The 57,671-nt window shown below is 63.8% G+C and carries 46 protein-coding genes (1 of these 46 running past the window's edge); 26 read left to right on the top strand and 20 right to left on the bottom strand.

Annotated elements, in window-relative coordinates; genetic code table 11:
• On the top strand, positions 1–232 hold the 3' end of the coding sequence (locus NE850_RS31280) for an ATP-dependent DNA helicase (RefSeq protein ID WP_310699826.1). Its footprint begins 2,033 nt before the window's first position; only the last 232 of its 2,265 coding nucleotides appear in the window; the start codon falls outside the window, past its left edge; it ends in the stop codon at positions 230–232.
• A 164-nt stretch (positions 233–396) separates the two neighbouring features.
• Here NE850_RS31280 and NE850_RS31275 read toward each other — a convergent pair whose 3' ends face one another.
• Together NE850_RS31275 and NE850_RS31270 are read right to left on the bottom strand one after the other, a co-directional pair.
• A complete protein-coding gene (locus NE850_RS31275; RefSeq protein ID WP_310699825.1) occupies positions 397–3,060 on the bottom strand; it encodes a mechanosensitive ion channel domain-containing protein in 2,664 nt (887 codons plus the stop codon).
• Positions 3,061–3,623: 563 nt separating this feature from the next.
• The gene (locus NE850_RS31270; RefSeq protein ID WP_007177499.1) at positions 3,624–5,063 is read right to left on the bottom strand and encodes a sigma-54 dependent transcriptional regulator; all 1,440 of its coding nucleotides are present in this window, start codon (positions 5,061–5,063) and stop codon (positions 3,624–3,626) included.
• A gap of 1,465 nt (positions 5,064–6,528) precedes the next feature.
• Here NE850_RS31270 and NE850_RS39545 point away from each other — a divergent pair.
• The 3 genes from NE850_RS39545 to NE850_RS31255 all read left to right on the top strand — a co-directional run bounded on the left by NE850_RS39545 (position 6,529) and on the right by NE850_RS31255 (position 9,517).
• Positions 6,529–6,681: a hypothetical protein gene (locus tag NE850_RS39545; protein WP_405044909.1), complete on the top strand. Its 153-nt coding sequence runs from the start codon at positions 6,529–6,531 to the stop codon at positions 6,679–6,681.
• Between the two features lie 67 nt (positions 6,682–6,748).
• Positions 6,749–7,951, top strand: coding sequence for an AAA family ATPase (locus NE850_RS31260; RefSeq protein WP_165188518.1), 1,203 nt, complete (start codon positions 6,749–6,751; stop codon positions 7,949–7,951).
• 123 nt (positions 7,952–8,074) lie between these two features.
• Complete coding sequence (locus NE850_RS31255; RefSeq protein ID WP_310699824.1) at positions 8,075–9,517, top strand: nicotinate phosphoribosyltransferase; 1,443 nt, start codon at positions 8,075–8,077, stop codon at positions 9,515–9,517.
• On the opposite strand, the gene NE850_RS31250 is transcribed toward NE850_RS31255, so the two are convergent.
• The 3 genes from NE850_RS31250 to NE850_RS31240 form a co-directional block, all read right to left on the bottom strand.
• Positions 9,499–11,361: an ATP-binding cassette domain-containing protein gene (locus NE850_RS31250; protein ID WP_007177495.1), complete on the bottom strand. Its 1,863-nt coding sequence runs from the start codon at positions 11,359–11,361 to the stop codon at positions 9,499–9,501. The two genes, NE850_RS31255 and NE850_RS31250, sit on opposite strands and share 19 nt — an antisense overlap.
• A 5-nt stretch (positions 11,362–11,366) precedes the next feature.
• Positions 11,367–12,257 (bottom strand): extracellular solute-binding protein, encoded by an 891-nt coding sequence (locus NE850_RS31245; RefSeq protein ID WP_197740284.1) that lies wholly within the window; start codon positions 12,255–12,257, stop codon positions 11,367–11,369.
• Between the two features lie 80 nt (positions 12,258–12,337).
• Positions 12,338–13,264: a hypothetical protein gene (locus NE850_RS31240; RefSeq protein ID WP_310699823.1), complete on the bottom strand. Its 927-nt coding sequence runs from the start codon at positions 13,262–13,264 to the stop codon at positions 12,338–12,340.
• Between the two features lie 224 nt (positions 13,265–13,488).
• On the opposite strand from NE850_RS31240, the gene NE850_RS31235 reads away from it, so the two are divergent.
• Together NE850_RS31235 and NE850_RS31230 are read left to right on the top strand one after the other, a co-directional pair.
• Positions 13,489–13,983: a molybdopterin-dependent oxidoreductase gene (locus NE850_RS31235; RefSeq protein WP_007177492.1), complete on the top strand. Its 495-nt coding sequence runs from the start codon at positions 13,489–13,491 to the stop codon at positions 13,981–13,983.
• Between the two features lie 115 nt (positions 13,984–14,098).
• Positions 14,099–14,500 carry a winged helix-turn-helix domain-containing protein gene (locus tag NE850_RS31230; RefSeq protein ID WP_007177491.1) on the top strand — a complete coding sequence of 134 codons (402 nt, stop codon included), beginning with the start codon at positions 14,099–14,101 and terminating at the stop codon, positions 14,498–14,500.
• A 23-nt stretch (positions 14,501–14,523) separates the two neighbouring features.
• On the opposite strand, the gene NE850_RS31225 is transcribed toward NE850_RS31230, so the two are convergent.
• From NE850_RS31225 to NE850_RS31215, 3 genes are all read right to left on the bottom strand, one after another.
• Entirely contained in the window at positions 14,524–15,876 is a 1,353-nt protein-coding gene (locus tag NE850_RS31225) for a DUF2325 domain-containing protein (RefSeq protein ID WP_310699822.1), read from the bottom strand.
• Between the two features lie 162 nt (positions 15,877–16,038).
• Positions 16,039–16,587, bottom strand: a complete 549-nt coding sequence (locus NE850_RS31220; protein WP_232064351.1) for a hypothetical protein — start codon at positions 16,585–16,587, stop codon at positions 16,039–16,041.
• Positions 16,588–16,825: 238 nt separating this feature from the next.
• A complete protein-coding gene (locus NE850_RS31215) occupies positions 16,826–17,701 on the bottom strand; it encodes a LysR family transcriptional regulator (protein WP_007177488.1) in 876 nt (291 codons plus the stop codon).
• A 107-nt stretch (positions 17,702–17,808) separates the two neighbouring features.
• On the opposite strand from NE850_RS31215, the gene NE850_RS31210 reads away from it, so the two are divergent.
• The 3 genes from NE850_RS31210 (at position 17,809) to NE850_RS31200 (ending at position 20,993) form a co-directional block, all read left to right on the top strand.
• Complete coding sequence (locus NE850_RS31210) at positions 17,809–19,398, top strand: MFS transporter (RefSeq protein WP_007177487.1); 1,590 nt, start codon at positions 17,809–17,811, stop codon at positions 19,396–19,398.
• Between the two features lie 123 nt (positions 19,399–19,521).
• Positions 19,522–20,001: a nuclear transport factor 2 family protein gene (locus tag NE850_RS31205; RefSeq protein ID WP_165188510.1), complete on the top strand. Its 480-nt coding sequence runs from the start codon at positions 19,522–19,524 to the stop codon at positions 19,999–20,001.
• A 113-nt stretch (positions 20,002–20,114) separates the two neighbouring features.
• On the top strand, positions 20,115–20,993 hold the full coding sequence (locus NE850_RS31200; protein ID WP_310699821.1) for a 2OG-Fe(II) oxygenase: 879 nt from the start codon (positions 20,115–20,117) through the stop codon (positions 20,991–20,993).
• Positions 20,994–21,012: 19 nt separating this feature from the next.
• Here NE850_RS31200 and NE850_RS31195 read toward each other — a convergent pair whose 3' ends face one another.
• From NE850_RS31195 to NE850_RS31180, 4 genes are all read right to left on the bottom strand, one after another.
• Positions 21,013–21,669, bottom strand: a complete 657-nt coding sequence (locus tag NE850_RS31195) for a cation diffusion facilitator family transporter (protein ID WP_007177484.1) — start codon at positions 21,667–21,669, stop codon at positions 21,013–21,015.
• Between the two features lie 154 nt (positions 21,670–21,823).
• Positions 21,824–22,258: a GNAT family N-acetyltransferase gene (locus tag NE850_RS31190; protein WP_007177483.1), complete on the bottom strand. Its 435-nt coding sequence runs from the start codon at positions 22,256–22,258 to the stop codon at positions 21,824–21,826.
• A gap of 39 nt (positions 22,259–22,297) precedes the next feature.
• The gene (locus NE850_RS31185; protein ID WP_165188506.1) at positions 22,298–23,737 is read right to left on the bottom strand and encodes an MFS transporter; all 1,440 of its coding nucleotides are present in this window, start codon (positions 23,735–23,737) and stop codon (positions 22,298–22,300) included.
• 387 nt (positions 23,738–24,124) lie between these two features.
• On the bottom strand, positions 24,125–25,006 hold the full coding sequence (locus NE850_RS31180; RefSeq protein WP_007177481.1) for an oxaloacetate decarboxylase: 882 nt from the start codon (positions 25,004–25,006) through the stop codon (positions 24,125–24,127).
• Positions 25,007–25,174: 168 nt separating this feature from the next.
• On the opposite strand from NE850_RS31180, the gene prpR reads away from it, so the two are divergent.
• From prpR to NE850_RS31160, 4 genes are all read left to right on the top strand, one after another.
• The gene (prpR, locus tag NE850_RS31175) at positions 25,175–27,211 is read left to right on the top strand and encodes a propionate catabolism operon regulatory protein PrpR (protein WP_007177480.1); all 2,037 of its coding nucleotides are present in this window, start codon (positions 25,175–25,177) and stop codon (positions 27,209–27,211) included.
• Between the two features lie 124 nt (positions 27,212–27,335).
• Positions 27,336–27,899 (top strand): alkyl hydroperoxide reductase subunit C, encoded by a 564-nt coding sequence (ahpC, locus tag NE850_RS31170; protein ID WP_007177479.1) that lies wholly within the window; start codon positions 27,336–27,338, stop codon positions 27,897–27,899.
• A gap of 152 nt (positions 27,900–28,051) precedes the next feature.
• Positions 28,052–29,644, top strand: coding sequence for an alkyl hydroperoxide reductase subunit F (gene ahpF, locus NE850_RS31165; protein ID WP_007177478.1), 1,593 nt, complete (start codon positions 28,052–28,054; stop codon positions 29,642–29,644).
• Positions 29,645–30,159: 515 nt separating this feature from the next.
• Positions 30,160–31,314, top strand: a complete 1,155-nt coding sequence (locus tag NE850_RS31160; RefSeq protein WP_007177477.1) for an alkane 1-monooxygenase — start codon at positions 30,160–30,162, stop codon at positions 31,312–31,314.
• A gap of 81 nt (positions 31,315–31,395) precedes the next feature.
• Here NE850_RS31160 and NE850_RS31155 read toward each other — a convergent pair whose 3' ends face one another.
• Complete coding sequence (locus tag NE850_RS31155) at positions 31,396–31,809, bottom strand: DoxX family protein (RefSeq protein WP_007177476.1); 414 nt, start codon at positions 31,807–31,809, stop codon at positions 31,396–31,398.
• A 135-nt stretch (positions 31,810–31,944) separates the two neighbouring features.
• A complete protein-coding gene (locus NE850_RS31150) occupies positions 31,945–32,670 on the bottom strand; it encodes a pirin family protein (protein ID WP_165188502.1) in 726 nt (241 codons plus the stop codon).
• A gap of 130 nt (positions 32,671–32,800) precedes the next feature.
• On the opposite strand from NE850_RS31150, the gene NE850_RS31145 reads away from it, so the two are divergent.
• The gene (locus tag NE850_RS31145) at positions 32,801–33,691 is read left to right on the top strand and encodes a LysR family transcriptional regulator (protein WP_007177474.1); all 891 of its coding nucleotides are present in this window, start codon (positions 32,801–32,803) and stop codon (positions 33,689–33,691) included.
• A 116-nt stretch (positions 33,692–33,807) separates the two neighbouring features.
• Here the strand turns inward: NE850_RS31145 and NE850_RS31140 are convergent, their stop codons facing one another.
• Positions 33,808–34,824 carry a 1-aminocyclopropane-1-carboxylate deaminase gene (locus NE850_RS31140; RefSeq protein WP_007177473.1) on the bottom strand — a complete coding sequence of 339 codons (1,017 nt, stop codon included), beginning with the start codon at positions 34,822–34,824 and terminating at the stop codon, positions 33,808–33,810.
• 163 nt (positions 34,825–34,987) lie between these two features.
• Between NE850_RS31140 and NE850_RS31135 the strand changes: the two genes are divergently transcribed.
• The 3 genes from NE850_RS31135 to katE all read left to right on the top strand — a co-directional run bounded on the left by NE850_RS31135 (position 34,988) and on the right by katE (position 39,138).
• On the top strand, positions 34,988–35,518 hold the full coding sequence (locus NE850_RS31135) for an Lrp/AsnC family transcriptional regulator (RefSeq protein WP_197740283.1): 531 nt from the start codon (positions 34,988–34,990) through the stop codon (positions 35,516–35,518).
• Positions 35,519–35,925: 407 nt separating this feature from the next.
• Entirely contained in the window at positions 35,926–36,822 is an 897-nt protein-coding gene (locus NE850_RS31130) for a MipA/OmpV family protein (protein WP_310699820.1), read from the top strand.
• Between the two features lie 192 nt (positions 36,823–37,014).
• Positions 37,015–39,138 carry a catalase HPII gene (gene katE, locus NE850_RS31125; RefSeq protein ID WP_007177470.1) on the top strand — a complete coding sequence of 708 codons (2,124 nt, stop codon included), beginning with the start codon at positions 37,015–37,017 and terminating at the stop codon, positions 39,136–39,138.
• Positions 39,139–39,199: 61 nt separating this feature from the next.
• On the opposite strand, the gene treF is transcribed toward katE, so the two are convergent.
• The gene (gene treF / locus NE850_RS31120) at positions 39,200–41,014 is read right to left on the bottom strand and encodes an alpha,alpha-trehalase TreF (protein WP_007177469.1); all 1,815 of its coding nucleotides are present in this window, start codon (positions 41,012–41,014) and stop codon (positions 39,200–39,202) included.
• A gap of 262 nt (positions 41,015–41,276) precedes the next feature.
• On the opposite strand from treF, the gene NE850_RS31115 reads away from it, so the two are divergent.
• From NE850_RS31115 to NE850_RS31095, 5 genes are all read left to right on the top strand, one after another.
• On the top strand, positions 41,277–44,843 hold the full coding sequence (locus NE850_RS31115) for a response regulator (RefSeq protein WP_007177468.1): 3,567 nt from the start codon (positions 41,277–41,279) through the stop codon (positions 44,841–44,843).
• Between the two features lie 30 nt (positions 44,844–44,873).
• A complete protein-coding gene (locus NE850_RS31110; RefSeq protein ID WP_165188496.1) occupies positions 44,874–45,719 on the top strand; it encodes a protein-glutamate O-methyltransferase CheR in 846 nt (281 codons plus the stop codon).
• Positions 45,720–45,729: 10 nt separating this feature from the next.
• On the top strand, positions 45,730–46,356 hold the full coding sequence (locus NE850_RS31105) for a chemotaxis protein CheB (protein ID WP_165188495.1): 627 nt from the start codon (positions 45,730–45,732) through the stop codon (positions 46,354–46,356).
• A 9-nt stretch (positions 46,357–46,365) separates the two neighbouring features.
• Positions 46,366–47,493, top strand: coding sequence for a hybrid sensor histidine kinase/response regulator (locus tag NE850_RS31100; RefSeq protein WP_007177465.1), 1,128 nt, complete (start codon positions 46,366–46,368; stop codon positions 47,491–47,493).
• Positions 47,494–47,636: 143 nt separating this feature from the next.
• Positions 47,637–48,455 (top strand): helix-turn-helix transcriptional regulator, encoded by an 819-nt coding sequence (locus tag NE850_RS31095; RefSeq protein WP_007177464.1) that lies wholly within the window; start codon positions 47,637–47,639, stop codon positions 48,453–48,455.
• Between the two features lie 24 nt (positions 48,456–48,479).
• Here NE850_RS31095 and NE850_RS31090 read toward each other — a convergent pair whose 3' ends face one another.
• The gene (locus tag NE850_RS31090) at positions 48,480–49,421 is read right to left on the bottom strand and encodes a LysR family transcriptional regulator (RefSeq protein WP_007177463.1); all 942 of its coding nucleotides are present in this window, start codon (positions 49,419–49,421) and stop codon (positions 48,480–48,482) included.
• A 238-nt stretch (positions 49,422–49,659) separates the two neighbouring features.
• Between NE850_RS31090 and NE850_RS31085 the strand changes: the two genes are divergently transcribed.
• From NE850_RS31085 to NE850_RS31075, 3 genes are read left to right on the top strand one after another with little or no spacing between them, the layout of a single operon-like run.
• Positions 49,660–50,859, top strand: coding sequence for an amino acid aminotransferase (locus NE850_RS31085; RefSeq protein WP_007177462.1), 1,200 nt, complete (start codon positions 49,660–49,662; stop codon positions 50,857–50,859).
• Positions 50,860–50,900: 41 nt separating this feature from the next.
• On the top strand, positions 50,901–51,692 hold the full coding sequence (locus NE850_RS31080; protein WP_310699819.1) for a class II aldolase/adducin family protein: 792 nt from the start codon (positions 50,901–50,903) through the stop codon (positions 51,690–51,692).
• Positions 51,693–51,696: 4 nt separating this feature from the next.
• The gene (locus tag NE850_RS31075) at positions 51,697–52,680 is read left to right on the top strand and encodes a 2-dehydropantoate 2-reductase (protein WP_007177460.1); all 984 of its coding nucleotides are present in this window, start codon (positions 51,697–51,699) and stop codon (positions 52,678–52,680) included.
• 60 nt (positions 52,681–52,740) lie between these two features.
• On the opposite strand, the gene NE850_RS31070 is transcribed toward NE850_RS31075, so the two are convergent.
• From NE850_RS31070 to NE850_RS31060, 3 genes are all read right to left on the bottom strand, one after another.
• The gene (locus tag NE850_RS31070; RefSeq protein ID WP_007177459.1) at positions 52,741–52,932 is read right to left on the bottom strand and encodes a hypothetical protein; all 192 of its coding nucleotides are present in this window, start codon (positions 52,930–52,932) and stop codon (positions 52,741–52,743) included.
• An 18-nt stretch (positions 52,933–52,950) separates the two neighbouring features.
• On the bottom strand, positions 52,951–54,696 hold the full coding sequence (locus tag NE850_RS31065; protein WP_007177458.1) for an FAD-dependent oxidoreductase: 1,746 nt from the start codon (positions 54,694–54,696) through the stop codon (positions 52,951–52,953).
• A gap of 233 nt (positions 54,697–54,929) precedes the next feature.
• Entirely contained in the window at positions 54,930–55,847 is a 918-nt protein-coding gene (locus tag NE850_RS31060; RefSeq protein ID WP_268738028.1) for a LysR family transcriptional regulator, read from the bottom strand.
• 487 nt (positions 55,848–56,334) lie between these two features.
• Here NE850_RS31060 and NE850_RS31055 point away from each other — a divergent pair, with 487 nt between their 5' ends.
• Positions 56,335–57,498: a porin gene (locus NE850_RS31055; RefSeq protein WP_007177456.1), complete on the top strand. Its 1,164-nt coding sequence runs from the start codon at positions 56,335–56,337 to the stop codon at positions 57,496–57,498.
• Positions 57,499–57,671 lie beyond the last annotated feature (173 nt).

Here is a 57,671-nt window from a genome sequence, read left to right as displayed (position 1 = left end):
CGGCTTGCCGCAGATGAACGAGATCAACGAGCAGATGCGCCGCACGATGGAAGTGAAGTTCGGCAACGGATACGACTACATGTATCTGTATCCCGGTCTACAGAAGGTGGTGCAGGCGGCAGGGCGTGTGATCCGCACGGAGCAGGACCAGGGTGTGGTGCATCTGATCGATGACCGGTATCGGCGGGCCGAAGTGCGGCGTTTGCTGCCGCGCTGGTGGGACGTGCAATAGCGCGTGCCGCAGCCGGCGGACCGGCGCTTCATAACCGCGCTTCTTTACCGCCGGCCGGCCGGGTAATCACTTTGCCCGCCGCCACTCGTCACAGTAGCGGCGTGGCATCACGATTCCCGCCCAAAGCGCAGCAGCCCACGAAGATGCCGGCCCCGGCTCTTACCTCACTCGTGCGGAGAGGTTGAACCAGGATTTGCCGGCGTTCCCGGACCGCCGGCCGGTTGGGGGGCGACGGGCAACTGGTCTTCCACTGGCGCATCGCCTTGCCGGGCTGCGGCGGAAGGTGCCGCAGCGGCAGGCGGCTCGTCGCTCGGCGCCTCTTCTTTGGCCGCCGTGCTGGACGCTTCATCGGCCTCGATCCTCGCCGGCGCGCTTTGCGGATCCCACGTCAGCAGATTGCGCTGCGGGTTCGCGATCTCGATGCCGCGCTCGCGGAACTGGTCGAGAATCCGGCGGTTGAATTCGCGCTGCACGCCCCAGCGCGCGCTGTCGCGGCACTGAATCTGGCCGGTCAGCGTGATGGCCGAGCCGTCCAGCGCATCGACGCCCCAGAAGCTGAAGTCCGACAGGATGCCGTCCTTGAAACTGTCGTCCTCGCGCAAGGCGGCGCCGATTTCCTTCAGTGTGCCGATGGCGAGATCGACGTCCTGGCCGAACACGATATTGACCTTCACCGCGGCATTGCCGATACCACGGTTCGTGTTGTTCACCGTCGATACCGAACTGAACGGCACGGTGTAGAGCGAACCGTCGCCGCCGCGCAGTCGCACGGTGCGGATCGACAGATACTCGACGGTGCCGGACACGCCCGCGAGCGTGACCCAGTCGCCCACCTGCATCGCGTTTTCCATCAACAGGAAAATGCCGGTGATGAAATCCTGCACCAGCTTTTGCGAGCCGAAACCGAGCGCCACGCCGAAGATACTCGCGCCCGCCAGCAGCGGCCCGATATTCACGCCGAGCTCGCTCAGGCCGGTGAGTACCACCACCAGCGCGATGGCGCAAAAGAGCGCGCTGCGCAGCATCGGCAGCAGGGTGCGCAAGCGCGCGGCGCGCACCAGATCGCCGCTCGTGGTCCAGCGGTCCAGCCGCTGTTCGACCGATACGTTCACGCTTTCCCACACCAGCAGCGCAATGACGGCCGCCACGCCGATCGTGACGATCGCCGACGCGAGCCGGTGGCCGATCGTGCCGGCGCGAAACAGGTCGGCCACATGCACGCCCCATACCTGCAACAGCGCGAGCGCGGTCACGATGCCGATGATCCACGCCACCACGCGGCGCACCAGCGGGTAATAGCGGTACGCGTGCTGATGCACGAGCGACTTCGCCGCGTCGTCCTGCGCATGGAAGAGCCGGGCCAGCGCGCCGAACAGCACGATCGACACGACCCGCGCGCCCACCAGCACCGCCAGCGAAATACCGCCGAGGTGCAGCAGCGTCTGATAGCCGTTCTGCACGTCGAGCGCCCAGATGAACCACAGCGCCATCACGACGAACACCGCGAACCAGGCCCACACTTCGGCAAAGACATTGCCGGCCATTTCCAGCGATTTGCGCGTGGCAGCCCGCTTGCGGATCAATTCGCCGACTGGGTTCGCGCATTGCAGCAGCAGGATCGAGATCATGACGTGGCCGGCGAGCGCGACCACTTTCATCAGCGCCAGATGCGCCGCGTCGTTCAGACCGAGCGATTGGGCGATCTCCGCGACCGCCGAACCGGCGCCCACCACGCTGACGATCCGCACCATCCAGCGCTGCACGAAGGCGGCCCACGCGTCGCTCATGCGCAGCAGGCGCAGGCGCGGCGCGGCCGGTTGCAGGAAAAAGCCGCTGACGATCACGATCACCCGGCACAGCACGTAGATGTCGATGAGCGAGTCGAGTGCGCGGTCTTGCGGGGTGCCGTCGTCGGTGAAGATCGACATCAGCGCGCTCGCCGCGCCGACGAATACGACGAGCGGCAACAGTCGCAGCACCAGGCTCAGGAGCGCGCGCGGCAGGCGCTGCAGGAGTGTCCAGTGATGTCGGGCGTTCTGCTTGCCTTTGGCTTCGATGACCTTGCCGTTGGCCGACGTGGCCGCGCTTGTGCCGGACGGCACAGCCGCCGCTTTCGCCTGCGCCGCGGTCACGGGCGAGGCCGGCGACACGGGCAGGGGCGGCGCGGCGTTCGGCGCGTCGGAGGGTTGGGGCGCGACGTCCACAGGCAGATCGGCTGGCGGCACGCTGTCCCGATCGCCGGCTTCGCGGCGCGCGGCCAGCGCCTTGTAGGCACGGCGCAGCAGGCGGCGCGCGAGCCATTCGAGCGCGAGCGCGGGTATCAGCGCGGCCAGCAGCGACCACGCGACCTGGCCCAGCACGGCGCGTGCTTGCGGGTTGGTCGATTGCCAATACCACCAGGCGCGCACCGAGGAGACGTCGAGCAGCGCGCCGACCGAACTGCGCAGAGACTTGCCGAGGCGCACGGCCCAATGCGCGCCCTGGCGGGCCAGTTGCGAGGCGAGACCATTCGACTTGAACGCCGCCGGCACGAGGGCGGCGGCGCCGCTCGCCGCAGCGGCCGACGCTGCCGTGGGCGCGGAAGCGGGCGGCGCGCTGAGCGCGCCGGCAGCAGCAATGGCCTCCAAGGTGTCGGCCACTTGCGCGCGGCGCTTGGGGTCATTGAGGACGGCGAGCGCCTGGCGAGCCTGCTCGGGCGTCAGCGTCACCCCAGGACTGGAGGCCGCAGAGGCCGAAGAGGCGGGGGCGGCTGGTGCTGCCGCGGCAAGGACCGGCGAGACGCCGAGAGCGAGAAGAATGAAACAACAGGCTTGAAATAATTTGCGCATAGGGTGTAAGGCGGGCTACGGAAGCGAACGGCTATGCCGAAACGCGTGGACGGGCTCGGCGGCGTGAACCTGAACCGACACCTATCTGGTCGTACAAGTTCCTCGAACGGCCGTTGCGCGTGGCGCCGCAGAGTCGGGCAGCCTGGCGCCGCGGCACTTTCCCCTAGCAAAAAACCGGCCCGTCGGTCAATGGCTACCCGTCGCATGGCGGCTACCGTGCGCAGGAATTGCGGCATCCGCCGCCTTGCGACCGCCATTGTGCGGCGCCGCTTGTGTGGAGCTCGGCGGCACGCCGAACGTGCCTTCCACGACTTTGGTGAGGGTGCGCTCCTCGCGTGGAATGAAGCGCCTCGTTCAGGCCAACTCGAAATTGGCGTATTGGCGTATTGGCGTATGGCAAGCGCCGGCCGGCGATGTTTCAGCCCGGTCCGACGTATCGATGGATGTCCGTGCGCGATCCGCCGGTGGGCTCGGTGCGTCGAAAGCGACGGTTGCGCGCGGCGTGGCTCCAGCCGGATCACACACGGCTGACCGGAGCAGAAGCGAGGGGGGAGCTTACCCGTTCACACCAGCGAAGCCGCCTTCCGCTCCGCCTCGCCGTCGGCGTCCGCGCCGCCGCTGGCGTTCGACGCGCGTCCGCCGGCTGCCGCGTCCTGGTGCAGCCGGTTGGCGTGCATCAGCCGATACAGCGTGGCCCGCGAAATGCCGAGTTCGGCCGCCGCCTCGGACAGCTTGTAGCCATGCCGCTGCAAAGCGTGCTCGATGGCGTCTTTTTCGGCCCGGCTGCGAATCTCCGCCAGCGTCACGGCCGGCCCGTTTTCGGCTTCCGGCAGGCCGAGATCGCTGGCGGTGATGAAACGGCCCTCGCTCATCACCACGGCACGCCGCACGCAGTTGATCAGTTCGCGCACATTGCCCGGCCACGGATAGTTGGACATGGCGACGATCGCGTCGCTCGACAGGCCGCGCAATTTGCGCGCGCCGTCCTGCTTGTACATGCTGAGCGCATAGTTGGCGAGCAGCTTGATGTCGCCGCCGCGCTCGCGCAACGGCGGCTCGACGAGGCGCAGCACGCACAGGCGGTGATACAGGTCGGAGCGGAAGCGACCGTCTTCGACGGCTTTGTCCAGATCGACGTGGGTCGCCGAAATGACCCGGACGTCGACCTTGATCGGCCCGTTGCCGCCCAGCCGCTCGATCGTGCCTTCCTGGAGGAAGCGCAACAGGACCGCCTGGCATTCATGCGGCATATCGCCGATTTCGTCGAGAAAGAGGGTGCCCTCGTGAGCGCTCTCGATCCGGCCAATCTTGCGCTGGAGCGCGCCGGTAAAGGCGCCGCGCTCGTGGCCGAACAATTCGGCTTGCAGCAGGCTCGGCGGAATCGCCGCGCAATTGATCGCGACGAAGGTGCGGCCGGCGCGCGGCGAACGTTCGTGAATCGCCTTGGCGGTCAGCTCCTTGCCGGTGCCCGACTCGCCTGCGACGAATACCGGCGCGTCCGTCACGCCGCATTTGTCGATGCGCCGGTACAACTGCTGCATGGCCTCGCATTGCCCGACCATGCCGTGGCGGCCGAGCGACGGCTCCGGCGCGACCTCCGCCTGCCGCAGGCTCGACAATCCATGCGCGTGGCCGAGCGCGAACACGAGCCGCTCGTTCAGCCACGGCCGTGTGACGAAATCGAAGCAATAGTCGAGGATGAAACGGCTGACCAGTTCGTTCGCCGCCTGCCCCGGCGCGATCTGGGCGACCCAGTTGGTTTCGACGCGCCGCATGCAGGACGCCAGCGCGGATAGATGTTGGGATGTGCAGTCGCCCGGCAGTTCGACGAGGCCGACCTTGATGTTGCCGCGCTCGATCATGCGTTCGGCGACAGCCGTGCTTTTGGCATGCACCGCTTGCCAGCCGGAAGCCGCCAGAAAAGCGGCGAGTTTCGGATCCGGAGAATTCGACACATAGAGAACGGTACGTTCCGTGTCGATAGGCGTGCAAGTCGTATTCATGTTACCCCCGTTTGATGCTGCTCTCAGGACTCTTCTCTGCGACGTACTCGACAGACCGGCAAGGTGCCGGGTTCCGGCCAACTGAGCCAACCGGTCCGTTCGCGCGGGCCCGGAAAGGGATTGCGCCACTGCCAGGGGATTCTGCTTCTCGCAGCCCGGCGGTGACGGATTCACGGTAACGGCAATCTCGGGGGCCTGGAGCAGGCGGCGCGAGCCGCAGGGTGCTACACATTGGACGGATGGCGCAACGGTGTTCACCGTTGCAACCGACAGACGATCCTTTCCCCGAATTACGCCGACCGTTTTTTACCTCGTTGGCCTGATACAGGCGCTCTATCTGGCGCTTGGCCTAACGATAAGCGAAACCGCTTTCGAGCGCCATACAAACAAGTCTGGATTCAGAAACGTTTTTCGCATCATGCCATGTGTCCTTGCCGTTCGAAAACGCACGGTCAAGGCCCTTTATGCGGGGTGTCCCACACAACGTTGCAATCCGTGTAGCGGCAAATGTGAAATCGGCGCCGCCGGTCGGGGTTTGCGTTGTCTCATGCTTGCGACACATCGGACAATGCGCGGTGGAGCACCAATAGGGTTCCGAAACATCGGCATATTTGACCGGCGTGTGATGCAACCCGCGGCCCTATACGGCGCGCGCGGCTACCTGACTGGCCGGCGGGCCGGTACAACTTTCCATGACGTGGCCGGTGGCCGGAGCGAGCACGTGTCGTATTCGAATCAACGCGTGATGCGAAGGATGCCGGGCGGAGGTCCGCCGCAGCAGAAATCACGGTGGCATAAGGGTTTGAAGGCGGCTGGCATAGGCGTTGCAATAAGCATTTCACAACGAATGCGTTGCCGCCGTTTCAATATGAAGCCCGGGGGAGAAAGAAGGCGGGCGGCAAACATACAGCCTTCGTAGGCGCGGCCGGGGAAGCCAATGCGTTTTGCGAGGTTGCGGCGGGGCCAACTGAAAAACGATTGTCAAAAAAGAACGGAGCGAATGATCGGTACACCCTACCGGCCATTCGCGACCGGATCAGGTAAAACGTTGCGCCCGCCATTTTTCCGTCTGTTTCCGCGGATTCGAAGGGGATGGCAAAAAACAACAGATACCGCCGTCGTGAGTTTGGCGAGCGATACCCATAACAACCAGGAGCAGCGGCGGGGCAGCGCACGGTCGAGGACCAACCGGGCGCGACGAGGCGGGGAGAAAAGGCCCGAGTCTCCACAGAGAGGCGCAGGTTACGAGGTGGACCGGGCGCCGTGTCCGCGAATTCGCGGACACGGCTGGCCTGGACACTGCCTTGAAAAAACACATCTTTCGGGGGTTGTCATGACCAGACATTTCAGGCCAGCCGGCGCAGCACAGTCGGAGCGTCAAACCACCGTGCATTCAGTCGGCGCCATTTATCGACGGCATAGCGCCGCTCCGCGCGCATTGTTTGCCGCGCCATCGGCAGATCTGTTGACGCTGGTGATCGCCGAGGCGCTCAAGCGGAAGGCGCAAGCGGAGATCCAGCGCGAGGCGTTACGCGAAGCGATGTATGAAATGCCGGTCTCTCCGGAACGACACCGCGATCGCGGGGCGGACATCCGACCTGTCAATTCTCGCGAATAACCAGAACATAGACCGCAATCGCGGTGGCGCCGGCAACCGGACGGCGCCAGAGCGGCGGAGAGCCGACATGATCGACATCTTCCTGATTACGTCCAGCACGGAGCGTGCGCCGCAAATCGTCGCGCGTCTCGATGCAAGCGGCGTGGCTTACCGGCTGCGCACGGCTCACGGCACGGCCCGGCAACTGCGCTCGCACACCCGTGCGATCCGCAGCACCGAGTTGCTGATCGTCGACGACGCCGATCTGAGCGCGCGCGACCTGGATGGCATCGAGGAAGCGCTTGCCTGTACACCGGCGCTGCATTGCGTCCTGATGACGCCGGCGCCATCCACTGCCTTGCTTGGTGTGGCGATGCGCGTCGGCGTGCGGCATGTGTTGTCGTGGCCGCTCGACGCGGACGAGATCACCACCATCCTGATCCAGATCGAAACGCGCAAACACGCGAATGGGCGCCGTGCCGGACGCGTCGTCTCGCTGGCTTCGAGCAAGGGCGGCAGCGGCACGACGCTGATCGCCGTGAATCTCGCGTATTCGCTCGCGGCGCTGAGCAACCGGCGTGTGCTGCTGATCGACCTGAGCCAGCAATTCGGCGACGCCAGCCTGCTTATGGCCGACAAACCGCCGCCCACCACGCTTGCCGATCTCTGCTCCCAGGTGGAGCGCCTCGACGCCGCGCTACTCGAATCATGCGTGATGCACGTTCACGCAAATCTCGATGTGCTGGCGGGTGCGGGCGATCCTCTCAAGGCCGCCGAATTGCTGCCGGCCCAACTGGAGCGCATTCTCGCGCTGGTGCGCGAGCGTTACGACGCGGTGTTGATCGACGTTGGACAGAGCCTCAATCCGCTCACGATTCATGCGCTCGATCACAGCGACGTGATCTGCATGGTGGTGCGCCAGAACCTGCTTTACCTGCACGGCGGGCGCCGCATGCTCGAAATTTTCAGGGAGCTGGGTTATCCGGCGAGCAAGGTGCGCGTAGTGGTGAATCAATACGACAAGAACGCGCAGATCAACCTCCCGAAGCTCGAACAGACGCTCGGCGTGAAGGTGGCGCATCAGCTTCCGCGCGACGAAAAGCACGCCAACGACGCGCTCAGCCGCGGCGTGCCGCTGGTGACGTCGGCGCGAGACAGTACGCTCGCGCAAGGCATCAGCCTGCTGGCGGACATGCTGTGGCCGTCCAGCGCCGAGCGCCGCAAAGGCGTGCTCGGCCGGCTGTTCGCGGCAGGGCCGAACGCGCCGCCGGAGCTCAAGCCGGGGCATTGAACTCAGCCGTTCAGGCGGGATCTGCTACGTTAGTAGGTAATCCGCACGCCCGTGGCATGATCTGGGTGAAAGTCCAACCCGCCCGATCACTTTCGAGAGCGCTCCGTCAGCGCCGCATCGCCCATGCAAAACGAGTCCAACGGTCTCAACGATATCGCGTCGATCCTCTCCAATCCGATTCTCAACACGGATTCGTACAAGGCATCGCACTACCTGCAATATCCACCCGAAGCGTCGGCGATGTTCTCGTACATCGAATCGCGCGGCGGGCGCTACGATCGCACGCTGTTCTTCGGCTTGCAGATGCTGATCAAGGAATATCTGTGCCGTCCGGTCACGCCGGCCATGATCGATCAGGCCAAAGCGTTTTTCACCGCGCACGGCGAGCCGTTCAACGAAGCCGGCTGGCGCCACGTCGTCGGGCAGTACGGCGGCTATCTGCCGGTGCGCATTCGCGCGGTGCCGGAAGGCTCGGTCGTGCCGACGCACAACGTGCTCGTCACGGTCGAATGCGACGATCCGCAGGTGTTCTGGCTGGCTTCGTATCTGGAAACCATGCTGCTGCGCGTGTGGTATCCGGTTACGGTGGCGACGCAAAGCTGGCATCTGCGCAATACGATCCGCAGCTATCTGCTGAAGAGCAGTGACGACCTCACGCAATTGCCGTTCAAGCTGCATGACTTCGGCGCGCGCGGGGTGTCGAGCGCGGAGTCGGCGGCGATCGGCGGCGCGGCGCATCTCGTCAGTTTCATGGGCTCGGATACCGTGCTCGGCGTGGCTGCGGCGAACCGCTACTACAACGAAACGATGGCGGCGTTTTCCGTGCCGGCAGCGGAGCACAGCACGATCACCTCATGGGGCCGCGAGCGCGAAACCGACGCGTTCCGCAACATGATTGCGCAGTTCGGCAAGCCCGGCGCGATCGTTTCGGTGGTGTCCGATTCCTACGATCTGTTCGCCGCGCTCCGCGTCTGGGGCACGGAGTTGAAGCAGGCGGTGCTCGATTCCGGCGGCATGCTCGTGATCCGGCCCGACTCCGGCGATCCGCGGACGATAGTACTGCAAACCATGCAGGCGCTAGAGGCGTCGTTCGGATCGGCGGTGAACGGCAAAGGGCGGCGCGTGCTCAACAACGTGCGCGTGATTCAGGGCGACGGCGTGAATCCCGATTCGATCGAAGCGATCCTCGCCGCCCTGGACCAGGCCGGTTTCGCGGCGGATAACATCGTGTTCGGCATGGGCGGCGCGCTGTTGCAGCAGATCAACCGCGACACGCAGCGCTTCGCGATGAAATGCTCGGCGATCCGTTTAGGCGACGAGTGGCACGACGTCCTCAAGGATCCGATTACGGACGCCGCAAAGCGCTCGATGAAAGGGCGGCTGACGTTGCTGGTGAATCGGCACACCGGCGAGTATCGAGCCGCCACGCTGCCGGTTGCGTGGGACGCTCACACGGTCGAGGGCGATTGGGAAGAGGCGCTGGTGACGGTCTTCGATTCCGGCAAGCTGCTGGTGGATGTATCGCTTGCGGAGATCAGGCGCCGCGCTCACGCGCACGAAGCCTGATGAGGGGCACCCGCTTGCCAGACGGCCACGCCTGAAGCGCGGATATCGACCCGGCACGGCGCGCCTTCACGCAGCCGGGTATCTTCATCGGCAATGTCGAACCGCACTCCGGCGATATTCACCCGGACATAACGCTCGCCGCGCCGCAATTCGACCGCGTCGACCACGCCGGCATGCATGCCGCCCTCCGACACGACAATCGCATGCGACGAGACGCGCCACATGACGTGCTGGCCGGCGTCGGGAGCCAGCCCGCTGTCGGCCGTGCCGATCACGAAGCCCTGCGCGATCTCTACGTGTCCCGAAGCGCTCATCACCCCTTCGCCGACGTTGTGCAAGCCGAGCAGACCGGCCACCCGCATCGAAGCGGGCCGCTCGAACACAGCGTCGATAAAGCCCGCTTGCAGCACGCGGCCCTGTTCGACGACCAGTACTTCGTCGGCCAGCAAGGCGGCTTCATCCGGATCGTGCGTGACGATGATCGTCACCGCCGCGATCTCGCGCTGCAAGGCCCGCAGCGACTGCTGCAAGCGGCGCCGCCGCGGCGTATCCAGCGCCGCGAACGGCTCGTCGAACAGCAGCAGTTCGCTGTGGCGTGTTAGTGCTCGCGCCAGCGCCACCCGTTGGCGCTGGCCAAACGACAATTGATGCGGCAGGCGCGCGACCAGTTGCGCAAGGCCCAGATGGTCGAGCCAGTAGCGCGCGCTGGCAGGATCGGCATCGACCGGGAAAGCCAATTGCTGTGCCACCGTCATATGCGGAAACAGGCCGTAGTCTTGCGGCATATAGCCGATCTGCCTGCGCTCGGGCGGCAACGCGTCCAATCGCGTCGCACCGAGCGTCACACTGCTCGACGCGTTGGACTCGAGTCCCGCAATCAGACGCAGCGCCAGCGACTTGCCCGAGCCCGACGGCCCGATGATCGCAAGGCGCCGCGTGGCGGGCGTCCATGCGATGTCGAGCTCGAACGCGCCGAGCCGGCGCTGCAAATGGAAGGCGAGGCGAAGGTCGGCGGTTTCACTGCGGCTCGCCGTCAGGTCCGCGCCGGGTTCGAGCGTGTCGTCGCCATTTTCGGTCTGTTCGAGCGCGCTCTTTTGCCGAAGGCTGTAGATCGACAGCGCCGCGCAGACGATCGCGATGGCGAGCGTAGGCAGGAGTAACGGCATCATCGCCGGAAGCCCCTGGCCGCCGAATACGACATACGTATAGACCGGTAACGAATACGGGTGATAGGCCACCATCACGGTCGCGCCGAATTCGCCGAACGCGCGCAGCCAGGCGAGCGCGAGTCCGGCGCGAATCGCCGGCCACGCAACCGGCAACATGACCCGGAAGAAGCGGCTGCCGGCGCGATGACCGAGCGTCGCGGCGACGTCGTCGAGCACCGGGTCGACGGCGGCGAACGCGGACTTGGCGGCAATGATCAGAAAGGGTGCGGCGACGAATACTTCCGCGAGCACGATGCCGGCGAACGAATCCGTCAGCATGCCGCGACTCAACTGACCGACCCAGCTATACGGGCCGAGCAGAAACAGCAGCAGCACGCCGCTCGTGAGCGGCGGCAGCGCCAGCGGCAACTGCACGAAAAAGCCGAGCAGCGCCACTTTGCGCGAGGTCGAGCGCGCCAGAAAATAGCCGAGCGGCACGCCGCCCAGCAGAATCGCGAGCGAAGCTACGCTGGCGCTGGCCGCCGATACCCCGACCGCCGACCACGTCGCGCGCCAATCCACGTTCGCCCAGTCCGCGGCGCCGAGCTGCGGCACGCTCGCGACAAACGGCGCGCACAGATAGACGGCCAGCAGCGCCGCCAGCCACAAGAGCGGTCGCGCAGCGGTGCGTTTCACCGCGCTTACTGCGTGGCGGCGTCGATCACGGCTTGCAGCGAAGGCGGCATGGCTTGCACGTTGCCGCTCACGGTCGGTTTGACGACGTCCACGCCATGTTGCTTGAGCAGCTCGCGGCCTTTCGCGCTCAACAGGAAGTCGGCGAAGCTGCTCGCGCCTTCACGGTTTGGCGCATCGTTGAGAATCGTCAGCGTGTAGCTGGCCTTGGCCTGCAATTCGGGCGCCGGGCGGAGCGCCGGAATCTTCAGGTCGGATGTTTCGGTGGAATAGAAGAAGCCGGCGTCGAGCTGGCCGGATTGCAGGCGGCCAACCAGGGTTTCCTCGGGCAGCACCTGCTCAGGATTGTCCGCCGCGCCAAGCGTCTTTTCGACGAGATCCGGCTGATGGTAGAGCGCCGCCGCCTTGTTCATCATCTCGACGGTGAACGCGCCCTTGGGGTCGAGCTTCGGATCGGTGCGGCCAATCCGGATGCCCGGCTCCTGCAGCACCTGGTCCCAGCGCTTGCTCCTGAACTGCGCGGCGAATCTGCTTTGCGGGTTATAGCCGATCATCAGCGGCGATTCGGCGAAATTCACGTACCACGTGACGTGGTCGCCGTTCGCGGCCCCCATCAGGCTGTCGTTCACCTTGGGGCTCGCGCTGATGAATACGTCGCCGCGGCGCAGTTTGCCTTTGATCTCGTTGGCGATCTTGTTCGAGCCTGCCGCGTAGCCGCGGAAATGCTCGCCGGTAGCCTTCTCGAATGCCGGGCCGATGCTGCGCTCCATCAGATTGACGAGCGAGCCGGCATAGAGCACGTTGACGGTGTTGTCCTGCGCCAGGGCGGGCGTGGCCGTCACGATGCCGGTCACGGCCACGAGTGGAGCAACGAGAGAAGCGAGCAGCTTGCGAATCATGCGATAACCCCGATACGTTATTAAGAGCGCTATATTACGACGTCACCGCATTACGTTGTGTGACGGCGTTGCCTGCCGGATCAATTGAGCGGGAATGTCCGCACGTAGCTGGTGCCGTTCGCGCTGGCGGCGCGGTCGATCGCGTACAGCCGGCCGCGCGGCGCATCGACGGCCACGCCGCGGGCGTCCTGAAAGTCGTTTGCAAGCACGCTGATCGTGCCGTCCGGCGCGATCCGGCACAGGCCGGTGGCGTTGCATTTGGTGTACAGCGTGCCGCTTGCGTCGACGGCCATCAGGTCCGGGCTGTTGATCTGCGCGAACGTGCCGTTCGGCGCGACGGCATGGGATCCGCCGAGCAGCGCGCTCAGACTCGCCTTGACGATGTCGTTGTTGGCCTGGTCCGAGACATAGAGCGCGTCGCCCGATACGGCGATCCCGACCGGCTTGCCCAAGCCGCTGAGCAGATCGCGTTCGACCGCCGTATGGGCGATGGGATCGTAAGTAATGAGGCTGAGGCCGCCTTGCGGAGGATTGCTGCCGTTCTTGATGAACCACGTCGAGAGCAGGCGGTTCGAGCCGATCGAGATCAGACCGAGGCGGCGTCGCGCCGGATCCGGACCGCTGAGTGCCGCGATCGTATCGGCGCCCGTAATGCTGAACACCGCGCTTGCGGTGCCCAAACCGAAGCGCTCGATCATCAGCGCGGAAGCGTCGGCGAAGCTCAACTGGCTCAGGCTGTTCGACTGGCCGGCCACCGCCGGCACGCTCGCATAGTGCGCGAATGTACGGCCATCGGGCGAGGAGAGCACGCTGCTGGTCTGGTCGTCGGTGATGAAGACGGCACCGTCCGCCGCGCGCACCGCAATGCCGTTCGGCGACGCGCCAACGGCGATCTTTTGCGGCACGACAGTGACCTCGTCGCCGCCGCAACCGGCGAGCGCTGCGATCAGGCCGAGGCTGACGAGAGCGAGGCGCGTGGTGCGTTGCCAGGCGGGTGAGAAGCGCATGTGATCTCCTGAACCGGCCCGCAGAACACTGGCCGCATGCCAGCGCGCCCACGCGTGCCGTGACTGTGATGAATCGGGATGAGGCCGGCCGATCAACCGATATGTCCGGCGATATAGTGCGTATCGGGGCGGTTTTGCGCGCAGGCAGCCATCGAAGCGTAATATACACACGGACATAACGAGTGAACAGGCCGCTCAGGCGTCGATGCTGGAGATAACCGCAGATGGATAGTGTAAATGTGAATGTGATTGCCGCGCCCGCCGTTGCAGGCGCGCTCGTGCTGAGCGGACGATTCCGGCGGCCGCTTTCGTTCGATCTTGATCAGCTCAGACGCTACGAAAGCGTGGTGGCCACGCCGTTCGATCTGCGTTGCTATACGACGAACCGCTTTATCCGCAGTGTCGAGCCGTATCGCGGCGTGCGTCTGACCACGCTCATCACGGAAGCGGGTCTGCCGGATAGCGTGCCGGGCGAATTCAAGCGCACGGTATTCGTCGCTGTGGGACATGACGGCTATGTCGTGACGTTTTCATGGCACGAACTCTTCAACACGCCCGTGGGCGAGAACGTGATGGTCGCCTACGAATGCGGCGGCCGTGCGCTCGACGCTGAAGAGGGCGCGCCGATTCTGTTTTCCGGATCGGACATCCTGCCCGCGCCGCGCCATGTCAAACGGCTCGCGCGAATCGAGGCACACGTGCTGGCATCTTTGGCGTAAGTGCACGCGAGCCGTAGCCGGCGCGTGTAATGTCGTGGTCCGCCGCATTCCAGGCCTTCGCTGATGGCGGTTCGGCCAGGTGGCAGCGCGAAGCGGTTCGTGTATGCTTTCGTGCATGGCTGACACCCCAAAAACCAAACCCGCACCCGCGGCAAAAAAAGCCGCGAAGGCGCGCCCCGAAGTGCGCTTCAGAATGCGCATTCGTAGCGCAGACGCGGTCGCTTTAGGGCCGGGCAAAGTCGAATTGCTCGAAGCCGTGCGCGAATTCGGTTCGATCTCGGCGGCGGCGCGCAGCCTCGATATGTCGTACCGGCGCGCATGGCTCCTGATCGACGAACTGAACCGTTCGCTCAAGTCGCCTGCCACGCATTCGGAGCAGGGCGGACAAAGCGGCGGCGGCTGCACGCTCACGCCGATCGGCGAGACCATCATTCGCCTGTATCGCGACGTCGAAGCCGAAGCACAGCGAAGTTGCGCCAAACAGATCGCTGAACTCACCAGGCTGATCCGCTCCTGAACCCTTGTTCTGGCAGGGCAGTCCTAGCCGTGTCGCAGGCAAAATGCCGAAGTCGGAGGATTGCCGAGTTGCGCAAGGTTTTCGGGGTGCAGGCGGGCCATCAATTCGACAAAGCTCGCCACGCTTGCCGTGCGCAGCGGGTGATAGTCGATCTGATGCCGCTCGCACACACGTTTGAGCGTGTTCATCGAATCGTGGTCGACGCAATCAACCGGAAACACCACGAGATCCGCACCCGGCAACGCTGCGGCAAGCAGGCCTTTGCGATCTTCCACGCCGCCGTCGTGCACGACCAGATCGCCGCCGGCCGCTTCCACGAGGCGCTTGAGCGCGGCGTTGGAGCCCGGCCTGCCGCCCACATACACGATCCGTTTGCCCCGCACACTGTCGAGGCTCGTCCGGCGCGCGCCCGCTCCGCTCGCTGCGTCCGCGGCGTGCAGCGTCGCGTGCTCGAGGGCATCGCATTCGCTTTGCACCAGCTTGAGCAGCGTCAGCGTCTGGTCGTAGCTCTTGCGTAGCGCGAGCGCCGCGTCCTGTTCATGGAACACACGCTGCTCCGCGGCTTCGCGGCGACTGGTATGCAGCGCGACGCGCTGATCGGCATCGGCCAGTTTGTCTCGTAGCCGTTGCACCTCGGCTTCGAGATTGGTGGCGTCGGCCGGTGTCTGACGGCTTGTCTGCGCAGTCAACTGGGCGGTCTGCTGGTCGAGCGCGGCGATCGACGCGTCGCGTTGCAGGCTGAGTTCCTGCAAACGGCTCTGCTGCCGTTCGATTTTTTCTTTCAGTACGGCGTTTTCCTCTTCCAGTGCGACCAACCGGCGAATGTCCGCGCGATTGGCGGCGCCCACCAGATGCGACAGCATGTGCAATTCGCCGAACGCTTTCTGGCGCACGGGCATGGTTGCATAGGGATGCGTCATCAAGGCCCAGTAGGCCGGCGGAATGTCGCCGCTTTTCAGCGCCTCGTCCCAAAGCTTGAGCAGATCGACGTCGTCGGCGGCTTTGTCGAAGTGGCGGATCGCGCCGGCATAACGTTCGTCGAGCAGCTTGTTCAGCGCTTTGGCGGCCGCGCCGCCTTCGATCGCGAGTTCGACTGCCGAGTGATGAATCTCGAGGTCGCTCGCGTCGTGCCGATCGAGTCCCGTGAATTTGGGCACCAGCTTGCGCAATTCGTGCGTGCCAAGACATGTGCCGATGATCGAGCAATGCAGATGGCTGTCGAGTTCGGCGAGGCGCGCGCGCCGTTTGGCGTTCGGGAACGACACCTTGGCGGGCGTGCAGCACGGATCGGCGGCGCGAATGCCGGTCACGGCAAGCTCGTCGCCGGACAGTTTCAGACGCGTGGGCTGGGCGAGACGGAACGGGGGCGTATGCATGGGAATCTCGAATCCGGTTCGGTGTCAGGCGGAACGAAAGTGCGTGCCGAGCGCGCCGCGCACTTCTGCCGCGCGAGCGTGGTCGGCGATATATTCGGAAAGATATAACGGTGGACGAGAGAAAGCGTTCATTTGAAGGCGTTCATTTGCGGCGGTCGCGAATCAGTCGTTGGAGCGGGCGAGGGCGGGCTCGGCGACGCGCGTCTTGCGCCGGAGCGCAGCGGTGTCCGTTCTGCTCGAAGCGTTGGCACGTTTGCCGCCGGCCGGCCCCGTTTCGTCCACCGTCCGCGCGTGCTGTTCGAGCACGTGGCCGACGCACAGGCCCACAAAGGCCGCATCGAGCCGTTCGAGTTCGGCGACCACCTTGCGCAGCGCCGCCAGATCGTTGCTGAACAGGTCCGAAAAAATCGCGTCGCGCAGTTGTTCAGCGGAGCGCGCTTCCTCGATCGCCGCTTTCAGATCGCGCAGACGCACGAAAGCGGCACCTCTTGCGTGCTCGGCGAGGATCGACAGCAACTGGTTCAGCGAGTGCGAGCCGGACGTGCCGACCGAGGCGAAATTCAACCGGTCGTCGGTCAGCATCAGCACGAAACGCTGCACGCTGCCGTAGAGACGCCGGTAGGCGTCGACCACATCGCGGATCGATTCGGCGCGGCCGCGCTCGGACGCCGACTTCACCGCGACGATGGTCGACGAAAGCTCGTTCGGCAAGCGCCCAAGGCGTCCTGCCGGGCGGGTTGAATTGGATCGGCTGCGCACCGCTGCTGGCTCCTGCTTTGCTGGTTTTGCCTCGTCGCGCGCGGCTGACAGACCGGCTGAATACGCTCCGGAAGACGCACGGCCACGCACCACGAAGGCTACCGTGATATTCCGCAGGATATAACGAAACGAGGCTGGCGTGTTGAACAGAAGCCGTTTGCCGGTGCGCTGCGCCGGTTTCAGACCGGCATCACTTGCGCCTGGCGAAGTCGAGAAATGCCTTCACGGCCGGGGCCCGTTCGTACTTCCGGAACGCAATCGCGATCTCCGACGCGATGGGTTGACCGGCGATAGCGCGGTACACCACACCCGGCAACGCGATGCAGTCGGCCAGCGTATGCGGCACGACGGCGACATAGCCGCCTAGCGACACACAGGCCAGCACCGACGCGAGCGTGCCGGGGCGCGGTCCGAGCCGCGCTGAGAAACGGCCGCGCCGTGCCACTTCGAAAGTGCCGGCTTCCTGTTCCGGCAGCACGAAGCACTGGTCGCGCAGTTGCGCCGGCCTGATGCTCGCCGAGGCCGCCAGCGCGCAGTCGGCCGGCAGCGCGAGGACGAACTGGTCGCGATGCACAGTCGTGGCCTGAATGCCGTCGGCGAGCGGCATGGGTGGGCGCACGTAGGCCGCGTCGAGCAGGCCGTCGCGCAGCATGGCGGCAACGTTGTCCATCGGCACCTCGCGGATCGAAATGTCGACGCCCGGATGCGAGCCTCGAAATCCGCCCACGTCCCGCTGCAACACGCCCGCATAAGCCGCCGACGCGACGTAGCCGACTTCGATCCGCCCGAGTTCGCCGCGCTCGGCCAGCACCGCGCGCTCTTCGCCGCGCGCGAGGTGATCGAGCGCGACGCGCGCCTCGGCGAGATACGCGCTGCCCGCCGCGCTCAGCGCCACCGAGCGCTTGGTGCGATGGAAGAGCCGCACGCCGAGCAGCCGTTCAGCCTCCTGAATCAGCTTGGTCAGCGACGGCGCGGCGATCCCCAATTCTTCGGCGGCGCGCGAGAAATGAAGCTGTTTCGCGACGCAGACGAAAGCATGGATATGGCGGAGTTCGAGTTGCCGCATGATTTCTGTATTTCCAATAAACTAATTATTCTGTGATTTTATGCCAATGACAGTTAATAGAGGCTTCGCTACTATCAGGTGACTTTCCACCCGTCATAGTTGTCTGTATGCCGCCTCTCTTCGCACGCCGCGCAGCGCCGCCGTCATCGCCACCATCGGCGCGAGCCGTCAATCCCGCCTTCGTGTTGGCCACGGCGTCGGCCACCTGCGCGCTGATCGTGCTGGACACCAATGTCGTGGCGGTCTCGCTGCCCTCGATCGCGCGCTCGTTCCACGCGAGTTTCGCCGACGTCGAATGGGTCGTCAGCGCGTATATGGTCGCGTTCGCGTCGTGCCTGCTGCCCGCGGGCGGTCTCGCCGACCGCGTCGGCCGCAAGAAAATGCTGCTGCTCGGGCTCGCGGTGTTTTTTCTGGCGTCGCTCGGTTGCGGCGTGGCGCCGACGGCAGCGGTGTTGAACGCCGCGCGCGCGGTCAAAGGCGTTGGCGCCGCGATGCTGCTCACCGCCGCGCTTGCCGTGATCGCGAACACGTTTCGCGAGGGCCCGTCCCGCGTGCGCGCGTGGGCCGTGTGGGGCACCTGCATGGGCCTCGCCACCACGGTCGCGCCGCTGGTGGGCGGCGTCATCACGCAATGGCTCGGCTGGCGCTGGATCTTTCTGCTGAATCTGCCGGTGTGCGCGGTGCTCGCGTGGTGCACCTCACGTGCGATCGGCGAGTCGCGCAATCCGAACCCCGGTCCGCTCGATATCGCCGGCAGCCTTCTGTTCGGCATTGCGCTGGCGCTCGGCATCTGGGCGTTGATCGAGGTGCCCGCCGACGGCCTCGCGAGTTGGCCCACCGCCACGCGGCTCGCGGCCTGCGCGCTGCTGTTCGGCGCCTTTGTCCAGGTGCAACGGTTGCGCGCCCATGCGATGGTCGATCTCGCGCTGTTCCGGCAGCCGCGCTTTGTCGCCGCGGTGCTCGCCATGTTCGGTTACGCCGCCTGCGCACAGGTGATGATGACGTTCTTGCCGCTGTATTTGCAGAACGCGTTCGGTCTGTCGGCCGTGGCCGCGGGTGTCGGCATGCTGCCGTTCGCGCTTTCGATGGTGCTCGGACCGTACATTGGCGCTGCGCTCGGCAAGCGTATGTCGAGCATGAGCTTGCTGTCCACGGGCCTGTTGCTGATCGCGCTCGGCAATCTGCTGACGGCGCTGACTGCGGACGGCGCGCGCTATCTGCTGGTCGCCTTCGGCATGATCGTGACGGGACTCGGCGCGGGGATTCTGAACGGCGACACGCAGAAGGCGATCATGGCCTGTGTGCCGCCGGATCGGACCGGCATGGCTTCCGGTATCAGCACGACGACGCGCTTCACGGCCATCGTCATGTCGGTCGGGGTGCTCGGCGCAGTGCTCGCGGCGCGCACCCGCACGGCGTTCGTCGCGGCTGTGCCGCTCACCGCCGAGGTGAAAGGCGCCCTCGATGCCGGCTTCATGTCGCGCGTGCTGGCCGGCGATGCCGCGCAGGCCACCGCGACGCTGCCGCCTGCTGTGCGGACCATGCTGCTGGGAGCGGCGCACGCGAGCTTTGCGAGCGGCTTTGCCGCCGCGCTGGGGCTTGCCGCGGCCGTCGCGGTGTCGATCGCGGCCGGTGTCTGGCTGCTGGCCGGCAGGGGCGAAGCCGCGCGGGCGCGTGGCGTGACGTCGAACGGATAGGACGCCGCGTCGCCCCCGTGGGCGTGGTTTTCCGATATCGTGTGCTGCGTGTCCGCCGTCTATTGTCTGGCGGGCCGCTTTCCGGATCGCCTTCATAACCGGGCAACGCACGATATCAAAACAATGAGCCATCCCAACACCGAACTGATCCAGCGTTTCTACAGGGCGTTTCAGCAACGCGACGCCGAAAACATGGTGGCCTGTTATGCCGACGACGTCGTCTTCAGCGACCCCGCCTTCGGCGAGTTGCACGGCGACGAAGCGCGCGACATGTGGCGCATGCTGGTGGCACGCGCGCAGGATTTCTCGCTGACGTTCGAGGGCGTCGAAGCGGACGACCGTAGCGGCCGCGCCCGCTGGGTCGCCAGTTATCTCTTCAGTCAGACGGGGCGCGCGGTGGTCAACCGCATCGACGCCCGCTTCGTGTTCCGCGACGGTCGCATCGTCGAACATCGCGACAGCTTCGATTTATGGAGCTGGACGCGTCAGGCATTGGGCCTCAAAGGAACGCTGCTCGGCTGGTCGCCGCTCGTGCAGCGCGCAATCCGCGCCCAGGCGCGAAAGGGCCTCGACATCTACCGGCGCCGGCAACCGCGCGCCTGAATGTCGGGCCGGGAGCCGAGAGCCAGGAGCCAAGACCCGCGTCCGTCAGCGCACGCTTGCTATCATTCAGCGAAGTGATGCTGTATTTCTTCAAGCGGACGAGCGAGGAAGTTATGCCAGTAGTAGATGCCGCATGGGAAGAGTGGCTGAGCAGCAACGTGGCGCGCGGCTGCAGTCCGGGTTCGATGATCGACGCGATGGTGCAGGCCGGTTTCGCCACCGACGCCGCGCGCGTGGCCGTGCATAAAACCTTCGGCCAGAACCCGGCGAATCCCGCCTTTGCCGCGGCGGCGGCGACCGAGGCTGCGCTTGCCAAAGCCGCGCCGCAAACCTATCAGTACGACGATCCGCCCGTTGCGCGCGGCAATCTGATCCGGGCGTACGATCGCGACGTGCGTGTGGTGATGCGCTGCGAGCGGCCGCAGATGATCGTGTTCGCCGATGTGCTGTCGCCCGACGAATGCACGGAGATGATCGAACGCTCGCGGCATCGGTTGAAACGCTCCACCACGGTGAATCCGGCCACCGGCAAGGAAGACGTGATCCGCAATCGCACCAGCGAAGGGATCTGGTATCAGCGCGGCGAAGATCCGTTCATCGAGCGGATGGACCGGCGCATTTCGAGTCTGATGAACTGGCCGGTCGAAAACGGCGAAGGCTTGCAGCTTCTGCGCTACGGCACGACCGGCGAATACCGCCCGCATTTCGACTACTTCCCGCCCGATCAACCCGGCAGCACGGTGCACACCGCGCAGGGCGGCCAGCGCGTGGCCACACTCGTGATCTATCTGAACGACGTGCCCGACGGCGGCGAAACGATTTTCCCGGAAGCGGGCATGTCGGTCGCGGCAACCCAGGGCGGCGCGGTGTATTTCCGCTATATGAACGGCCGGCGTCAACTCGATCCGTTGACCTTGCACGGCGGTGCGCCGGTGCTCTCCGGCGACAAATGGATCATGACGAAGTGGATGCGCGAACGCGCTTACGGCTGACGCAAGCCGGTCCCAGGTTCTATTCAGCCGCCTGACCGGCGGGGGCGGTGCCCGGCGCGCTGGCGAACAGTTGTTTCAACGCGCCGCGGCCGCTTGTGTAGCCCATGCGCATGATCATCAGACCGATCGCCGCGCCGGCAATGTGATCCAGCATCGGCATGCCGGCCAGACTGCCGGCCAGGCCCAAGGTTGCGACCAACGCAGACACCGCGTCGACACGCGCATGCCACGCGCTTGCCAGCAGAATCGCCGAACCGGTGCGCGCGCCTTCGGCCCGCAAATAGCGAAACAGGGCTTCCTTTGCGAGCATCACGAAACCGCTGACCGCGAGCGCGCCGATATGCAACGCGGTGCCGCCGCTCAGTGTGGAGGTTTGTGCGATGCTGCTCCAGAGCATATCGACGGCGGTGATCGTCAGCACGGCGGCGATGAACAGCGCGGCCAGTGCCTGCTCGATGCCGCGGTCGGCGCTGTTGCCGACCATGCGCGGCTTCGCACGCTGGTGTCTGGTGGTGAGGTACAGCACGATCAGCACGACGCTATCGGCGGCGAGGTCGCTCAAGGTGTGGACGCCGTCGGCAAAGAGGCCGTCCGAATCCGCCATGAAGCCAATGGCGATCTGCATCGCCGAAAGGAAAGCATTGAGCAGCGCGCTGGCGGAAGCGGCCTTAAACAAGGCAGCCGCCGTTGAGGGAATCGCTGCGGCTGTCGCGCGCGGAATGCTGTGGCATGGGCTGGGGACGGTTTTTCTGCGGTTGCTATTCTCGCAGCAAATTAACCGTCCAACGTGGCATGCCGATGACAGCGCGGGGGCCTCGCTCGCGTCGCGCTCAGGCCGTCCTGTAGACGTCCGGGTTATGCAACTCCATATAGCGTTCCGGATTCGCGAGCCCCGTGAAGCCATGCGGCTCGTACACGTGATGCGCGTCTGTCGTCACCAGCACGATTCTTCGCAAACCCTGGAGCGACGGACTGGCGAACACGTGCTTCATCAATGTGGATGCGTATCCTTTGCCGCGATAATCCGGCAGCACGAACACATCGCACAGGTACGCGAAGGTCGCGCCGTCCGTAATCAGTCGCGCGAACGCGACCTGCCGGCCTTCGATATAGCCGCCGAAACATAGCGAGCCCGCGACGGCCCGCTCGAAAGTCTGGCGCGGCATGCCCTTGGCCCACGCGGTCTCTTGCGACAAAAACGTGTAGACCGTCTCCATCTCGAGATCTGCCTTGTTGCTCGAAATCGTCAGCTCGTGTGTTTGCACCGCGTATCTCCGCCTGTTCTGTCAAAGCGCGCGCCGACGTCAACCCTTCGCCGGATCCTCGCTGCCTCGCGACCCGCCGCCTATGCTCTGTCCGGCATCGCGTGCGAGGCCCATGTAACCCGTCACCGATACAAGCGTCACCACGCCCGCGAACAGAAACGCGAGGCGGAAATCGTCGAGCGTGAAAATGCGGCCCGTGGTCTCGCCGTTGAAGAAGGCCGCCGCGCGCAGCGACACGGCGCCGAACGCAATGCCGAGACCGATCGTCATCTGCGCCGCCGCGCTCCACAGCGTGCTGGCCGCGCTCATCTGCGGTTGCGCGACGTCGGCATAGGCCAGCGTGGCGAGCGTGGAGAATTGCATCGAACGCGCCACGCCGTAGACGAATACGACGAACAGCACCAGCATGAGCGGCACGTTCGGCGTGAGCAGTCCGCATGCGATGATGAACACGCCGGCCACCGTCACGTCGACGATCGACACCATGCGGAAACCGTAACGCTGCAGGATGCGCGTGGTCAGCGCCTTCATGCCGAGGTTGCCGAGCGCGCTCGCGAGCAGCAACAGCCCCGACTTGAACGCCGACAGGCCGAAGCCCACCTGGAAAAGCAGCGGCATCAGATAAGGCACCGCGCCGATGCCGATGCGCGTGAACGAACCCGTCACCACAGTGACCGAGAAGGTCGGGATCTTCAGCGTCGAGACGTCGACGAGCGGATGCGGATGACGCTTCGCATGCTGGAAGGCCACCACGCCCATCAGCAATCCGCCGAGAATAATCGCGCCGGCCACCCACGGATTTTCGCCGGGCTGGCTCGCCAGTTCCGCGCCGTACAGAATCGCCGTCAAGGTCGCGCCGCTCAGCAGCAGGCCGACCACGTCGAGCGGCTTGCGCTCGGTGCCGCGCAGGTTGGGCACCAGCGCGAGCGCAACGGCCATTGCCGCGAGGCCGAACGGCACGTTGAGCAGGAAGATCCAGCGCCACGACGCGTAAGTCGTGATGAAACCGCCGATCGGAGGCCCGACCACGGGCGCCGCAATCGCCGGCCACGTAATGGTGGAAATCGCCTGCATCATGCGGCTTTTTTCGGTGCTGCGGACCACGATCAGGCGGCCCACCGGCACCATCATCGCGCCGCCCATGCCTTGCAACAGACGGGCCGCGGTGAACTCCACGACGTTCTGCGAGAGACCGCATAGCACGGAGGCCACGGTGAACACGCCGATCGCGCTGAAGAACACGGTGCGCGAGCCGCAGCGGTCGGCGACCCAGCCGCTTGCCGGAATGAAGATCGCCAGCGCCAGCATGTAGGCCGTCATGCCGAGACTGAGACTGTTGGGACCGACGCCGAACGAATGCGCCATCTGCGGCAACGCGGTGGCGATCACGGTGGTGTCGAGGTACTCCATGAAGAAGGTGGCCGCGACGATATACGGCAGCCAGCCGACATGCGCGGTGCGTGTCTCGTTGCCGCTCATTGCGCTGTTCCCGCCGCGCTGCGTGCAGCGCCGTGCGAACCCGTGTGGGCGCCGGTGCCGTGGGCGTGCCGACGCGCTGGGCGCGGTGGTTTGGCCTTCATGTTCTTGCGACTACCTTTCGAAAACGTGTTTCCGGCATCCGGACGAAGTGGACGAAGTGGACGAGGCGGACGAGCGACCCGATCGCGCCCGCGGGTGACGCGCCGGCGACGCCATCCAGGTCGGCACGCGAGCGCTAGCCCTGAATCCTAACGCAATAAATGGCGCCATACCGCTGGCGGAGATCATTGTCGCCGCCGCGTGCAAGGCAGCGGGCGCACGCGGCGTGCCTGCAAGCCGGCCTGCCCGTGCGCCCGTTTACCGGAAATACTGTCTTCTATGCGCCGCTCAGTCTTTCGCGGCGTACTCGCGGTCCAGCTTGTCGTACAGCGGCTTGTTGACGAGGCGCTGGCGTTCGCTGAACGGCGCGACGAGCGTGGCGTCCTCGTCGAGGCGGCCATTGCTCTTCAGTGTGCCGAGTGCGCGCTGCATGCCGAGCACCGCGCCTTGCAGCGCCGCGTTCGCGTACAGCACGATGCCGTAACCGAGTTTGGCGAGTGCTTCGCGCGATTGCACCGGCGTCTTGCCGCCGATCACGATATTGATCAGTTGCGGCTTGTCGAACAGGCCCGGCAGACGTTCGATGTCCGCCAGCGATTCGGTCGCTTCGATAAACAGAATGTCGGCGCCGGCTTCGATAAACCGGTGGCCGCGCTCGATCGCGTCCTCGATGCCGTGGACCGCGGCCGCGTCGGTGCGCGCCATGATCTGCAGATTGCCGTCTTCGCGGGCGTCCACGGCCGCGCGGATCTTGCCGACCATCTCGCTTGCGCTTACCACTTCCTTGCCGGAGAAGTGGCCGCATTTCTTCGGCATGATCTGGTCTTCGAACTGGATCACGTCGGCGCCGCTGCGTTCGAGCACGCGCACCGTCTGGCGCACGTTCAGCGCGTTGCCGAAGCCGGTGTCGGCGTCGACGATCAGCGGCAGCGCAACCGCGTCGCGAATCCGCGCCGTGTGTTCAGCCACTTCGGCAAGGCCGATGAACCCGAGGTCCGGCAGGCCGAGCGACATGTTGGTGACGCCTGCACCTGTGATGTAGATCGCCTCGAAGCCGGCGTCCTCGATCACGCGCGCGCTCATCGCATTGAAGGCGCCGGGCACGAGCAGGCCCTGGCGTTCGTTGACTTTGGCGCGGAAGGCGGCGCGGCGGGTAGCGGAAGTGCTCATGACGGTGTGTCTCCAGAAGAAAAGGGCAGATATACGTAGGCGTTGTTTTGCAGGAAGCGTGCCATTTGGCGGCGTCGGCGATTTGTTTCGGACAATCAACAGGTTAGCGGGCAAGCAGCGGCACGGCGCTTCGTGGCACAATGGGCGTGGTGTTCCGTGGAACGTTTCATGGAACGTTCCAATGTAGAGCGGAGTGCCGCCGTGTCCACTTTCACGTCATCCTTTACGAATTCCGATCCGGGCCGCCCCGGCGTCGCACTGGTGAGTATCAGCCGGTTGCGGTCGCTTTGCGAGACCGTCGCGCCACGCTACGCCGGGCGCGCGAAATTCTTTTCGGTTCGGGAAGGCTACGGCGCCGCCGTCACCGCCTTGCAAGCCTACGTGGACGCCGGCTCGGTCGACGTGGTGCTGGCCGCCGGATCGAACGGCGCCTACCTGCGCGACAACCTGAACGTGCCGGTGGTGATGGTCAAGGTGAACGGCTTTGACGTGCTGGGCGCGATCACCCGCGCCACGACCACGTGGCCCAATGCGCAGATCGGCCTCGTGCTGCACGAAACGATCTCGCACGAACTGAGCGACCTGAGCGCCTGGCTAAAAGTCGGCCTGAAACAGCGCGCCTACCGCTCGATCGACGAAGTGCGGCTCGCGGTCGACAATCTCGCCGCCGAAGGCTGCAGCGTCATCATCGGGCCCGGCATGGCTTGCGATTTTGCCCAGCAGGCGGGCCTCGCGAGCGTTTTCCTGTATTCGCTCGGCGCGGTCGAAGAAGCGTTCGAACGCTCGGTCGAACTGGCGCGCGTGAGCCGCCAGAAGGAATCGAAGCGCGTGCGCCTGAACACGATCGTGGCGCATCTGCGCGACGGCGTCGCTGCTTTCGACGAAGCCGGCCAGGTCGAAGCCGTCAATCCGGCCATGCTCGATCTGCTCGGCCTCGACCGCGAGCGGGACGTGCCGGGGCAGGTGGAGCGCGCCGTCGGGCCGCTGCTGCGCGAGACGCTGGAGCACGATACGCCGATCGAAGAACGGATCGAGCAGATCGGCGGCCGCGCGCTGATCGTCAACTGCTTGCCGATCGTGGAGCAGGGCGTGCGCTCCGGGTCGGTCGTGACGCTGCAGGATGCTCTGGTTGCGCAGCGGATCGACCGCTCGCTGCGGACCAGCCAGCGGCCGAAGCATCTGGTCGCGCGGCATCAACTGGACGATCTGATCGGCAACTCGGCGGCGCTCGAGCGGGTGCGGCGTCTGGCGCGCGCGGGCGCGGCGCACGACGCCACCGTGCTCCTCACCGGCGAAAGCGGAACCGGCAAGGAACTGGTCGCGCAGGGCATCCACAATGCGAGCCCGCGGCGCGGCAATCCGTTCGTCGCGTTCAATTGCGCGGCGCTGCCCGAGGGGCTGATCGAAAGTGAACTGTTCGGCCACGAGGAAGGCGCGTTCACCGGCGCGCGGCGTGGCGGCAAGCCGGGGCTCTTCGAAATCGCGCACACAGGAACGATTTTCCTCGACGAAATCGGCGAGATGCCGGCGGCGCTGCAAAGCCGTCTGCTGCGGGTTCTGCAGGAGCGCGAGGTGATGAAGCTCGGCTCGGGACGGGCCACGCCGGTCGACGTGCGGGTAATCGCCGCCACGCACCGCGACCTGCACGCACTGGTCGAGCAGGGCGCGTTTCGTGCGGATTTGTATTTTCGTCTGAATCTGCTTCAGATAGAATTGCCGCCGCTACGCGAACGGCGTGAAGATGTTCCACAACTGGCGCGGCACTTGTTAAGCCGCGGCGCGCTCCAATATGGCTTGTCGGAGGCCGCGCTCGAGCGGGTGCTGGCGTTTCTCGCGCCGCTGTTCGCGCACTACGCGTGGCCCGGCAATGTGCGGGAGCTGGAAAATCTGCTGACGCGCGCTGCGATCTATCCCGGCGGCGAAGCCGGTCTGGATTGGCGGGCGGTGTTTCCAGAGTTCGGACGCATGGAGCAGCGGGCGGCCGCTAGGGAAAACGCAAGCGGCGCAGAGGGTCCAGGCGGGGCGAACGGGTCGAACGGTTCACATGCCACCGCCGAAACCACCCCGGCGCGCGTAAGCCCGACCCGTGAGGACGTTCTGCACGCCCTTGAGAAGGCCGGCGGCAACCGCGCTGCGGCAAGCCGGGCGCTGGGAATCGGCCGGACCACCCTCTGGCGTCTCATGAAAGACCCCTCCACCGGATGACCGCGATCGGGAATCTTCGGATAGCGTCAGACTATCGCTATGATTAATACAATCCGCTTTACCTATTAAGCGTCGTCTGACATACTGACTCCACTTCCAACCACTCCGAAAGAGGACTCAGCAAATGCCGATCATCAATAGTCAAGTCAAACCGTTCAAAGCACAGGCTTATCACAACGGCGAATTCGTGACCGTCACTGAAGAAAGCCTGAAGGGCAAGTGGTCGGTTTTCGTTTTCTATCCGGCTGACTTCACGTTTGTCTGCCCGACCGAACTGGGTGACCTGGCCGATCGCTACGCCGAATTCCAGAAGCTCGGCGTTGAAATCTACAGCGTCTCGACGGATACGCACTTCACCCACAAGGCATGGCACGACACGTCGGACACGATCCAGAAGATCAAGTACCCGATGGTCGCCGACCCGACGCTCGCCATCTCGCGCAACTTCGACGTGCTGATCGAAGAAGAAGGCCTGGCGCTGCGCGGCACGTTCGTGATCAACCCGGAAGGCGAGATCAAAGTGGCCGAAATTCACGACAACGGCATCGGCCGTGACGCGGGCGAACTGCTGCGCAAGGTGCAGGCGGCGCAATACATCGCGGCTCACCCGGGTGAAGTGTGCCCCGCCAAGTGGACGCCGGGCGCTGAAACGCTGACCCCGTCGCTGGACCTGATCGGCAAGATCTAAGGTCTCACGACCTGACGCAGTAGGCGCCTCGCGGCGCATCACCGTGCGGGCCGCTTCTTACAGTGGTTCGCACGTCCCCGGACCGCACCAGTTCTATCCGGACGCGTGCGGCGCCGGGAACCCAACACCCATCGTCACGGAATCGAATAGCCATGCTTGATGCCAATCTCAAGACTCAGTTGAAAACGTACCTCGAAAAGGTTAGCAGGCCTATTGAGATCGTCGCGTCGGTGGACGACAGCGCAAAATCGCAAGAGCTGCTGGCATTGCTGAACGATATCGCGACGTTGTCGGACCGCGTCACCGTGATCGAGCGTCGTGGCGACGCCGAGCGCAAGCCGTCGTTTTCGATCGGCGAGCCGGGCAAGGAAACGGGCATCCGTTTCGCCGGCATTCCCATGGGTCATGAATTCACGTCGCTCGTCCTCGCGCTGTTGCAGGTCGGCGGCCATCCGGTCAAACTCGAAGACGCCGTGATCGAACAGATCCGCAATCTCGACGGCGACTATCAATTCGAAACGTATTTTTCGCTGTCATGCCAGAACTGCCCGGAAGTCGTCCAGGCACTGAACGTGATGGCGCTGATCAACCCGCGCATCCGCCACGTGGCGATCGACGGCGCCCTGTTCCAGAATGAAGTCGAAGCGCGCCAGATCATGGCGGTACCGACCATGTTCCTGAACGGCGAAGTGTTCGGCCAGGGCCGCAGCGGCGTGAAGGAAATTCTCGCGAAGCTCGATACGAACGCCGGTGCGCGTGCCGCGAAGGAACTGGAAAAGAAGCCGGTGTTCGATACGCTGATCGTCGGCGGCGGTCCCGCGGGGGCGGCTGCGGCGATTTACTCGGCGCGCAAGGGTATCGCGACGGGCGTGGTGGCGGAGCGCTTTGGCGGTCAGGTGCTCGATACGCTGGCCATCGAGAACTTCGTCTCCGTGACGGAAACCGAAGGGCCGAAGTTCGCCGCGGCGCTCGAACAGCACGTGAAGAGCTACGAAGTCGACGTCATGGACGTGCAGCGCGCCGAAGCGCTGATTCCGGGCCGCATCAACGAAATTCGTCTCGCGAACGGCGCCGTGCTGAAGGCGAAGACGATCATTCTGGCAACGGGCGCGCGCTGGCGCGAAATCAATGTGCCGGGCGAGCGAGAGTATCGCAATCACGGCGTGGCGTATTGCCCGCACTGCGATGGTCCGCTGTTCAAAGGCAAACGCGTTGCGGTGATTGGCGGCGGCAATTCGGGCGTTGAAGCGGCCATCGACCTCGCGGGTATCGTGCGTGAAGTGACGCTGTTCGAGTTCGGCGCTACGTTGCGTGCCGACGAAGTGCTGCAACGCAAGCTGCGCAGCCTGGCTAACGTGACGATCGTCACGCAGGCGCAGACCACGGAAATCACCGGCGACGGCAAGAAGGTCAACGGTCTGGTCTACAAGGATCTGCGCTCGGGCGAAGTGAAGCAGGTCGAACTGGAAGGCGTATTCGTGCAGATCGGTCTCGTGCCGAACACCGAGTGGCTCAAGGGCACGGTCGAGTTGTCGAAGCACGGCGAGATCGTCGTCGATGCGCGCGGTGCGACTTCGGTGCCGGGTGTATTCGCCGCCGGCGACGTGACTACGGTTCCGTTCAAGCAGATCGTGATCGCCGTGGGAGAGGGCGCAAAGGCATCGCTCTCGGCATTCGATTACCTGATCCGTAATAGCGAAGAAGTGGAAGTGGTCAGTGAAACCGAGGCTGAAGTAGCGGTTTGATTTAGTGGTGGTGGGAAAAGTGGACGGCGGCCTTTGGGCCGCCGTTTTTGCTTGCCTTGGCGCCACTACAAAAACCGATGGCCGCCTTCCGGCAACCGTCGTATGCGGGGTTCTCCGTGTGCCTTCGCACAGTTTCCACTCCGGGTGGAACCCGATCTTACGGGCAGCGCTACGTTTTTCGCACCCGCTCGTACGTAGTCTTGATGCGTGATTGTATGAATTAGAAGCGCTGGAAGCGCTAGAAGCAAGCGACCGTACGTCCCGACCGCGGGAACGCGCAGATGAGGCGGGTCCGGCGCGCCTTTTCCAACACCCGTTTCATTCGCCCGCTCGTCTCCCACTCCGCACGCCTCTTCAACAACCCTTCTGTTTGGAGCCCCGCACCTAGGCCAATTCCTTGGCTATCCCGCTCGCCAGGCCATATAAATCTGGGAGTCGGCAGAAATCCCGCCGACCTGCGTGCGCGCCCTGCCGCCGCACACGGACACCGGGTACATAAAACAAGGAGGGAGACAATGGCAACATCGCAAGCGGCGCTCGCGCGGTGGGTCGACGGCAAGCGTTATTGGTGGCTGCTCGGCGCGCTCACGATCACCTTGCCGCTGCACGCCGCGAATCTGGCGCTGCACACCGGCTGGCATATCTTCTGGTGGTTCGGGCCGATTTTCGTGTTCGGCATCATTCCGGTGCTCGATTATCTGATCGGCGACGACCCTGGCAATCCGCCGGAAGACATCGTCCCGGCACTCGAAAAAGAGCGCTATTACCGCCGCGTCGTTTATCTCGCCACGTTCATCGAGTACGTGTCGTTTTTCGGCGCGTTATGGATCGTGGGCACGCATGCGCTCGCGTGGTATGACTACCTGGGCTTTGCGCTCTCGCTCGGTGCGGCGACCGGCGTATCGATCAACACGGCACACGAACTCGGCCACAAGACCGATCGCTTCGAGCGATGGCTCGCCAGAATCACACTGGCGCCGGTCGCTTATGGTCACTTCTTCGTCGAACACAATCGCGGGCACCATGTGCGCGTGGCGACGCCGCCCGACCCGGCCAGCGCGCGCTACGGCGAATCGTTCTGGGCCTTTCTGCCGCGCACGGTTCTGGGCAGCATCGCGTCGGCGTGGCGGCTCGAAAAACATCGCCTCGCGCGCCTCGGCAAGTCGCCGTGGACGTGGCGCAACGAGATTCTGCATTCGTGGGCAATGACGGTGGTGCTGTGGGGCGCGATGATCGCGCTATTCGGCAAAGCAGTGATTCCGTTCCTGCTGATTCAGGCAGTATACGGTGCGTCGCTGCTCGAAGTGGTCAACTATCTGGAGCACTACGGGCTCGGCCGCAAGCAACTCGCGAGCGGCCGTTATGAGCGTTGCCAGCCGCAGCACTCGTGGAACAGCAACCGCATCGTGACTAATCTTTTTCTGTATCAGTTGCAGCGTCACGCGGATCATCACGCGAATCCGACCCGTTCGTATCAGGCGCTGCGTCATTTCGACGGTGCGCCGCAATTGCCGTCGGGTTACGCCACGATGATCATGCTCGCCTACGTGCCGCCGCTGTGGTTTCGCGTGATGAATCCACGCGTGGTCAAGCACTATCGAGGCAACATGGCACAATCGAATATCCGCCCGGCCATTCGCGAGCGCGTGCTTGCGCAGTTTGTGGGCTAGTACGAACGGTTCAGAGCAGGCAAAAAACCGCCCGGCGTCGACCGGGCGGCTCTCTTTGCAACGTGCCATACCAGGGCAGTATCAACGCCGGTCGATGGAATACTTTCCGGCGCCGGTCACGCACAACAGCAGCAGTCCGCCAATGATGCTGATGTTCTTGTAGAAGTGAATCATATTGTTGTACTGCATTGCACCGGTCATGTTCCAGTAATGGTGGCCGATGATTGCGGTGCCGAGCGTGTAGACCGCGAGCAGCAATGCAAGTGGCCGCGTGAAGAAACCGACCAGCAGCGCAATGCCCACCACGAACTCCATCACTACGGCGATCACCGCCGACAACCCGGGCACCGGCGCGCCGCTCGAAGTCATATAAGCCACAGTGCCGGAAAAGCCGGTGAGCTTCGACCAGCCGAACATGATGAACAGCACCATCAACAGAATGCGGGCGACGAGAATGACCGCGTCTTTCTGATTGTCCAATAGCGTATAGCGCATGATTTTCTCTCACAGGATAGGATGAGTGAGGCTCGCCGGAGTTTTCCGGCGAGTCCCGCCCAGGTTCTGCACCCTCGGGTCTTCAGACCGTCAGGCCGCTCACGTCACGTGAAACACTCAACTCACTTGAGCCGCTCAGGCCCACAGATCCGACATCTCGATGGCGCGCAGGTCGAACACCAACACTTCCGCGTCACGGCCTTGCGTGAAGGTTAGCGCTTCCTCGCCGCGCACCCGCGCTCCGTCGCCTTCGTTGAACTCGACGCCGTTCACGATCACGCTGCCGCGCGCCACGTGCACATAAGCATAGCGATTGCCGGCCAGTTCGAGCCGCGCTGTTTCGTCACTGTCGAAGAGACCGGCATAGACCCGCGCGTCCTGCTGCAGCACCAGCGAGTCGTTCGCGCCATCGGGCGAGAGCACGAGGCGCAACACACCGCGTTTCTGGTCCGAGCCGAAGTGGCGCTGCTGATAACGCGGCGCCGTAGCCTTTTTGCCCGGCGCGATCCAGATTTGCAGAAAGTGCACGGGCTCGCTCTTCGAATGGTTGTATTCGCTGTGTGCAACGCCGGTTCCCGCGCTCATCAACTGGATGTCGCCTGGCACGATCACCGAGCCGGTGCCCATGGTGTCCTTGTGTTCCAGCGCACCTTCCAGCACGTACGAAAAGATTTCCATGTCGCGGTGCGGGTGCTTGCCGAAACCTTGGGCCGGTGCGACGCGGTCGTCGTTGATGACGAGCAGATCGGAGAAGCCGTTCTGTTTCGGATCGTGATAGTTCGCGAAGGAAAACGTGTGACGCGAGCTGAGCCAGCCGTGCTCCGCGCGGCCGCGTTGATTGGCATGTCTGATTTCAAGCATCTTCTTCTCCTTGAGTTGTGCGATCCGAGCAGATGTCTGTCCGCGACCCATGAAACGAAGTGTAGGTCAATTAATATGGCTATAATCGTCGTTAAAACGGAAACACTGTCACCAAAGAGTGGACAATAGAATGCAGCTCGACGACATGCGGATCTTCGTCGCCACGGTGGACGCTCATAACTTCACGGCGGCGGCCAACCGGCTGTCGCTGTCGAAACAGTTCGTCAGCCGGCGGGTCATGGCGCTGGAAGAAACACTCGGCGTGCAATTGCTGATTCGCAACACGCGCAAGCTGGCAGTGACGGACCTCGGGCAGGAGTTTTACGAGCGCGCCAAACGCATTCTCGGCGAGGTCGAAGACGCCGAGCAGGCCATGTCGCTGCGGCGTGCCGGGCTACGCGGACTGTTACGCGTGAGCGCGCCGATGTCGTTCGGGATGGCGCACCTGTCGCCGCTCGTGGCGATGTTCCTGCGCGAACACGGCGACGTGCGCTTCGAGATGGATTTGAGCGATCGCACCGTCGACGTGGTGGGCGAGGGCTTCGACATGGCAATCCGGATCGGCGCCTTGCCCGATTCCACGCTGATTGCGCAGAAGCTCGTGGATATCCGGGTGGTGGCATGCTGCAGTCCCGGCTACGTGCGGCGCCGTGGTACGCCTGCTGTACCCGCCGATCTGGAACGCCATTCCTGCCTGTTGTATGGACATGGCGGGGCCGTGAGCTGGGAGTTCGTCGTCGACGGCGTGACGAAAGGGGTCGAGGTACACGGCCCGCTGCGCGCCAACAATGGAGAGCTGGTGCGCGATGCCGCCATTGCGGGTTTGGGGATTGTTCGGCTTCCTGATTTTATCGTGGCGGACGCACTCAGGAGCGGCCAACTCGTGCCGGTGCTCGAAGATTTTCTCCCCACGGCGACGGGTGTTTACGCCGTTTATCCGCAGCACAGGCAAAGCTCCCTCACGATCCGGGCACTCGTGGAGTTCCTGAGGGAGCACTTGAGGAAGCGCATGAAGGCGTGAAGCCTGGGTTTGCTGCGCGAGAGTTTTTCAACCAGGCGGCGATGCCACCGTTGAAGCGGCGGTTGGCCTGACGGGCGCCGGCTGCTGCCTGGCATTGCCGGCCGCCTGTGCGGCCATTAGCCGTTGCGGAAAATAAAGCTGTAGCCGTTCAACGCAGGCACGCCGCCGAGGTGCGCATACAGCACGCGCGAGCCTTCCGGGAATTCGCCATTGCGCACCATGTCGAGCATGCCGTGCATGGATTTGCCTTCGTAGACCGGATCGGTCAGCATGCCCTCCATGCGCGCGCACAAGCGGATCGCCTCCAGCGTGCCTTCATTCGGCAAACCGTATTCCGGACCTGCGAAGCGCTCGTCGAGTACGACGTCACGGCTCGTGATATCGCGTCCCAGGCCGACTTTTTCCGCCGTGTGCTTCGCGATTCGGGTGATCTGCTCGCGCGTCTGCTCCGGCTTCGCTGAAGCGTCGATGCCGATCACGCGATCGGCACGGCCGTCAGCGGCGAAACCCACCACCATGCCGGCCTGCGTGCTGCCGGTCACCGAACACACCACGACGTAGTCGAACCTGAAGCCCAATTCGGCTTCCTGCGCGCGCACCTCCTGCGCGAACCCGGCGAAGCCGAGGCCGCCGAGCGGATGGTCCGAGCAGCCGGCGGGGATCGCGTACGGTTTGCCGCCGGCGGCTCGCACGCTTTCCAGTGCATCTTCCCAGCTCTTGCGAAAACCGATGTCGAAGCCGTCGGATACGAGGCGCACGTCGGCGCCGAGAATGCGCGACATCTGTATGTTGCCCACCCGGTCGTAGACCGCATCCGAATAGTTGACCCAGTTTTCCTGCACCAGCACGCACTTCATGCCCAGGTGGGCCGCCACGGCCGCCACCTGGCGCGTCTGGTTCGACTGAATGCCGCCGATCGACACGAGCGTGTCGCAACCTTGCGCGAGCGCTTCGGGGATCAGATATTCGAGCTTGCGTGTCTTGTTGCCACCGAACGCGAGGCCGCTATTGCAGTCCTCGCGTTTCGCATACAGATGCACTTTGCCGCCGAGGTGCCTGCTCAAACGGGTCAGCGGTTGAATCGGCGTCGGCCCGAAAGTCAGAGGGTAGCGAGGGAATCGTTGCAGGTTCATGGCAGCTCCGTGGTTTAGTCAGTGTGACGCGAACGTCGTTGCGTCGCGTTAATGAAATGGTAGGGAGAACCGCCAGAAATGTGCTTGCAAAAGAATTGTGCTCGTCATACTTTTAATAAAGTTTCGAGTGGAATGGATTAATAAAAATGAATAATTCGAGCCTATGAGCGCAACAAAACTTCGTAAGGACCAGAAGAGGGCCGTTGCGGTCGCGGCGGTTCGGGCCGATCCGCTGCAATCACTCGACCGCATCGATCGCGCGATTCTTCGGCAACTGCAAACCGACGCGTCGATTTCGAATGTCGCGCTTGCTGCCAGGGTCAAGCTGAGCGCGCCTGCATGCTTGCGGCGTGTGGAGCGGCTCAAGGAATCCGGGCTGATCCAGGCGGTCGTCGCGCTGATCGACCCGAAAGCGGCAGGGGCGGGAATGCTGGTGATGATCGGCGTGGTGCTGGATCGCTCCACGCCGGAATCGTTTGCCGAGTTCGAGAAGGCGGCGCAGAACGTGACCGGCTGCATGGAATGCCATGTCGTGACCGGTGAGTTCGACTATTTCATGACCATTCGCACGCGCGACAGCGACAGTTTCAATCGTCTGCACGCGGAGCAGTTGCTCTATTTGCCGGGAGTCCGGCAAATCCGCTCGTTCATGGTGCTTAAGGAAATTCTTTCGACCACCAAATTTCCGTTGTGATCGCCGTTCGGTCCGGCGGCCGTGGGTCTCATCGCCAAGCCGTTCATGCAGGAGCGCAGGCCGTCGGACCTACGGCCATGGTCGGGCCGTGCGCCCTTGACAGAGGGCCGAGGGTATTTCGTGCTTGTCTGGTGCTTGTCTGCGCTGGTCCGGGCCCGCTCGTGAACCACCAGGCCCGCATTTTGCAATGGTGCGTCCATCGGCAAATCTTTCGTAACGGTCTGCTTAGACAAATACCTGATTTACGGCTGTGATCGCTTGGGTTTGCCGGTAGTGCGCGTCGTTCGCTGAAAAAATTACATGCCGTGCGTAGTAACGCGGCGGCCGCCCGGGTGTTTTTTTATCCATTGCGGACCTTGGGCGAAACATAACCCTCTCTTCGCGATACGCGAGATCGGAGATTTGTGGTGTTCAACAGCCGTAGAAAGCGGGGCGGCAGGCTCCGCAATAATGCAGGCATCGCGGCAATTTCGCTGGTCGCCGCCGCGACCATTGGCGGTATCGCTGTGTTCCCGGCTTCGGTCTCGGCCCAGACGCCTTCGCCGCTCGGCGAATGGCAATATTCGGTCGGTATTCCGCTGCAGAAGATGTGGCAGCCCAATATCCCGGACTGGCAGGTACGCCTTGGGCTGGCGACGTCGTTCCAGCCGCGCTACGAGGGCTCGGACCGGTATCACCTCATGACGGGCCCGAGCATCGACGTGCGCTACAAGGATCTGTTCTTCTTATCGAGCGGCGAGGGTTTCGGCGTCAACTTCGCGCAAGGCCAGAACTGGCGCGCCAGTGTGGCGGCCGTCTACGACCTCGGACGGCGCGGCCATGACGATCCGCAGGAACTGAACGGTCTCGGCAATATCAATCCGGCGCCGGGTATCAAACTGGCCGGCGAATACGTGCTGTCGAAAGACTTCCCGCTGGTGTTACGCGCCGACGTCAGACGCTATTTCGGCGGTTCGAACGGCTGGACTGGCGATTTCGGCGCATATATGCCGATGCCGGGCAGCACGAAGCAGTTCTTCTGGTTCGCCGGTCCGAATGTGACGCTGGCGGACTCCACTTACATGAATAGCTGGTTCGGCGTGAATCAGAGTCAGGCTGCGCACTCGCAGTTTTCGCAATACCACGCCAGTGCGGGCTTCAAGTCGGTGGGCTTTGGCATCAGCGCGGTGTGGCTGTTCGACAAGCATTGGTTCGCCACCGCGGACGGCGCATTCCAACAGTTGGTCGGCAGCGCGGGCAATAGTCCCGTCACGCATCGCAAGGCCAATGGCGTAGCCGATATTTCCATCAACTATCGCTTCTGATGCAGCGCTCTTGCGTATGAGTGTCATGGACAGCGGCGCGCAAATGCAGCGCGCCGCATTGCCAGTGATCGGCAACCCGGCAAACGGCACGTGCGATCGGGCCGTTTGCGGGTACATGGTTTGCTGCCTTCATTCGGCGCGTTAGACCGGATTTCCCCGCCGGCACGCCTCGAACGCAAGGAGCAGATTCTCATGGCAGGTAAAACGAATGCACAGAAGCCGGTAGCGAAAAACGCGCCGGCGAATGGGCCGCAACCGGATCCGAAATCGAAGGATCTCGAACAGTTTCGAGTTCATCCAGAAGGCGAGGCGCTGAGAACCAATCAGGGCGTCAAGATCGCCGACAATCAGAACACGCTGCGCGCTGGCCCGCGCGGCCCCTCCCTGCTTGAAGACTTCATCATGCGTGAGAAGATCACGCACTTCGACCATGAGCGTATTCCTGAGCGCATCGTGCACGCGCGCGGCTCGGCGGCGCACGGCGTGTTTCAGGTGTACGAATCGATGCAGGAATACACCAAGGCCGCGTTTCTGCAGGATCCCGCTGTGCAGACGCCGGTGTATGTGCGCTTTTCCACGGTACAGGGCCCGCGCGGTTCCGCCGACACGGTGCGCGACGTGCGCGGCTTCGCCGTGAAGTTCTATACGCAGGAAGGCAATTACGATCTGGTCGGCAACAACATGCCGGTGTTCTTCATTCAGGACGCCATCAAGTTTCCCGACTTCGTGCATGCGGTCAAGCCGGAAGCGCCGAACGAAATGCCGACTGGCGGTTCCGCGCACGACACCTTCTGGGATTTCGTCTCGCTGGTGCCCGAGTCCGCGCATATGGTGCTGTGGACCATGTCGGACCGTGCGATCCCGCGCAGCCTGCGCACCATGGAAGGCTTCGGCATTCACACGTTCCGTTTCGTGAATGCGCAAGGCAAGGGGCGCTTCGTCAAATTTCACTGGCGCCCGGTGCTGGGCTCGTACTCGCTGCTATGGGACGAAGCGCAGAAGCTGGCCGGTAAAGACCCGGATTTTCATCGGCGCGATTTGTGGGAGTCGATCGAACGGGGGGACTTTCCCGAGTTCGAGCTCGGCGTGCAGATCATCGAGGAAGCGGACGAACATAAGTTCGACTTCGACCTGCTCGATCCGACCAAGCTGATTCCGGAAGAACTGGTGCCGGTGAAGATCATCGGCAAAATGACGCTCAATCGCAATCCGGACAACTTCTTCGCCGAAACCGAACAGGTGGCGTTTCATCCGGGCCATGTCGTGCCTGGCATCGACTTTTCGAACGATCCGCTTCTGCAAGGTCGTCTGTTCTCGTACACGGATACGCAGATCAGCCGCCTGGGCGGCCCGAACTTTCACGAGATTCCAATCAACCGGCCCGTATGTCCGTTCAACAACAACCAGCGTGACGCAATGCACCGGCAGACCATCAACGTCGGCCAGGCCTCGTACGAGCCGAATTCGCTGAGCGGCGGCTGGCCGAAGGAAACCGATCCGGCGCCGTCCGACGGCGGCTTCGAAAGCTATCAGGAGCGCGTGGAAGGCACCAAGATTCGCGTGCGCAGCGAATCGTTCGCCGATCATTTCTCGCAGGCCGCGCTGTTTTACAACAGCATGTCCCAGCCCGAGAAAGACCATATCGCCGCGGCTTATCAGTTCGAACTCGGCAAGGTGACGAAGCCGGAGATTCGTGCACGCGTGGTGAACGAGATTCTCGCCAACTTCGATGCGGGGCTCGCGGCGCAGGTGGCCGACGGGCTGGGTTTGCCGACACCGAAGAAAGGCACGGCGAAGCTGTCCGGTCCCAAGGAATCACCGGCGCTGAGCCTGCTCAACCGCGTGAAGCCGGGCATCAAGACCCGCAAGATCGCGTTGCTGGCCGCGCCCGGTTCCGATGGCGCCGCCATCAGGAAGCTTCAGCAGGCGCTGCAAGGCGAGGGCGCAACGCCCATGTTGATCGCCCCGACGCTCGCCGCGATCGACGGCATGGCGCCGGACGCCACGATTGCCGGCTTGCCGTCGATCATGTTCGACGCGGTGATCGTGGTGGGTGGCGACCAGGGCGCGAAGACGCTGGCGCAATCGGGCGACGCGCGGCATTTCGTGCTCGAGGCGTTCAAGCATCTGAAGGCGATTGCGGCAATCGGCGCGGGGCGTGACGTGCTCGCCGCGGCGCACTTGCCGGACAATGCCGACGGCGTCGCAACCGGCGACGACAAGCAGGCCGCTGAAGTACTGAAGGCCTTCATCAAGGCAGCCGAGAAGCACCGCGTGTGGTCGCGTGCGCAGCAGGCCGAGACCGTGCCGGCGTAAGCGTCTGTCGAATCGTTTCGGAAGAAGCCTGGCAGGTGCAGACCCGCCAGGTTTTTTCATGCTACGGATTCACCCGCGTGCCATCCAGCCGATGCGTATTCTTCGGCGCGGCGGCAGCGGCGGCCGCGGCTGCCGACACACCCGCCGGACCTTCGGGGAGATCGCCGGGACGCGAGGCCTGCACCGCCTGCGGGTACAGCGCGAGCAACGCGCGCAGCACGCCGTTGGTCCAACCGAACCCGTCCTGCAACGGATATTCGCCGCCGCCCGCCGAGACGCCGGGTGTGGCGGCGTCGATATCGTATTTCTCGACGAGCTTGCCCGTGTGCTGGTAGTACGACACATTGGTTTCGATCCAGCGTGTCGCGATGGTTTGCGCGAGTGCCGGTTCGCTGTAACGGCGCAAGCCGATCACCGCCAGATACTGCAATGGTGCCCAGCCGTTCGGCGCATCCCACTGCTGGCCGCTCGCCACTTGCGTGGTGGCGAGCCCACCCGGGCGGAGCAACTCACGCTGCAACGTGGCGGCAACAGCCTTTGCCTGCTGACGGCTGGCTATGCCCGTATACAGCGGATACACTGTCGCGGCGGTGAGTCTGTGCGTCAGCGTGCGATGCACGAAGTCGTAATCGCCGAATGCCTGCAACTGCGGATCCCACAGCACGCGGCGAATGGCTTCGGCGCGGGCGGCGGTGCGCCGTTCCATATTTTCCGCATGCGTGACGTCGCCGCGCAGACGGTAGGCCTTCGCCAGCGTGCGCTCCAGATCGGTCAGCAGGCAATTCAGATCGACGGGCACGAGCGAGGTCACGTCGACGGTGGCGAGCGTCTTGCCGTCCGCGAACCAGCGCGAGCTGAAATCCCAGCCGGTTTCGCCGCCGGCGCGCAGATTGCGCCAGAGATCCGCGGCGTCGCGTTGCGGGGTCTGCTGCGCGGTCAGCACGTCTTCGCGATACGACTCGTCGCGCGGGGCCGCGCGTTCGTCCCAATAGCGATTGAGCAGGGTGCCGTCCGGCAGGCGCACCACATGGCGGTTCGCGTGGCCTGCGGAGAGGCCTTCGCTGCCGTCCATCCAGTATGCGTACTCGCGCTGCAATTCGGGCAGATATTGCGCGTAGACGGCGTCGCCGTCTTTTTCGGCGACGAGCCGCACCATCTGCGCGAAGAACGGCGGTTGCGAGCGGCTCAGATAGTAGGTGCGATTGCCGTTCGGAATATGGCCGTAGCGGTCGATCAAGGTCGCGAAGTTCTTCAGTTCGTCGACGACCAGCGCATGCTGGCCGCTCTGTTCGAGGCCGAGCATGATGAAGTACGAGTCCCAGTAGTAGATCTCATCGAAGCGGTCGCCCGGCACGATATACGCATACGGCAGCGGCAGCAGCGAGGACCACGGGCTCGCGGTCGCGTCCGGCTCGCGGCGCAGTACGTTCCAGAGCGTATCGATATGGCCGGTCACGTCCTGATTCGGGTCGGAGACATAGGCCTTCGCCGTGCGCGTGGGCAATGTGAAGTTGTGCTTCACGAAGTCGGCGAGACTGAAGCGGGGATGTTGCTTCGCGGCGTCGTACGCGGCGGCGATCTGAGCGGGCGCTCGAAGCGGCACCATGTCCGCGAACGTTTTGCTGTCCGGATAGAGATGCGCGAGTTGCACATAGCGATAGAGCGTGGGGTAATACTCAGACGGCGGAATGGGCACGACGGGCGAAGCCTGGGTGGGCGGTTCGACATGCACGGTGGCGGCCACGATGCCGCGAGGCGTCGAGGGCAAATCGCCAATCTGGGCTGCGCCGCTCAGTGAGGCATGCCATACGAACACTGCGGCGAGGAGCGTGCGAAGGGGGGCGCGAGTGAGTGTGGCGAAGGCGTGAGAAGGCATCGGCTACCGGATAAAAGTGGGGCGGCGATCGAATGATCGAACGGCGGATTGGTATTCCTCGCACGATTGACTCACGCAACCGGCGCAAAGTTGCGTGATCCGGCAGCAGCCCCGCCCAGCAAGCCTAAAACCGCACGCGGGCATCTCAAAAATAGACCCCATCCTGTATGATTACGCCCGTCGTATCGCGACAAAACGAATCAACCGAACTTCTGAAAAATATTCCGAATCGACCCGATTCGCCAAGCCGAAGACAGAAAAAATGACCGCATCCCAGGCCGTCGACCAGAATCGTTTTCGCAGCATCATTCGGCGCAACATCGCGTTGCCTTTGGGTGTCGGCCTCGTGACGATGGCTGTCTTCGTCGGACTGATTGCTTATCTGGTCTCGACCATGAATTGGGCCGAGCACTCCGAGCGCGTGATCGGCCAGGCCAATGAAATGCTGCGTCTCGCGGTCGACCGCGAATCCTCGATGCGAGGCTTCCTGATCACGGGCGACGAGAGTTTTCTCGCGCCTTATGAAGAAGGCGGCCCGCGCTTCAAGACCCAGATCGAAGCCTTGCAGGAACTGGTTTCCGACAACCCGCCACAGGTCGACAAGCTCAAACAGATCGAGGCGATCCAGCAGCGCTGGAACCGCTACGCTGAGGAGATGATCGACGCGCGCCGCCGTAATCAGAATTTCGAAAGCGCTGTGGCGAGCGGTCGCGGCAAGATCGAATTCGACGAGACGCGCCGTGAATTCGGCGATTTTCTCGATGTCGAATTACGCCTGCGCCAGGAACGCGCGGAGGCGACGCGCCGTGTCACCACCACGCTCGTGAGCGTGTTTCTGCTCTTTAGCCTGGGCGTGAGCGGACTGCTTGCGTGGATGGGGCGGCGCGAACTGATGAGCCTCTCGTCCACGTATGACGGCGTGCTACGTCAGCAGGCCGAACAGACCGAGATGTTGCAGGAGCAGGTATGGTTGCGCTCGGGGCAACGCCTGCTTGCCGAAAAGGTCGTTGGTCAAGCCACCCCGCCGCTGGTGGGCCGCGCAATGCTCGACTTCCTCGCGCAGTATCTCGACGCCGCCGTTGCCGCGCTCTATGTACGCGACAAACGGCATGGCGCGCTGCGCCGCATTGCGACGTACGGCTTCAGCCGTGAGAGCGAACAGGCCACCGCGCGCAATTTCGAAGAAGGCGAGACGCTGATCGGCCAGGCGGCCGCCGCACGCCGCACGCTGGTCTTGCGCGACGTGCCGGCAAATTATGTGCAGGTGGTGTCGGCGACCGGCAGGAGCGCGCCGAAGAACCTGCTCATCGTGCCGATCGAAAACGACGGCGAGGTCAACGGCGTGGTCGAACTGGGCTTTGTGCGCGAACTGGCGCCGCGCGACCAGGAGTTCATGGAACTGATCGCCAGCAGCATGGGCGATTTCGTCGAAGCAGCGCTGTATCGGGAGCGGTTGCAGGATGCGCTGGCAGAAACGCAGCAGTTGAATGAAGAGTTGCAGGTTCAGCAGGAAGAGTTGCGCGTCTCCAATGAAGGACTCGAAGAACGCGGCCGCGCGCTGATGGAATCGCAAACGCGACTGGAAGCGCAGCAGGCCGAACTCGAACAGACCAACGTGCAACTGGAAGAATATGCGCAGCGTCTCGAGCGGCAGAAGTCCGATTTGCTGCGTGCGCAGGACGACCTTGCGGCCAACGCGGCGCGCCTCGAACAGTCGAGCCGCTACAAGTCCGAATTTCTCGCCAACATGTCGCACGAACTGCGCACGCCGCTGAACAGTTCGCTGATTCTCGCGAAGCTGCTGCAGCAGAACCGCACCGGCAATCTGACCGAAGAACAGGTGCGCTACGCGGAGACGATTCACGCCTCCAACAGCGACCTGCTGGTGCTGATCAACGACATTCTCGATCTGTCGAAGGTCGAAGCCGGCCAGGTCACGGTCGAACTCGAAACGGTGTCGATCGACGCGACCTTGCAGGCGCTCGAGGAAATGTTCAAGCCAATGGCGGCCGCGAGGCATTTGCGGCTCGCCTTCGAGCGCTTGCCGGGCACGCCGGATACGTTCATCAGCGACGGCCAGCGCGTCACGCAGATTCTGCGCAACCTGCTTTCGAACGCGGTGAAATTCACCGAGCACGGCGAGGTGGCGCTCTCGGTTGCACCCACTGACGGCGGGATGCTGCGTATCGACGTGCGCGACTCCGGCATCGGCATCGCGCCCGACAAGCTGGACATGATCTTCGAGGCGTTCCAGCAGGCGGACGGTTCGACCAGTCGCCAATACGGCGGTAGCGGTCTGGGTCTGTCGATTTCGCGCGAGTTTTCGCGTCTGCTGGGCGGCCGGATCACGGTGGCGAGCGAAGTCGGCAAGGGCAGCGTGTTTACGCTGTGGCTGCCGCTCGATGCTGAAGCGGCCTTGAGCGCAAACGAGGGCGCCTGCGTGCCGGCGCCGGTGTCCGTATCGGTATCGGTATCGGCGCAGGGAAGTGCGCCGGCCGCGGCGGGATCGACGGCAGAACCGCTGCTGACGCGGCCGTCTTCGAGCGGCAGCACGACCACGGTGATTACGCCTGCCAACGGACTTACCACGGGCAACGCACCCGAAACCCCGATTGGCCCGATTGCCGACGACCGTGACAATCGTACGCGTGCGGGCCGCCTGATCGTGGCCGTGGAAGACGATCTCGCGTTCGCCGAAATCCTGCGCGATCTGACGCATGAACTCGATTTCGATTTCGTTCACGCGAGCGACGCCGCCAGCGGTCTCGCGCTGGTGCGCGACATGCGCCCGGCGGCGGTGCTGCTCGACGTCGGCTTGCCGGACCGGTCCGGCCTGACCGTGCTGGAGTGGCTGAAGAACGATCCGCTCACACGGCATATTCCGATTCATATCGTCTCGGCCACCGACCACGCCGACAAGGCGCTGCACCTCGGCGCCATCGGCTATACGCTCAAGCCGACCGCGCGCGGCACGATGGAAGCCGCGATCCGCCGCCTTGAGGCGCGTCTGCAACAGCGCCTCAAACGCGTGCTGGTGATCGAGGACGACGCGCCGATGCGCGAAAGCATCCGCGCGCTGCTGCAAAGCGAGAATACGGAAATCGTTGCGGTCGCAACCTTGGCCGAAGCGCTGGCGTATCTGGCAAAGGTCACGTTCGACTGCGTGGTGACCGATCTCGCGCTGCCCGACGGCACCGGCTACGATCTGCTGGAACGGCTCGCCACGAACACCGTGCATGTCTCGCTGCCGGTCATCGTGTACACCGGCCGCATGCTCTCCGACGACGAAGAGCACCGCCTGCGCCGCTATTCGAAGTCGATCATCATCAAGGGGGCGAAGTCGCCCGAGCGTCTGCTCGACGAAGTCACGCTATTCCTGCACAGCGTCGAATCGTCGCTCGCACCCGAGCAGCAGCGCATGCTGCGCACCGTGCGTCAGCGCGACAATGCCTTTGAAGGCCGCACGATCCTGCTGGCTGAGGACGACGTGCGCAATATTTTTGCGCTCTCGCACGTGCTGGAGCCGCTCGGTGCGAAACTGCAGATTGCGCGCAACGGCCGCGAAGCGCTCGAAGCGCTGGAAAACGGACCCGAAGTGCATCTGATCCTGATGGATATCATGATGCCGGAGATGGACGGCTTGACCGCGATGGGCGAGATTCGCCGCAATCCGCGTTTTGCGCATCTGCCGATCATCGCGCTGACCGCCAAGGCAATGGCGAACGACCGCACCCGTTGCCTCGAAGCCGGCGCGGACGATTACGTCTCCAAGCCGATCGACGTAGACAAACTGGTCGCGCTGTGCCGCGTGTGGTTGCGGCAACGCTAGCGGGGAACGGGAACACGTGAGCGAGTACGCATGAGCCAGTCCGAATTCGATGCGCCGCAACGCATCAGCGATTTCGACATCGAGTTGAAACTGCTGCTGGAGGCGATTTATCTCAAGTATCAGCACGACTTTCGCCACTATGCGATATCGTCGCTGCGGCGCCGCCTGTCGCAGGCGCTCGATGAGTTCGGGCTCAAGACGCTGTCGCAGTTGCAGGACCGCATCATGCGTCACGGCGACGAGTTCTCGCGGCTGTTCCAGTACCTCACGGTGCAGGTGAGCGACATGTTTCGCGATCCGGCGTATTTCCTTGCGCTGCGCGAGCATGTTCTGCCGCGTCTGCGTACTTATCCGTCGATCAAGGTGTGGGTGGCAGGATGCAGCACGGGCGAGGAACTCTGGTCGCTGAAAATCCTCTTCGACGAGGAGGGTCTGACCGAGCGCACGCTGTTCTACGCGACCGACATCAGTCCGGACGCACTGGCGCGGGCCGAGTCCGGCATCTACACGCTCGACCGGATTCAGGGCTTCACGCAGAACTATCTGGCCGCAGGCGGCAAGCGTTCGCTGTCGGATTACTATCACGCCGCGTATGGCGGCGCGCGTTTTGCCGGCTCGCTGAAAGAGCGCGTGGTGTTCGCCGACCACAGCCTCTCCACCGACGAAGTTTTTCTCGAAGCGCATCTGGTATCGTGCCGCAACGTGCTGATCTACTTCGATCGCGGTTTGCAGGATCGCGCGCTGGGTCTGTTTGAGAACGCGCTCGTGCGGCGCGGTTTTCTGGGTTTGGGCAGCAAGGAAAGTTTGCGTTTTTCCCGTCATTACGAAGCGTTCGACGAGTTTCGCCCAGGCGAACGCATTTATCAGAAGCGCTAGCACGTCCATCATGCCACGCCCAACTGTCCAGCCAGCCGCCGATCCTCAACCGCGCGCAGATGAAGCGCGCGGCTACGAGCTCGTCGTGATCGGCTGCTCGGCGGGTGGCATGGAAGTGCTGAGCGTGCTGCTCGGCGCGCTGCCCACGGATTTCGCACCGGCCGTGATGATTGTCACGCACCTCCCGCCCGATTCGCCGAGCTACCTTGTGGATGCTCTCGCGCACCGCTGCGCGTTGCCCGTGATCGAGCCCGATGCGGGCGAACGCATCATGCCGGGCCGTGTGCACATTGCGCCGCCGGGGTATCACATGCTGGTGGAGGTGGACCGCACCGTTGCGCTGTCCACCGACGCCGCCGTGCGTTTTTCGCGGCCCTCGATCGACGTGCTGTTCGACTCGGCGGCCGCCGTGTATGGCGAGCGCCTGCTGGCGATCCTGCTGTCCGGCGCCAACGACGACGGCGTGCAGGGACTGAAGCGCGTGCGCGCGTTGGGCGGCACCACCTGGGTGCAGGCGCCGGACACCGCCGGCTCCCCCGAGATGCCGCGTGCCGCGATCGAGCGCGGCGCAGCGGATTTTATTTACTCTCCTGAAACCTTAGGCCGGCGGCTTGCCGCATTGCCGGCCTCTTTCTGACCCGATGCCATGACGAATTCACCTGTGAACATTCTGATCGTCGACGACATCGTCCACAACATCACGGCGCTCGAGGCCTTGCTGGCGCGGCCGGATCTTGCCGTGCTGGTGGCCGATTCGGGCACTGCGGCGCTCGACCTGCTGCTCAAGCACGAAGTCGCGCTGGCGATTCTCGACGTCAACATGCCGGGCATGAACGGCTTCGAACTGGCCGCGCTGATGCGTGGCAGTCCGCGTACCTCGCACGTGCCGATCATCTTCCTGACGGCGACCGCGCAGGACGCTTCGCGTACCTTCCGCGGCTATGAAGCCGGCGCGGTCGACTTCCTGTACAAGCCGTTCGATCCGCGCATCCTGCAATCCAAGGTGGATGTGTTCGTGCAGCTCGAACAGCAGAAGCGTCAGCTCGCGGCGCAACTCGTCACCACGCGGCAGATGCTGGAGGCCAACGAAATGCTGATGGCGGTACTGAGTCACGATTTGCGCACGCCGCTGAGCGCGGTGCTGGCGTCGGCGGAATACCTGATGCGTACGGCGGCCGACGAACAATCGGTCACCGTGGCCGCGCGCGTGAAGAACAGTTCGCTGCGCATGGCGCGCATGGTCGATCAGTTGCTCAATCTCGCCCGCTTGCAGGGCGGGCGCCTGCCGTTGCAGCCGCGCTCGATCGAGTTGGCCACGCTGTGCCGGTCGGTGATCGACGAGTTCGCGTCGCGGGAGAACGGCAAGCAGATCGTGTTCGCGAGCCGCGGCAATACCGCGGGCGCGTGGGACACGGACCTCGTCTGGCAGGCCGTGTCGAACTTGGTGAGCAATGCGTTGCATCATGGCGCGCCGGGCGGCGATATCGGCGTCGAAGTGGATGGCGAAGCGGTCGATTCAGTGCGCCTGACGGTCGCCAATCGCGGGACCATTCCGCCCGAGGTGTTTCCGCATCTGTTCAAGGCTTTTGGGCCGAACAATAGCGGTGCCCGTTCGCGTGAAGGGCTGGGGCTCGGCCTGCATATCGTGCAGGAGATCGCGCGCATGCACGGCGGCAACGTCAGCGTGAATTCCGAGGAAGCCACGGGCACGATCTTTACGATCGAGCTGCCGAGAATGGTGACGTTCCAGCGCGGGTCGTTTACGCGGAAGTGAGCGCGTTTATCCGGGGCGTCTGTCTGACGCGCTGAACTGACGCGCTTATGCGACGCGCTGAACCGGTGGCAAAAAACCGGCCCCGCGTTCCGCTGTGCTACGCTTGCTGGAACCCACCCCAGCACGGCGAGCCGATTCCCATCATGCGTTCCTGGCGCATTTCTCCACCGCACCGCGGCGAACAGATCAGCACCTCGCGTGCGGCCGAGCTCGTCATGTCGATCTCGCATGCGGATGCCGACGCGCTTGCCGCAAGCATGCTGAAAACAGTCGGCGACACGCTGCCGGTTTCGCAATGCACCATCTTCGCTTATGAATTCGACGCGAGGCCGCGCACGGTTTCCGCGGCCGATCATCGCGGCGGCCGTTTTCTGCGCGACGTCGCCGATCGCTATGCCACGCATTTCTATGCGCTCGACGGCAACCGCGCGATCATCGGCCGCTCGCACGAAAGACCGGCTCGCGACGCATTGGTGCTGCACCAGCAGCAAAGCGACGAGATCGAAAACGAAGCCTATCGCGCGGCCTGCTACGCACAGCCGAACGTGTCCGACCGGTTATCGTTGCTCGTGCAGCCCGTGGAAAGCGTCTGGCTGTCGATCAATCTGTATCGCGACCGCGCCTATGGGGTATTTCAGCCGGGCGAACTGGAGCATGTGGAAAGCCTCGCGCACCTGTTCGCGCACACGGCCAAGGGCCATTACGCGCTCAACGGACAGCATCAGCAAGGTTCGGCCGCCGCGATGCTGGCGCGCGTCAGACGTGCTTGCCCGGCCCTCACGCCGCGCGAACTCGACGTGCTGCGCGGCACGCTGGAAGGCGCGAGCGCCGCTGAAATCGCACAGCGTATGGGCGTCAAGCCTGCCAGTGTAATTACCTATCAGAAGCGTGCTTACGCGCGCCTTGGGATATCGAGCCAGCGCCAGTTGTTCGCGTTGTGCATGGTGCCCGAGCGGACCTGAGCCGGCGGCTAGAGCCTCGGCCCGTCAGGCACGCCTTGACCGTGTCTCGGCCTGCGTTTCGCGATCCCAGCGTTTCAGCCACGGCATGATGAAATCCGCGAAACCGTCGGCGGGGGGCGACAGCGCGCGCTCGGTGGAGCGATACACGCACACTTCGCGGATCGTTTCGGGGTCGACAATACGCTTCATGATCAGCCCGAAGCTGCGCGCCAACGGCGCGACGTAGGCGGGCGCGAGCGTGACGGCGAGGCCCTGCGCGGCGAGGCCGAACGCCGTGGTGACGTTGTCCACCACGTCTACGGGAACGATGCGCGCCTCCACCGGCAGGTTGGCCAGCATTTGCCCGACCGCGCGCTCGTGGTCGCGGCCGGTGGCGATGATCGGCACGCCGCGCAAGTGCGGCCATTGCACACGGCGCCGCGCGCTCAACGGATGGCTCGGCGCGCACCACATCACCCAGGGACTCGCGAACGCCGGGTCGCAACGCACGCGCGTGCCGCTTGGGCGGTCGGGGCCAATGGCGAGATCCACGTCGCCGCTTTCCACGCGCTCCACCAGTTGTTCGACCACGGTGTCGCAAATGCGCACCACGACCTTGGGTTTGTCGTGCGCATAGTCGGCAATGGCCGCGGGCAGCGCGGTCGCCGCCAGCACCAGCGGCGCGCCGATCCGTACGATGCCGGCCGCGCGGTTGCGGATATCGTCGGCGGATTGCGCGGCGGCGCGCACGTGGCGCAACACCGATTCCGCCGACGACAGAAAATCCTGGCCCGCGCTCGACAGATTCACGCGACGCGTGGTCCGATCGAACAGGCGAAAGCCGAGTTCCGTTTCGAGGTCGCCCAGCAACTGGCTGACCGCCGACGAAGTCAGCCCGAGCCGCTCCGCCGCCGCGCCGATGCTATGCAAATCGACGATGGCGAGAAACGCTTCGAACTGACGGATGGTGACGCGCGTGAGTGGCATCAGGCGATTCTAAAGAAAAACTTACGAATCGTGAAAAATCGATTGATTGTGTTTCACGGGCCGTTCGGGGAGACTTGTCCCAATCGACGCGCCCGGCCAAACCCGCTTAGACTTCCGTCTCGCCCTGTTGTGAGCAGGCCGGCGCGTCAGCCGGAGCATGCGGGGCCGTCGTTGCACAACACCAGCGCCAACCGGGGCCGAAGCGAAGCCACCACGGCGCCGTATTCAAGGATTGACCATGTTCGACCACATTCCCGCTTATCCAGGCGACCCGATTCTGAGCCTGAACGAAGACTTTCAACTCGACCCGCGCACCAACAAGGTCAATCTGAGCATCGGCATCTATTTCGACGACGCCGGCAGGCTGCCCGTGATGAACGCGGTGCGCCGGGCCGAAACCGCGCTGCTCGATTCGATCGGCCCGCGCTCATATCTGCCGATGGCCGGCCTACCGCTCTATCGCGATGCGGCGCAGGCGCTCGTATTCGGCGCGGACAGCGAGGCACGCAAGGCGGGCCGGATCGCGACGTTGCAAACCATCGGCGGATCGGGCGCGCTCAAGGTCGGCGCAGATTTCCTGAAGCACTATTTCCCGGGCTCGCAGCTCTGGATCAGCGACCCCAGCTGGGAAAACCATCGCGTCGTATTCGAGGGCGCGGGGCTGACGGTCAACACCTATCCGTACTACGACGAACACACGGGAGGCTTGCGTTTCGCCGACATGCTCGAAACGATCGGCCGCTTGCCGGAACAGAGCGTGGTGCTGTTGCACGCGTGCTGCCACAACCCGACCGGCGTCGATCTGAGCCCGGCGCAATGGGCCGAACTGGTGCCGGTATTGCAGCGCCGCAAGCTGATCGCGTTCGTCGATATGGCTTACCAGGGTTTTGGCGCGGGTCTGGAAGAAGACTCCGCCTGCGTGCGCCTGCTGGCCGACGCGGGCATTCCGTTGATCGCCGCGAATTCGTTTTCGAAGAATTTTTCGCTGTACGGCGAGCGTGTGGGTGCATTGAGCGTGGTCTGCAAAAGCGCGGAAGAGGCCGGCCGCGTGCTCGGTCAATTGATGTCGACGGTGCGCGCGAACTACAGCAATCCGCCCACGCATGGCGCGCGGCTCGTCGCCAACGTGCTGGCGGATGCGTCGTTGCGCGCTTCGTGGGAAGCGGAACTCGCCGCCATGCGCGAGCGGATTCTCGCCATGCGCGGCACGATCCACGCCGGACTCGCCGGCCGTGTGGACGAAGTGATGCGCGCGCGCTACGTCGCGCAGCGCGGCATGTTCACCTACACCGGCCTGAGCCAAAGCCAGGTGGCGCGTCTGCGCAGCGAATACGCGGTGTACGTGCTGCGCTCCGGGCGCATGTGCGTGGCCGGGTTGAACGCACGCAACGCGGGGTATGTGGCGGAGTCGATCGCGGCCGTGGTGTCGGGCGCCTAAGCACGATTTCTGGATCGACAGAACGATAACAGGAGACGCAAATGACCACACTTGAAATGCCGGCGCCGAGCGCGCCGAAAGCCCACACGATGCATCCGGACGAATGGCACGCGCGCGTGCAGCTCGCGGCGTGCTATCGCATTTTCGACATGCTCGGCTGGACGGAGATGATCTATAACCACATCACGCTGCGCGTTCCCGCCAGCGTGAGCGGCGGCGAGCGGCACTTCCTGATCAATCCGTTCGGGCTGCACTATAGCGAGGTGACGGCGAGCAACCTCGTGAAGATTGACGCACGAGGGCGCGTGCTCGATCACTCGCCGTATCCGGTGAACCCGGCCGGCTTCGTCGTGCATGCGGCGATTCACGAGGGCCTGCCGGACGCGCACTGCGTGATGCACACGCACACTACGGCGGGCGTCGCCGTGGCCTGTCTGGAAGACGGTTTGCAGCAGACCAACTTCTACAGCGCGCAATTGCACGACCGCATTGCGTATCACGACTTCGAGGGCATCACGGTGCACGCGGAAGAAGGTCCGCGCCTGCTCGCGCATATCGGCGACAAACAGGCGGTGATCCTGCGCAATCATGGCCTGCTTGCGTGGGGCCACACCTTGCCGCAAACTTTCGCGGTCCTGTGGACGCTCAATCGCGCCTGCGAAATCCAGATGGCGACGTTCGCGATGGGCCGCGCGCGGCCGGTGCCGGAAGACGTTGCGATCCGCTGCTCGCGCGACGCGCTGCAGTTCGATCCGCGCCACGGCGCGGGGCAGGACGTGTTCGACGCGCTGGTGCGGCGAGTGGACCGCATCGACGCCAGTTACAAGGATTGAAACGATGAAAGTAGCTATCTACGGCGCGGGCGCGATCGGCGGCTGGATGGGTGTGAAGCTCGCGCAGGCCGGCCATGACGTGAGCGTGGTGGCGCGCGGCGAAACGCTTGCCGCGCTGCGCGAGCACGGCCTGCGTCTGATCGAGGGCGGCGTGACGCATGGCGTGAAGGTGAACGCGAGCGACAAGCCCGCCAATCTCGGCGTGCAGGATCTCGTCGTGGTCGCCGTCAAGGGACCGGCAATGGCGTCCGTGGCCGCGCAGATCGCGCCGCTGCTGAACCCGCAGACCATCGTGCTGACCGCGATGAACGGCGTGCCCTGGTGGTTTTGCGACGGGCTCGGGCGGGACTTTGCCGGCAAGCGCCTGAAGTCGATCGATCCCGACGGCGCGATCGCCGCTGCGATTCCGGTTGCGCAGACGGTGGGCTGCGTGGTGCACGCCAGTTGCCTCGTCGAAGCGCCGGGCGTCATCCGGCATCATCAGGGCAATGGGCTGATTATCGGCGAGGCGTCGGGGCGGTCGGGCGAGCGCGCCGCGGCGCTCACGGCCACGCTTGCGGCGGCCGGCTTCAATGCATCGACGTCGGCGCAGATTCAGCGCGACGTCTGGTACAAGCTGTGGGGCAACATGACGATGAATCCGATCAGCGCGATCACCGGCGCGACGACCGACCGGATTCTCAGCGACGAGTTGGCGCGCAACTTCGTGACGAGCATCATGCTGGAGGCGAGGGAGATTGGCGCGCGCTTCGGCATTCCGATCGAACAGGAACCGGCGGACCGCCACGCGATCACGCTCAAACTCGGCGCGATGAAAACCTCGATGCTGCAGGACGTGCAGGCGGGTAAAGCGGTCGAACTCGACGCGCTGGTGGGCGCGGTACGCGAGCTGGGACAACTGACGGGCGTTGCCACGCCGTACACGGATGCTCTGCTCGGACTCGCGCGGCTGCATGCGAGCACGCTGGGTTTGTATCCGAAGCAGTGATGCCTGTGTCTGAAGGAAAAGCTGCCGCGCCCATGCCAGGCGCGGCAGTTTTTTTACGCTTTATGCCGTCACCTCGGTCGAAGCCGGCAGCCGCGCCGCTTCGATCAACGACAAGGCCCGCTGCGGGTCGTCGAGTTCGGTCAGGCAGAGCATCGCAAGGCGGGCCAGATAGAGCGGCGCCTGCGGTTCGCCCTGGTTCGTGAGGGTCTTGCAGAGGGTCGTGTAGACCAGATCGAGATCGCTGTCCGTCATGATGTGAGTCTCCGTGAATCAGATCGTCAGCGCCGCGCTGATGGCGCGCTGCGTGGCTGCCGCGCTGCCGTTGCGCCAGCGGGCGAGTACGTGGCCGTCTGGCCGGATCAGATAGACCGTGCCGGGCGTGGCGTCGAACCGCTCGTGCAGGCTGTCGGCGTGGTCGATCAGGGTCGGGCTGGTGGCATGCGCGGTCTCATCCGTGACCAGTGTGACGGCTTTGAACGGAATCCCTTGCCCTGCCAGCGAGCGTTGCAACTCCTGCCATGCATGCTCTTGCGTCGAATCGCTGCTCGCGCCGAAGCGCAGCGCCGTGAAACAAGGCTCGAGCAGATCGGTGAGATGGATATCCACGCTCTCGCCGCCGTCCATGCGTTTGAGCCGGCATTCCGGCAGCACGCTGCCGGGCGCCGGGCCTCGGCTGAACGAGCCAGGCGCGTCGGCGGCGGCCTCGTTGAGCGGCGACTGCGTATAAGCGATTGCATGCGTCTGCCGCGGATTGATCAGCGGACGCACGGCGGCGTGCCGCTCGGCGAGACCGAGCACGGCCTCGCGCATCAGATTGAACGCGAACGAAGGCGGCGCCATGAATTCCGTGCTCTTCATGCCGTAGCTCAGATTCTCGCGCGCCGCGAACACGCGCTCGTCGTTGTAGGTGTCGAGCAGACGCGGCGAAGCCAGGCCGTTCACCACGCAAGCCAGTTTCCAGCCGAGGTTGTCCGCGTCGTCGATACCGGAATTGGCGCCGCGCACGCCGAAAATCGGCACGAGATGCGCGGCGTCGCCCGCGAACAGCACCGGGCCGTGCCGGTAGCGTTCGAGCGTCAGCGCGTTGGCTTTGTAGACGGTGATCCAGATCGGCGACCATTCGCCGGTTTCGCCCATCGAGTCGAGCACGCTCTGCACGCGCGGCAGGACGTTCGCGGGCTTCACGGCGGCTTCCGGGTCTTCGTCGTCGCGAAGCTGGTAGTCGATGCGCCAGACGTTGTCGGGCTGCTTGTGCACCAGTACCGTCGAACCGGGATTGGAGGGCGGATCGAAGTAGGCGAGGCGCTCGGCGGCGCGCTTGCTGTCCAGTTCGATATCCACGATCACGTAGCGGCCTTCGTACGTGGTGCCGGTGAGCTTGAGGCCGAGCGCCTCGCGAATCGTGCTGCGGCCGCCGTCGCAGGCCACGACCCAGTCGGCGTGCATCTGCCACGCGGTGTCGCCGGTGCGCAGCGTGAGCGTTGCGCCGGAGGTGCTGGCCAGCTCGGCGCGGTCGTCTTTCGCCTGATCCGGTTCGATGCCGGTCACGCGGGTCTGCCAGCGGATCTCGATCAGCTCGGCATGCCGTTCCACTTCGTCCAGCAGCAACTGTTCGATCTGGTATTGCGCGATGTTGATCATCGGCGGCAGCGATTGTTCGTCGTCGTGATGCATGGCGAAGCGGAACACTTCGGCGTCGCGGTAGAAGCTGCGGCCGCCTGCCCACGGCAAGCCCTTTTGCAGGAAGCCTTGCACGACGCCGAGGCGCTTGAAAATCTCCAGACTGCGGCGCGAAATGCAGATGGCGCGGCTGCCGATGCATACGCTGTCGTCGGCTTCGATCAACACCGAGCGCACGCCCTGGCGAGCCAGCGCGAGCGCAAGCGTCATGCCGACCGGGCCGCCGCCGACGATCGCCACCGGCCGCCCGAGCGGGTCGCGCCCGTCGACTAGCGGTGGCACCACGCCCTCATGGCGGCGAGGCGAAAACGGATAGGGTTTGAAGGGGCGGTTCATGCGCGTCTCCTGGATCTTCGATACCGGGTGGATTGCCCGCCGGGGCTGGTTGGCTCTTCACAGGCGGAGCGAATCGGTAACGAAGTATGAAGGAGGGCGCGCGCGGCGCTGTCCTCATTTTGGGTACAGAAGCTCGGTACAGAAGCAGCGCATGGCAGGGCCGCGCCACTGAGCTGCCCACGCCGCCGCATGCGAGGAGGGCGGACCGTGACGCGGCATCTGTTTGCCGCAGGCTACCTGGTAACGGGCGCAGCGGAGGTCAGACGGTCCGCGTTGGTGCGAAACCATTCAACCGAAAAGTCGACGAATGACCGCGTCTTCGCGGAAATGTGGCGGCGATCCGCGTACACCAGCGCCAACTCTTTGTCGGCATTGGTGATGCGGAAGTCCGTCAGAACCTGCATGAGCGTGCCGCTGCGCAAATCGTTCAGCACATGGTTCTCAGGCAGCACCGCGATCCCCATGCCCGCGAGCGCGGCTTGCCGCAGCATCAGCGCATTGTTCACCATCAGCGCGGCGTCGAGCGTCACGCGTTTCTCGCGCCGGTCCGGCGCAGCGAAGATCCAGTCGCCGTCATGCGAGGCGGCAGTGAGGGCAAGAAAGGTGTGCGAGGTCAGATCCGCCGGCCGCGACGGAACCCCTTTGACGGCGAGGTAACTGGGCGACGCGACGGCAATGGGACGGACACTCAGCAGCGAGCGTTTGATCAACGTAGTGCCGCCGATCTGCTTGGGCAGCACGATGCCGACGTCAAAGCCTTCTTTCACGAAATCGACGTGCTGGTGCAACAGCGTGACCGAGAGTCTGACATTCGGATACTGCCGCAGATATTCCTGCAGCAGCGGCGTGAGGCTGGACAGTGAGAACGATGCGCCGGCCGCGATTCTCAGCGTGCCGGCCGGCTCGATCGTGCCGCGTATCGTGACGGTTTCGATCTCCTCGATTTCGTCGAGTACGTTGCGGCAACCCTTTGAGTAGATCTCCCCCTCTTCGGTCAGGGAGAGGCTGCGTGTATTGCGATTGACAAGTCTTGTGTTCAGGTGAGCTTCGAGTTGCTCGAGGTAGCGCGTGGCCATCGCATTCGAAATGCCGAGATTGGCTGCCGCCTGTCCGAATGACATGGTATCTGCGATGTTGATAAATACTCGCATTGCCTGAAGCTGATTCATGATATCACCAACGCTTTAACAGATATGTGCGGGAAAATTGAGATATTAGTTTTTAACAGATAATCAATGGTCTCCCTGTCTACGATATATAGGTGGGTTAAATATGATTTAATTTTTATTTACGGTATCGGTATTTCTTTCTCAAAAAAAGGCGGGGTTTTATTTTGTTGGGCTTGAGCAACGGTCAGGCCTGGCGGATCGTGACGCGATTATGGATGGGAATTATACGCATCCGGCACCACGCCGGGTTTGCCTGTCGTTTTCGAGATTATCTCAAATATAAGTTAAAAATACTTTTGCATTGTTTTGCATGATTGCGTTCGAGGCCGGCGTCTAGAATGCAAATTGCACGCAGAGTCTGTCTTCAATATGTATTCCAATGAAATTGGAGATGGGTGCATCCTGGTTGCGGCAGATTTAATCTCATGCCGGCAACCGAGTTTTAAGATAAAACGCCAAGGTATTCGAAATGAAAAAAATCATTACTGCGACCGCCGTCTCCGCCACTTTTGCGTGCGCGGCGCACGCCCAGAGCAGCGTCACGCTATACGGCATTGTCGATGCGGGCCTGACCTATGTGAGCAATGAAGTCAGCAAGGATTCCACCGTAACGTCCGACGGGCGCGTCACGGGTGGCAAGGCCATGTTCGGCATGACCGGCGGCAACATCCAGCCGAGCCGCTGGGGCCTGCGCGGGGTCGAAGATCTGGGTGGCGGGCTGAAAACGGTCTTCAACCTGGAAAGCGGATTCAACATTGCGAACGGCAACCAGGCTGTGTCCAACAAGCTGTTCAACCGCCAGGCGTATGTCGGCCTGTCCAATGAGTACGGTACGGTTTCGTTCGGCCGCCAGTACGACTCCGTGGTCGACTATCTCGCGCCGCTGACAGCGGCCGGCAGCTGGGGCGGCACGTACTTCGCGCATCCGGGCGACAACGACAACGCCAACTCGTCGATCAGCGTCAACAACTCGGTCAAGTTCCAGAGCGCGAACTACGCCGGCTTCTCGATGAGCGGCCTGTACGGCTTCTCGAACAATGCGGGCTTCGCCGACAACCGGGCGTACAGCATCGGCGCGGGTTACCGCAACGGTGGCTTGCAACTGGGCGCGGCCTATCTCCAGTACCAGGGCATGGACCTGAATCAGAGCAATGGCGCGATCAGCGGCGGCACCTTCGCGGCATCCGCTGTCAGCGGTGTTCAGAATCAGCGTACCTGGGGTCTCGGCGGAAGCTACACGTTCGGTCCGTTCATTCTCGGCACCGTCTTTACGCAGAGCCGCTTCCAGGACAAGTTCTCTGACATCTCGGTCCGTTACAACAACTACGAGGTCAATGCACGCTACAACCTGACGCCGGAACTGGGTTTGGGCGCGGCCTACACTTATACGCAGGCACTGCGCGCCACGCCGGGCACCAGCGACACGAACACCGGCGCGGCCCACTGGAATCAGTTCGGTCTGCAGGCTGACTACTCGCTGTCCAAGCGTACCGACGTTTACGCGGAAGCGGTCACGCAGCTCGGCGCGAACAACGGTCGCGGGCTGAATACCGTGCAAATCAACGGCACCTCCGCGCCGTCCACGGCGAGCAACCAGTTTCTCGTGACGACGGGCATCCGTCACCGGTTCTGATGTCACTGCTGTTGCCGTTTGCCGGGCTGATGCGGCCGACCATCCTTTAGAGACCATTTCAAAAAGACCCCGAGGGGGCTGTTAACCTTTTCGGCAAGCTGTTAACCTTGGCCATCTGAACAACAGGAACCAAGGGGATGGGCACGCCGATCATTGATGACGAACTGTGGGCA

It is taken from the genome of Paraburkholderia sp. USG1, from assembly GCF_031570135.1.
Lineage (GTDB): Bacteria > Pseudomonadota > Gammaproteobacteria > Burkholderiales > Burkholderiaceae > Paraburkholderia > Paraburkholderia dioscoreae.
This window is presented reverse-complemented; position numbering and strand designations above follow the sequence as displayed.

Excerpts from the sequence above, each read along its gene's own strand:
- NE850_RS31275 (WP_310699825.1), bottom strand. The coding sequence starts at position 3,060 with ATGCGCAAATTATTTCAAGCCTGTTGTTTCATTCTTCTCGCTCTCGGC.
- NE850_RS31270 (WP_007177499.1), bottom strand. The coding sequence starts at position 5,063 with ATGAATACGACTTGCACGCCTATCGACACGGAACGTACCGTTCTCTAT.
- NE850_RS31260 (WP_165188518.1), top strand. The coding sequence starts at position 6,749 with ATGATCGACATCTTCCTGATTACGTCCAGCACGGAGCGTGCGCCGCAA.
- NE850_RS31255 (WP_310699824.1), top strand. The coding sequence starts at position 8,075 with ATGCAAAACGAGTCCAACGGTCTCAACGATATCGCGTCGATCCTCTCC.
- NE850_RS31245 (WP_197740284.1), bottom strand. The coding sequence starts at position 12,257 with ATGATTCGCAAGCTGCTCGCTTCTCTCGTTGCTCCACTCGTGGCCGTG.
- NE850_RS31240 (WP_310699823.1), bottom strand. The coding sequence starts at position 13,264 with ATGCGCTTCTCACCCGCCTGGCAACGCACCACGCGCCTCGCTCTCGTC.
- NE850_RS31235 (WP_007177492.1), top strand. The coding sequence starts at position 13,489 with ATGGATAGTGTAAATGTGAATGTGATTGCCGCGCCCGCCGTTGCAGGC.
- NE850_RS31230 (WP_007177491.1), top strand. The coding sequence starts at position 14,099 with ATGGCTGACACCCCAAAAACCAAACCCGCACCCGCGGCAAAAAAAGCC.
- NE850_RS31225 (WP_310699822.1), bottom strand. The coding sequence starts at position 15,876 with ATGCATACGCCCCCGTTCCGTCTCGCCCAGCCCACGCGTCTGAAACTG.
- NE850_RS31215 (WP_007177488.1), bottom strand. The coding sequence starts at position 17,701 with ATGCGGCAACTCGAACTCCGCCATATCCATGCTTTCGTCTGCGTCGCG.
- NE850_RS31210 (WP_007177487.1), top strand. The coding sequence starts at position 17,809 with ATGCCGCCTCTCTTCGCACGCCGCGCAGCGCCGCCGTCATCGCCACCA.
- NE850_RS31205 (WP_165188510.1), top strand. The coding sequence starts at position 19,522 with ATGAGCCATCCCAACACCGAACTGATCCAGCGTTTCTACAGGGCGTTT.
- NE850_RS31200 (WP_310699821.1), top strand. The coding sequence starts at position 20,115 with ATGCCAGTAGTAGATGCCGCATGGGAAGAGTGGCTGAGCAGCAACGTG.
- NE850_RS31185 (WP_165188506.1), bottom strand. The coding sequence starts at position 23,737 with ATGAGCGGCAACGAGACACGCACCGCGCATGTCGGCTGGCTGCCGTAT.
- NE850_RS31180 (WP_007177481.1), bottom strand. The coding sequence starts at position 25,006 with ATGAGCACTTCCGCTACCCGCCGCGCCGCCTTCCGCGCCAAAGTCAAC.
- prpR (WP_007177480.1), top strand. The coding sequence starts at position 25,175 with ATGGAACGTTCCAATGTAGAGCGGAGTGCCGCCGTGTCCACTTTCACG.
- ahpC (WP_007177479.1), top strand. The coding sequence starts at position 27,336 with ATGCCGATCATCAATAGTCAAGTCAAACCGTTCAAAGCACAGGCTTAT.
- ahpF (WP_007177478.1), top strand. The coding sequence starts at position 28,052 with ATGCTTGATGCCAATCTCAAGACTCAGTTGAAAACGTACCTCGAAAAG.
- NE850_RS31160 (WP_007177477.1), top strand. The coding sequence starts at position 30,160 with ATGGCAACATCGCAAGCGGCGCTCGCGCGGTGGGTCGACGGCAAGCGT.
- NE850_RS31155 (WP_007177476.1), bottom strand. The coding sequence starts at position 31,809 with ATGCGCTATACGCTATTGGACAATCAGAAAGACGCGGTCATTCTCGTC.
- NE850_RS31150 (WP_165188502.1), bottom strand. The coding sequence starts at position 32,670 with ATGCTTGAAATCAGACATGCCAATCAACGCGGCCGCGCGGAGCACGGC.
- NE850_RS31145 (WP_007177474.1), top strand. The coding sequence starts at position 32,801 with ATGCAGCTCGACGACATGCGGATCTTCGTCGCCACGGTGGACGCTCAT.
- NE850_RS31140 (WP_007177473.1), bottom strand. The coding sequence starts at position 34,824 with ATGAACCTGCAACGATTCCCTCGCTACCCTCTGACTTTCGGGCCGACG.
- NE850_RS31135 (WP_197740283.1), top strand. The coding sequence starts at position 34,988 with ATGAGCGCAACAAAACTTCGTAAGGACCAGAAGAGGGCCGTTGCGGTC.
- katE (WP_007177470.1), top strand. The coding sequence starts at position 37,015 with ATGGCAGGTAAAACGAATGCACAGAAGCCGGTAGCGAAAAACGCGCCG.
- treF (WP_007177469.1), bottom strand. The coding sequence starts at position 41,014 with ATGCCTTCTCACGCCTTCGCCACACTCACTCGCGCCCCCCTTCGCACG.
- NE850_RS31115 (WP_007177468.1), top strand. The coding sequence starts at position 41,277 with ATGACCGCATCCCAGGCCGTCGACCAGAATCGTTTTCGCAGCATCATT.
- NE850_RS31110 (WP_165188496.1), top strand. The coding sequence starts at position 44,874 with ATGAGCCAGTCCGAATTCGATGCGCCGCAACGCATCAGCGATTTCGAC.
- NE850_RS31105 (WP_165188495.1), top strand. The coding sequence starts at position 45,730 with ATGCCACGCCCAACTGTCCAGCCAGCCGCCGATCCTCAACCGCGCGCA.
- NE850_RS31100 (WP_007177465.1), top strand. The coding sequence starts at position 46,366 with ATGACGAATTCACCTGTGAACATTCTGATCGTCGACGACATCGTCCAC.
- NE850_RS31095 (WP_007177464.1), top strand. The coding sequence starts at position 47,637 with ATGCGTTCCTGGCGCATTTCTCCACCGCACCGCGGCGAACAGATCAGC.
- NE850_RS31090 (WP_007177463.1), bottom strand. The coding sequence starts at position 49,421 with ATGCCACTCACGCGCGTCACCATCCGTCAGTTCGAAGCGTTTCTCGCC.
- NE850_RS31085 (WP_007177462.1), top strand. The coding sequence starts at position 49,660 with ATGTTCGACCACATTCCCGCTTATCCAGGCGACCCGATTCTGAGCCTG.
- NE850_RS31080 (WP_310699819.1), top strand. The coding sequence starts at position 50,901 with ATGACCACACTTGAAATGCCGGCGCCGAGCGCGCCGAAAGCCCACACG.
- NE850_RS31075 (WP_007177460.1), top strand. The coding sequence starts at position 51,697 with ATGAAAGTAGCTATCTACGGCGCGGGCGCGATCGGCGGCTGGATGGGT.
- NE850_RS31070 (WP_007177459.1), bottom strand. The coding sequence starts at position 52,932 with ATGACGGACAGCGATCTCGATCTGGTCTACACGACCCTCTGCAAGACC.
- NE850_RS31065 (WP_007177458.1), bottom strand. The coding sequence starts at position 54,696 with ATGAACCGCCCCTTCAAACCCTATCCGTTTTCGCCTCGCCGCCATGAG.
- NE850_RS31060 (WP_268738028.1), bottom strand. The coding sequence starts at position 55,847 with ATGCGAGTATTTATCAACATCGCAGATACCATGTCATTCGGACAGGCG.
- NE850_RS31055 (WP_007177456.1), top strand. The coding sequence starts at position 56,335 with ATGAAAAAAATCATTACTGCGACCGCCGTCTCCGCCACTTTTGCGTGC.